Origin of the sequence: Thalassoglobus sp., assembly GCF_048270125.1 — a bacterium.
Classification (GTDB): Bacteria; Planctomycetota; Planctomycetia; order Planctomycetales; family Planctomycetaceae; genus Thalassoglobus.
On the sequence record NZ_JBLWTN010000021.1, the window covers coordinates 1 to 57,671 of the forward strand.

Annotated in this window: 45 protein-coding genes (1 of these 45 running past the window's edge); 19 read left to right on the forward strand and 26 right to left on the reverse strand. The window is 49.5% G+C overall.

All coding sequences use genetic code 11. The features are described from left to right. Nucleotides 1–597: 597 nt before the first annotated feature. Entirely contained in the window at nt 598–1,416 is an 819-nt protein-coding gene (locus ACN0YR_RS18760; protein WP_417850744.1) for a glycerophosphodiester phosphodiesterase, read from the reverse strand. A gap of 375 nt (nt 1,417–1,791) precedes the next feature. Between ACN0YR_RS18760 and ACN0YR_RS18765 the strand changes: the two genes are divergently transcribed. Continuing rightward, nucleotides 1,792–5,769 carry a PAS domain S-box protein gene (locus ACN0YR_RS18765; protein WP_417850745.1) on the forward strand — a complete coding sequence of 1,326 codons (3,978 nt, stop codon included), beginning with the start codon at nt 1,792–1,794 and terminating at the stop codon, nt 5,767–5,769. 125 nt (nt 5,770–5,894) lie between these two features. Then, complete coding sequence (locus ACN0YR_RS18770) at nt 5,895–6,140, forward strand: hypothetical protein (RefSeq protein WP_417850746.1); 246 nt, start codon at nt 5,895–5,897, stop codon at nt 6,138–6,140. Between the two features lie 86 nt (nt 6,141–6,226). Here ACN0YR_RS18770 and ACN0YR_RS18775 read toward each other — a convergent pair whose 3' ends face one another. After that, on the reverse strand, nt 6,227–8,521 hold the full coding sequence (locus ACN0YR_RS18775; protein WP_417850747.1) for an ATP-binding protein: 2,295 nt from the start codon (nt 8,519–8,521) through the stop codon (nt 6,227–6,229). 307 nt (nt 8,522–8,828) lie between these two features. On the opposite strand from ACN0YR_RS18775, the gene ACN0YR_RS18780 reads away from it, so the two are divergent. Next, nucleotides 8,829–10,022: a right-handed parallel beta-helix repeat-containing protein gene (locus ACN0YR_RS18780; protein WP_417850748.1), complete on the forward strand. Its 1,194-nt coding sequence runs from the start codon at nt 8,829–8,831 to the stop codon at nt 10,020–10,022. 234 nt (nt 10,023–10,256) lie between these two features. On the opposite strand, the gene ACN0YR_RS18785 is transcribed toward ACN0YR_RS18780, so the two are convergent. Beyond that, on the reverse strand, nt 10,257–10,895 hold the full coding sequence (locus ACN0YR_RS18785) for an SOUL family heme-binding protein (RefSeq protein ID WP_417850749.1): 639 nt from the start codon (nt 10,893–10,895) through the stop codon (nt 10,257–10,259). A gap of 346 nt (nt 10,896–11,241) precedes the next feature. Continuing rightward, nucleotides 11,242–12,582 (reverse strand): PQQ-binding-like beta-propeller repeat protein, encoded by a 1,341-nt coding sequence (locus tag ACN0YR_RS18790; RefSeq protein WP_417850750.1) that lies wholly within the window; start codon nt 12,580–12,582, stop codon nt 11,242–11,244. 340 nt (nt 12,583–12,922) lie between these two features. Here ACN0YR_RS18790 and ACN0YR_RS18795 point away from each other — a divergent pair, with 340 nt between their 5' ends. The 3 genes from ACN0YR_RS18795 to ACN0YR_RS18805 all read left to right on the forward strand — a co-directional run bounded on the left by ACN0YR_RS18795 (nt 12,923) and on the right by ACN0YR_RS18805 (nt 15,770). Further along, nucleotides 12,923–13,366, forward strand: coding sequence for a tellurite resistance TerB family protein (locus ACN0YR_RS18795; RefSeq protein WP_417850751.1), 444 nt, complete (start codon nt 12,923–12,925; stop codon nt 13,364–13,366). A gap of 89 nt (nt 13,367–13,455) precedes the next feature. Further along, nucleotides 13,456–13,905, forward strand: a complete 450-nt coding sequence (locus ACN0YR_RS18800; RefSeq protein WP_417850752.1) for a tellurite resistance TerB family protein — start codon at nt 13,456–13,458, stop codon at nt 13,903–13,905. Nucleotides 13,906–14,363: 458 nt separating this feature from the next. After that, nucleotides 14,364–15,770 carry a sodium:calcium antiporter gene (locus ACN0YR_RS18805; RefSeq protein WP_417850753.1) on the forward strand — a complete coding sequence of 469 codons (1,407 nt, stop codon included), beginning with the start codon at nt 14,364–14,366 and terminating at the stop codon, nt 15,768–15,770. 219 nt (nt 15,771–15,989) lie between these two features. On the opposite strand, the gene ACN0YR_RS18810 is transcribed toward ACN0YR_RS18805, so the two are convergent. After that, on the reverse strand, nt 15,990–17,096 hold the full coding sequence (locus tag ACN0YR_RS18810; RefSeq protein WP_417850754.1) for an SGNH/GDSL hydrolase family protein: 1,107 nt from the start codon (nt 17,094–17,096) through the stop codon (nt 15,990–15,992). A 668-nt stretch (nt 17,097–17,764) separates the two neighbouring features. Here ACN0YR_RS18810 and ACN0YR_RS18815 point away from each other — a divergent pair. Continuing rightward, nucleotides 17,765–18,061 carry a DUF4404 family protein gene (locus ACN0YR_RS18815; protein ID WP_417850755.1) on the forward strand — a complete coding sequence of 99 codons (297 nt, stop codon included), beginning with the start codon at nt 17,765–17,767 and terminating at the stop codon, nt 18,059–18,061. 38 nt (nt 18,062–18,099) lie between these two features. Here the strand turns inward: ACN0YR_RS18815 and ACN0YR_RS18820 are convergent, their stop codons facing one another. The 4 genes from ACN0YR_RS18820 to ACN0YR_RS18835 all read right to left on the reverse strand — a co-directional run bounded on the left by ACN0YR_RS18820 (nt 18,100) and on the right by ACN0YR_RS18835 (nt 22,647). Continuing rightward, on the reverse strand, nt 18,100–19,041 hold the full coding sequence (locus ACN0YR_RS18820) for a sigma-54 interaction domain-containing protein (protein WP_417850756.1): 942 nt from the start codon (nt 19,039–19,041) through the stop codon (nt 18,100–18,102). A 168-nt stretch (nt 19,042–19,209) separates the two neighbouring features. Beyond that, on the reverse strand, nt 19,210–19,593 hold the full coding sequence (locus ACN0YR_RS18825) for a hypothetical protein (RefSeq protein ID WP_417850757.1): 384 nt from the start codon (nt 19,591–19,593) through the stop codon (nt 19,210–19,212). Next, nucleotides 19,577–20,473, reverse strand: a complete 897-nt coding sequence (locus ACN0YR_RS18830) for a hypothetical protein (protein WP_417850758.1) — start codon at nt 20,471–20,473, stop codon at nt 19,577–19,579. The genes ACN0YR_RS18825 and ACN0YR_RS18830 overlap by 17 nt, the downstream gene beginning before the upstream one ends. Before the next feature lie 50 nt (nt 20,474–20,523). Next, entirely contained in the window at nt 20,524–22,647 is a 2,124-nt protein-coding gene (locus ACN0YR_RS18835) for a tetratricopeptide repeat protein (RefSeq protein ID WP_417850759.1), read from the reverse strand. 438 nt (nt 22,648–23,085) lie between these two features. Between ACN0YR_RS18835 and ACN0YR_RS18840 the strand changes: the two genes are divergently transcribed. The 4 genes from ACN0YR_RS18840 to ACN0YR_RS18855 all read left to right on the forward strand — a co-directional run bounded on the left by ACN0YR_RS18840 (nt 23,086) and on the right by ACN0YR_RS18855 (nt 27,295). After that, the gene (locus ACN0YR_RS18840) at nt 23,086–23,394 is read left to right on the forward strand and encodes a hypothetical protein (RefSeq protein ID WP_417850760.1); all 309 of its coding nucleotides are present in this window, start codon (nt 23,086–23,088) and stop codon (nt 23,392–23,394) included. A gap of 96 nt (nt 23,395–23,490) precedes the next feature. After that, nucleotides 23,491–24,903 carry a flagellin gene (locus ACN0YR_RS18845; RefSeq protein WP_417850761.1) on the forward strand — a complete coding sequence of 471 codons (1,413 nt, stop codon included), beginning with the start codon at nt 23,491–23,493 and terminating at the stop codon, nt 24,901–24,903. 203 nt (nt 24,904–25,106) lie between these two features. Then, nucleotides 25,107–26,537: a flagellar filament capping protein FliD gene (gene fliD, locus ACN0YR_RS18850; protein WP_417850762.1), complete on the forward strand. Its 1,431-nt coding sequence runs from the start codon at nt 25,107–25,109 to the stop codon at nt 26,535–26,537. Nucleotides 26,538–26,875: 338 nt separating this feature from the next. Further along, nucleotides 26,876–27,295: a hypothetical protein gene (locus ACN0YR_RS18855; protein ID WP_417850763.1), complete on the forward strand. Its 420-nt coding sequence runs from the start codon at nt 26,876–26,878 to the stop codon at nt 27,293–27,295. A 112-nt stretch (nt 27,296–27,407) separates the two neighbouring features. Here ACN0YR_RS18855 and ACN0YR_RS18860 read toward each other — a convergent pair whose 3' ends face one another. Continuing rightward, a complete protein-coding gene (locus ACN0YR_RS18860; protein WP_417850764.1) occupies nt 27,408–27,836 on the reverse strand; it encodes a DUF2784 domain-containing protein in 429 nt (142 codons plus the stop codon). Between the two features lie 285 nt (nt 27,837–28,121). Here ACN0YR_RS18860 and ACN0YR_RS18865 point away from each other — a divergent pair, with 285 nt between their 5' ends. Next, entirely contained in the window at nt 28,122–30,188 is a 2,067-nt protein-coding gene (locus ACN0YR_RS18865; RefSeq protein ID WP_417850765.1) for a diguanylate cyclase, read from the forward strand. 450 nt (nt 30,189–30,638) lie between these two features. Here ACN0YR_RS18865 and ACN0YR_RS18870 read toward each other — a convergent pair whose 3' ends face one another. The 12 genes from ACN0YR_RS18870 to sppA all read right to left on the reverse strand — a co-directional run bounded on the left by ACN0YR_RS18870 (nt 30,639) and on the right by sppA (nt 44,072). Beyond that, on the reverse strand, nt 30,639–31,592 hold the full coding sequence (locus ACN0YR_RS18870) for a type II secretion system F family protein (protein ID WP_417850766.1): 954 nt from the start codon (nt 31,590–31,592) through the stop codon (nt 30,639–30,641). Between the two features lie 179 nt (nt 31,593–31,771). Then, nucleotides 31,772–32,692, reverse strand: a complete 921-nt coding sequence (locus ACN0YR_RS18875; RefSeq protein WP_417850767.1) for a type II secretion system F family protein — start codon at nt 32,690–32,692, stop codon at nt 31,772–31,774. A gap of 170 nt (nt 32,693–32,862) precedes the next feature. Beyond that, nucleotides 32,863–34,203 carry a CpaF family protein gene (locus tag ACN0YR_RS18880; protein ID WP_417850820.1) on the reverse strand — a complete coding sequence of 447 codons (1,341 nt, stop codon included), beginning with the start codon at nt 34,201–34,203 and terminating at the stop codon, nt 32,863–32,865. Nucleotides 34,204–34,322: 119 nt separating this feature from the next. Then, nucleotides 34,323–35,447 carry a Flp pilus assembly protein CpaB gene (gene cpaB / locus ACN0YR_RS18885; RefSeq protein WP_417850768.1) on the reverse strand — a complete coding sequence of 375 codons (1,125 nt, stop codon included), beginning with the start codon at nt 35,445–35,447 and terminating at the stop codon, nt 34,323–34,325. 92 nt (nt 35,448–35,539) lie between these two features. Next, nucleotides 35,540–35,896, reverse strand: coding sequence for a hypothetical protein (locus ACN0YR_RS18890; RefSeq protein WP_417850769.1), 357 nt, complete (start codon nt 35,894–35,896; stop codon nt 35,540–35,542). 419 nt (nt 35,897–36,315) lie between these two features. Continuing rightward, nucleotides 36,316–37,296: a hypothetical protein gene (locus ACN0YR_RS18895; RefSeq protein ID WP_417850770.1), complete on the reverse strand. Its 981-nt coding sequence runs from the start codon at nt 37,294–37,296 to the stop codon at nt 36,316–36,318. Nucleotides 37,297–37,633: 337 nt separating this feature from the next. Continuing rightward, a complete protein-coding gene (locus ACN0YR_RS18900) occupies nt 37,634–38,221 on the reverse strand; it encodes a hypothetical protein (protein WP_417850771.1) in 588 nt (195 codons plus the stop codon). A 270-nt stretch (nt 38,222–38,491) separates the two neighbouring features. Continuing rightward, nucleotides 38,492–38,950, reverse strand: coding sequence for a carboxypeptidase-like regulatory domain-containing protein (locus ACN0YR_RS18905; RefSeq protein ID WP_417850772.1), 459 nt, complete (start codon nt 38,948–38,950; stop codon nt 38,492–38,494). An 81-nt stretch (nt 38,951–39,031) separates the two neighbouring features. Further along, complete coding sequence (locus tag ACN0YR_RS18910) at nt 39,032–40,027, reverse strand: DUF1559 domain-containing protein (protein WP_417850773.1); 996 nt, start codon at nt 40,025–40,027, stop codon at nt 39,032–39,034. 127 nt (nt 40,028–40,154) lie between these two features. Then, complete coding sequence (locus ACN0YR_RS18915) at nt 40,155–41,567, reverse strand: sulfatase-like hydrolase/transferase (RefSeq protein ID WP_417850774.1); 1,413 nt, start codon at nt 41,565–41,567, stop codon at nt 40,155–40,157. Between the two features lie 174 nt (nt 41,568–41,741). Continuing rightward, entirely contained in the window at nt 41,742–42,092 is a 351-nt protein-coding gene (locus ACN0YR_RS18920; protein ID WP_417850775.1) for a YbeD family protein, read from the reverse strand. A gap of 168 nt (nt 42,093–42,260) precedes the next feature. Continuing rightward, on the reverse strand, nt 42,261–44,072 hold the full coding sequence (sppA, locus tag ACN0YR_RS18925; RefSeq protein WP_417850776.1) for a signal peptide peptidase SppA: 1,812 nt from the start codon (nt 44,070–44,072) through the stop codon (nt 42,261–42,263). A 774-nt stretch (nt 44,073–44,846) separates the two neighbouring features. Between sppA and holB the strand changes: the two genes are divergently transcribed. From holB to ACN0YR_RS18955, 6 genes are all read left to right on the forward strand, one after another. After that, complete coding sequence (gene holB / locus ACN0YR_RS18930; protein ID WP_417850777.1) at nt 44,847–45,848, forward strand: DNA polymerase III subunit delta'; 1,002 nt, start codon at nt 44,847–44,849, stop codon at nt 45,846–45,848. A gap of 153 nt (nt 45,849–46,001) precedes the next feature. Then, nucleotides 46,002–47,075, forward strand: a complete 1,074-nt coding sequence (gene rlmN, locus ACN0YR_RS18935; protein WP_417850778.1) for a 23S rRNA (adenine(2503)-C(2))-methyltransferase RlmN — start codon at nt 46,002–46,004, stop codon at nt 47,073–47,075. Nucleotides 47,076–47,232: 157 nt separating this feature from the next. Further along, nucleotides 47,233–48,957: an adenylate/guanylate cyclase domain-containing protein gene (locus tag ACN0YR_RS18940; protein WP_417850779.1), complete on the forward strand. Its 1,725-nt coding sequence runs from the start codon at nt 47,233–47,235 to the stop codon at nt 48,955–48,957. A gap of 195 nt (nt 48,958–49,152) precedes the next feature. Continuing rightward, nucleotides 49,153–49,452, forward strand: a complete 300-nt coding sequence (locus ACN0YR_RS18945; RefSeq protein WP_417850780.1) for a hypothetical protein — start codon at nt 49,153–49,155, stop codon at nt 49,450–49,452. Nucleotides 49,453–49,816: 364 nt separating this feature from the next. Beyond that, nucleotides 49,817–50,308, forward strand: coding sequence for a hypothetical protein (locus tag ACN0YR_RS18950; protein WP_417850781.1), 492 nt, complete (start codon nt 49,817–49,819; stop codon nt 50,306–50,308). Nucleotides 50,309–50,588: 280 nt separating this feature from the next. Then, nucleotides 50,589–51,749 carry a serine hydrolase domain-containing protein gene (locus ACN0YR_RS18955; RefSeq protein ID WP_417850782.1) on the forward strand — a complete coding sequence of 387 codons (1,161 nt, stop codon included), beginning with the start codon at nt 50,589–50,591 and terminating at the stop codon, nt 51,747–51,749. A 116-nt stretch (nt 51,750–51,865) separates the two neighbouring features. On the opposite strand, the gene ACN0YR_RS18960 is transcribed toward ACN0YR_RS18955, so the two are convergent. The 3 genes from ACN0YR_RS18960 to ACN0YR_RS18970 form a co-directional block, all read right to left on the reverse strand. Next, complete coding sequence (locus ACN0YR_RS18960; RefSeq protein ID WP_417850783.1) at nt 51,866–53,164, reverse strand: DUF1501 domain-containing protein; 1,299 nt, start codon at nt 53,162–53,164, stop codon at nt 51,866–51,868. Nucleotides 53,165–53,390: 226 nt separating this feature from the next. Continuing rightward, entirely contained in the window at nt 53,391–55,352 is a 1,962-nt protein-coding gene (locus tag ACN0YR_RS18965) for a YjhG/YagF family D-xylonate dehydratase (RefSeq protein WP_417850821.1), read from the reverse strand. A gap of 133 nt (nt 55,353–55,485) precedes the next feature. Next, nucleotides 55,486–55,980, reverse strand: coding sequence for a YfcE family phosphodiesterase (locus ACN0YR_RS18970; protein WP_417850784.1), 495 nt, complete (start codon nt 55,978–55,980; stop codon nt 55,486–55,488). Between the two features lie 390 nt (nt 55,981–56,370). Here ACN0YR_RS18970 and ACN0YR_RS18975 point away from each other — a divergent pair, with 390 nt between their 5' ends. Beyond that, on the forward strand, nt 56,371–57,252 hold the full coding sequence (locus ACN0YR_RS18975; protein ID WP_417850785.1) for a ThuA domain-containing protein: 882 nt from the start codon (nt 56,371–56,373) through the stop codon (nt 57,250–57,252). A 35-nt stretch (nt 57,253–57,287) separates the two neighbouring features. On the opposite strand, the gene ACN0YR_RS18980 is transcribed toward ACN0YR_RS18975, so the two are convergent. Further along, nucleotides 57,288–57,671, reverse strand: the final stretch of a protein-coding gene (locus ACN0YR_RS18980; protein ID WP_417850786.1) for a M24 family metallopeptidase. 738 nt of this gene lie beyond the right edge of the window; the window shows 384 of its 1,122 coding nt (coding positions 739–1,122); its start codon lies beyond the right edge, outside the window; its stop codon occupies nt 57,288–57,290.

A 57,671-nucleotide genomic window follows, 5' to 3' on the forward strand; every position in this document is an offset into this window, starting at 1 on the left:
GATGCCTGGAAAATCCCGCAATCGTCTCACTCCCGACTTGACAGAAACTTCCTCATGGATGCTCTACCGTGTGCCCGAGAAGAACGCATTTCTCTAGTAAAAATACTGTTCGCCACCAGGCAGATCCTGCAAACCAATTCGAAAGATGCTCTAGTTGAGTAGCGAGCATACCATCAACGTCGCTTCACCATCAATACCCGTACGACACCCCCACAAACACTCCGTTCAGGATGCAAGTTTCGTGTTTAGGGAGTGACACGACGGGCGTTATCAGAATTTTAATTATTCTCCACCGAGGGCGACGAAGGCCATAAATTGCAAATGCTGAATCTGCGCTGTAGTTCTCGAACGAGTCCACCTGACTGGGATGAACATCGCACAACCTCCCTCGAAGTTCTCCCGTTCTTTGAGAGGTCGCTCTTTGAGAGGTCGCTAGAGCAAATCCTATCTTGATCTTTACGTTTTGCCTCGTCTCGAGCCGTCTATAAAGTTATGAAAGCGAACTACCCGGACACGACAAGCATCGAAAATGCTCTAATCTGTGAATGTCATTCTGGAAGAATCCAAATGGGGAGCATGACTTTGAACAGATTTGCACTACCGTGTCTCCGAAATCAGTGACAGTCGTAATTCCAGCGGATAATCGGTCAGAATCGCATCCAATCCCACCTCGGCACAGTGTTGCCAGTTCTCAGGGAGATTGCCGGCAACAGTCGCCCCGGCAATGAAGGATCGTTTCCCCGCATTCCGCACCGCTTCCATCTGCCTTTTCGGTGGCAGATAGCGAAAGTAAACCCAATCAGCATCGGTGGCAGCGAGGGCAGCAGGAAATTCTTCTGTGTTATTGGCAACGACGGCAGTCTCTGCCTGGTTCGATGCTTGTTTGAGTCGCCCTCTGACATTTGAGTCTGAGATTGTCTGACCAATAAACAATAATCGCCCCAGTACATTGTGCTTCTTTGCGAGCTGAACGACTTCCTGCTCGACACCTCCGGTCTTGAGATCGACGGCAATCAAGACGCGATGCTGTTTATACTCGGCGACCAGTTTCAGGACTTCCTCGAGAGTCGGTACTTTCTCATCAGCAAACATCGGATCAAACCAACTCCCAGCATCCAGTTCACGGATTTGAGTCAGCGTAAAATCAGAGACTTTTCCAGTTCCGTTTGTGGTCCTGTCCACTGTGCTGTCATGAATGCACACCAGGTGCCCATCTTTGGTTCGCTCCACATCGAATTCAAATCCGAGTCGCAGTTCGAGGCACGCCCGAAAATTTGCCAGCGTGTTCTCTGGCGCGTGGTGCAACAGGCCACGGTGAGCGACGATCAGCGGTCGAGCTTTCTCATCTGCATCGGATTGACTGAAGAGAATGGCGATGAAGAACCCCATCAGAAGAAGTGTACGGCGAATAGTCATGATTGCTCCGTTTTATATCAGTTTCTCACACACCTTTAACATCAGCATAAACGGCTCATGACCGGCAAGGCGTTGAGTGGGAAAAATAAGTCAAGTTTGATGACAGCACTCTAACATTTCAGCCAAGCCACTGCTGCAGAAAATTCGAGGCATTCTGTGCATGGCGATGAAAACATCCCGGCCCGTGAGACAAAATCTGCGGGATAAAAGAGATTTCAGATCGCTCCCAGTCAGGGAATGGAGAAGAGAAAATCTGGCAACGGATCTCAAATTTAGAGACTCGTGACAGCTGTGATCTCACTCCGCACGTGCTAGAATCCCAGCTTCTAGCGTCCGGAAATTTACTCGGATCTGAGAACAATTGCTGGGTCAGGAATGCACGTTAGAGAGAACAATCCCGGAGAGGAGAATCGCCGCTTACAACGGACGGTGCGGGACTTGGTCGCCCTCTCGACCTTGCCTGCAAACTGGATCGGACTAGGCCCCGAGGGGATCGCCCGGAACTTAGTCGACGTTCTGTTTGACACGTTGTCGGCAGACTTGCTTTACATCCAGTTGCGTGGGCTGAAAAGTGAGGGATTGTTCGAAGTTGTCCGGACCAAAAATGGCTCCGATCCCGCGATCGTTGACACGGTTCAAGCTTCACTCCAGCCGATATTAAGCTCAGAGGAAGGGGCTCCAACCTCAACGATTTCCGATCCTTTTGGAGATGGAAAACTCCACATGGCGGTCACCCAGGTCGGGTTCGCCGAGGATCTGGGAGTTCTTATCGCCGGCTCTCGCAGCAATGAGTTTCCGACCGAACATGATCGGCTGTTACTCGACATGGTTGCGAATCAAACAGCGATGGTCCTCCAGCGTATGAAGGCTGAGGAACAACTGAGAGAGCAAGATGAGCGACTGCGAACGACACTTGCAAGCATCGGAGATGCGGTCATCACGACCGACATGAATGGTTGCTGCGTCAATCTGAATACCGTCGCTGAGTCCCTCACAGGATGGACGAACTCTGAAGCGACTGGTCAACTGCTCGACGTTGTGTTTCACATCGTGAACGAAAACACTCGTCAACCCGTGGAAAACCCGGCGACACAGGCGTTTCGAGAAGGTTCAGTTGTCGGTCTGGACAGCAATACAATCCTGATTGGGAAGGATGGCACCGAGCGGGCAATTGACGAAAGTGCGACTCCGATCTGCTCAAAAAAAGGAGACGTGATTGGTTGTGTGCTTGTATTTCGTGATGTCACTCAGCGAAGGAGACTGGAACGGGAGAATGCTAAACGAGAAGAACATTCTCGGTTCTTGGCAGCCATTATTACCTCGTCCAACGATGCCATCATCAGCAAGACTCTCGATGGAATTATTCAGAGTTGGAACGCTGCCGCCGAGCGGATTTTTGGCTATACCGCAGAGCAGGCTGTCGGTCGCCATATTTCCATGCTGATCCCGGCAGAACGAATCGCGGAGGAAGATCAGATTATCGCACAATTGCGAGCTGGGCAGCATGTCGAACATTTCGACACGGTGCGTCTCAGAAGTAATGGTCAAAGTGTTTACGTTTCATTGACGATTTCACCAATCAGAGATGCACAAGGGCAAATTATCGGGGCCTCCAAGATCGCTAGAGATATTACTGAGCGGATGGAGGCTGAGGAGCGACTGCGCGATAGCGAAACACGATTCGTTCAGCTAGGGAATGCTATCTCGCAATTGGCGTGGATGGCACAGCCAGATGGCCACATCGATTGGTACAACGACCGCTGGTACGAATACACCGGCACGACATTCGAGCAAATGGCAGGCTGGGGATGGCAAGAAGTGCTTGAGCCTGATGTCTTGCCCCAAGTCATTAAGCAGTGGCGAAGTGCGTTGGAAACCGGCAACTCGTTCGACATGACACTTCCTATACGTGGAGCGGACGGAAAGTTCCAGCCTTTCCTCACACGGGTTGTTCCCTTTCGAGATACAGACGGCAGCATCGTTCGCTGGTTTGGCACAAACACGAATATCAGTGCGATCAAGCGAACGGAGGATGAGTTGCGGGAAGCTCGTTCCCGACTGGAATCGACATTGACCGCCGGAGAAATTGGAACCTGGGAGTTCGATCCCATTAAGAATGTTGTCCGATCCGACCCGAACTTGGCGCGCATGTTCGGCGTCACGCCCGATGAGCAGGAACGCGGAGATCTCGCATCTTACCTCAAGGCAATCCACCCTGACGACAAGGGATGGGTCACAAAATCAATCGCACAGGCATTGGAGTCGGAAGAGAACTACGAAGCGGAGTATCGAATCGTTGGGAACGATGAACGCATCCGGTGGGTTGTCGCCCGTGGTCGGGTAGAGCGAGATGAATCGGGACAAGCTATTCGTCTCCCAGGTGTTGTCGTAGATATCACAGAGCGCAAGCAAGTCGAAAAATCGCTGAAAATCAGCAAAGAACAACTCCAAGTCGCGATGGAGTCTGCAGAACTCGGAGCATGGAATATCGATCCTGCTGCGAACCATCTCGAATCTGACGACCGATTTCGGATCATCTTTCACGGCAGCAACGCCCCGCTTACATACGAAGCGGCATTCGAAGCGCTTCACCCCGATGATCGCGACAGAATTCGAGATGCAGTGGCAGCAGCAATTCGGCCTGACAACCCCTCCCCATACACTGAGGAATACAGAGTGGTTCACCCGAACGGGGCGATCCGCTGGGTGTTCGGCAAGGGACGTGCGAACTTCGAGCAAACGGAAGCAGGACGCCGGCTCGTCAGCTTCGATGGCACGGTCATGGACATCACCGAACAAAGAGAGTTAAGAGAGGAACTTCAGGAACTTGCTACCCGGTTACAGTTCGTTCTGAAAACAGCACAAATCGGCGAATGGGCTCTCAATCTCGTGACCGGCACAGCTCACCGTTCTCTAACGCATGACAAGTGTTTTGGTTATGACGAGCTTCTCCCCGAGTGGAGTTATGAAATTTTCTTGAGTCATGTTCACCCCGAAGATAAGGAAGTGGTGGATCATAAATTTCATCAAGCAATGAAGGATCAATCAGATTGGGATTTTGAGTGCCGTGTCATCTGGCCAGATCAGACAATTCACTGGATTGAAGGGCACGGAAGCCACTACCAGACTGCGATCTCTAATGAAACCAGCATGTTGGGAACCGTTAAGGACATCAGCGACCGAAAGAAACAGGAGAACCAACTGCGAGATTTGGCTGTCCGATTGTCCGAAGCTGACCGTCGTAAAGACGATTTCCTGGCGACTCTGGCCCACGAACTTCGCAATCCGCTGGCTCCGATTCGGACTGGCCTGGAAGTGATGAAGTTGTCGAAGGACGACCCTGACACGATTGAAGAAATCCGCTGCACAATGGAGCGGCAGACGCAACAGTTAATCATGCTGGTCGATGACCTGCTCGATGTCTCCCGCATCACCAAAGGCAAGCTCGAACTCCGCAAGTGCCGAGTGGAACTGGCCGATGTTGTGCAGAGTGCGGTGGAAGCATCTCGCCCATTCGTCTCCGAGTCAAACCACAAACTGATAGTGAACATTCCTCAAGAGCCGATCTACCTGGATGCCGACCCCAACCGGTTGACGCAAGTTTTATCGAACCTGCTCAACAACAGCACCAAGTACACCCCCGAAGGTGGACGCATCCGCTTGTCCGCAGAACGACAGAATAATGACGTTGTCATTTCGGTTGAGGACAACGGCCTCGGCATCCCTTCCCAGATGCTCGATCGCATCTTCGAAATGTTTACTCAGATCGACCGACCGCAAGAGAAAGGCTACACAGGACTCGGTATCGGACTTTCGCTCGTCAAGTCGCTGGTGGAAATGCACGACGGGAAAATTGAAGTTCACAGCGAGGGTTCAGGCAATGGAAGCCTGTTCAGTGTGCGTCTTCCGATCCTCCTGGAACGGAACGATGAAAAACCAATCGCTGATCAGAACGAGGGACCGACGAGTCCAAAAACAAAGCGAAAGGTGCTCGTCGTGGACGATAATAAAGCGGCAGCAACCATGTTAGGCATGGTCGTCAAGATGCTCGGAAACGAGGTTCGCAAAGCCCACGATGGCGAAGAAGGAATCGAAATTGCTGAAGAGTTTATGCCAGATGTGATTTTCATGGACATCGGAATGCCCAAGATGAACGGCTACGAAGCCGCCCGGCACATACGTCTTCAACCGTGGAGCAATGGGATGACACTGATCGCCCTGACAGGTTGGGGACAAGAAGAAGATAAGCTGAAAACGAAGGAGGCAGGATTCGACCATCACCTGGTCAAGCCTGCGGAACCAGCCACAATTCAAGAACTCCTCGATAACTCAATGACCGAAACGAACCGATAGAGCAGTTTGCTCTACCGTTTGCCCGTGAATAACGCATTTCTCTAGTAAAAATGCTGTTCGCCACGAGGCAGATCCTGCAAACCAATTCGAAAGATGCTCTAGCCTTCCGCAACAGGACAACACCGATGAGTTCAGAAAAGGACCTCTCACCCTCAACCAATAAGGGGCGCAAAGACCAACTCCGGCAACTTCAACACGACATGAAAACCTACCTGGGCGTCGTAACGATGGGATTGCAAGCCTTGGAAGCGGTCAGAGAAGACCCAGAGGAATTTGCAGAGTTGTCGCAAACCATCGTTCAAGAAGGGGTCGAGCCCTTAAAGCAAATCGTAGCAGAAATTGTGGACGTTGCCGTGAATGAACAAGAGTGATACTCCCACTGTTGAGAGCGTCAATCGTATTCTCAATCTCACCGTAAACGTCATCGACGTTGACAACCACAACGAAAACGGGATTGTTACCGAGAATCTTTGGTCGTCATGAGTTTGGGGTGAGTCGCCAGCTCCTTCAAGTCTCGGACATCAACAGGCTTAACGAGATACTCGTCGCATCCGCTCTCTTTTGCCAATTGGCGATGCTCATCGTCTCCATGACCCGTCAAAACCACAATCAGCGTCGCATTGTTCAGATCAAGTCGCCGAATCTCTTGAGTCACTTCAAGTCCGCTCATATCTGGAAGCATCAAATCCAGTAAGACGATCTCCGGTTGCAGCTCTTTGTATTTCTTGATCGCTGTCCCGCCATCAAGAGCGATCTCCGGAAGGTGCCCAAGTTTCTTAAAGAGAATCGCCGTCATTCTGGCAATTCCTGCGCTGTCTTCAACAATGAGTACACGGCGAGATGGCTGGTCCATTTCTGCTTCCTGCGTTTCGTTCAATTCAATGTTCTGAACGTCTTCTTGCTCTTCAAGTGAGGGGAGCGTTACTGAGAACAGACTCCCTCGTCCCGCACCTTCACTTTCGGCCTTCACGGTTCCCTCATGAAGTTCCACAAGTTGCTTTACCAAACTTAATCCCAGCCCCAGCCCTCCCATTGAGTACTGCCTTGAGCGTTGTTCTTGAGTGAATGCTATAAACAAGTTGGGCAGTAAATCTGCTTCAATACCAACCCCATTATCCCGAATTTTGACAACAACCTGATCTCTCACTCGCCTAATGGAAAGCCAGATCGAGCCTTCTCGATCTGTGTACTTCGAGGCATTCGTCAGTAAGTTCGCAAAGATTTGTGCTAATCGAATCTCGTCGCCGATGAGTTTTATAGGTGCGGCTGGGATGTCAAGAGTCAGCTCTTGTGCTTTGTCCTGTATGAGAGGATGTACAATCTCGACGGCTCGATGAATGACGGCAGCCAAATCGAGTGTTTCTTTTTTCAATTCGATCTTGCCGTGAGCGATTCTCGAAGCATCGAGAAGATCGCTGATCAAATGACTCATTTGGTGCAGTTGACGTTTCATGGTCTCGCGGGCCTCCGCAACGATGGACGGTCGCAGGTCATCCATCTGAAGGAGTGCCACAGCAAGCTCCATCGGGGCCAATGGACCTCTCAATTCATGAGCGAGCATGGCGAGGAACTCGTCCTTGCGACGGCCTGCCTGCTCAAGCGAATCAGCCTTCTCTTGATTCGCTTTGTTCAACGCAGCTAACTCAACGTTTGCCTTCGTCAGTTTTCGCTGAACAGTAATCAGGCTGTTATTTAATCGGCTCAGATCATCATCCGATTCGCCGAAGACCATCGGGATGTTCTCTTCGATACTCTGCGAGATCGATCGCTGTGGTCTGTTTTCAGGTGCTTGACTCTCGGAGCCTGCCAATTGATTAGCGACCTGGATGGCAGCTTTCGCGTCAATCGCGTGAGCATCCGCTCCAACACGTTTCCACAAAAATGGATCGACATTAAACGGATAGCCGCCAACCACCACTTTCACATTCTCACACCCGGGATTGGCTCGCACCACACTTACAACATCTGCGAGCTTAAAGAGATGCTGTGTCATCGTGGTTGAGATTGCAAGCACTTGTGCCCCGTTGGCGATAATGCTTTGAGCAATGCTCTCAGCCGGAACATTTGCTCCCAGATAAACCGAATTCCACCCACTGACTTCAAATAAATCTGCGACAATCCGCAAACCAACTTCATGCAGTTCGTCACCAACACAGGTCGCCACGAGAGTCTTGCCCGAGGAATGATCTCTAAAAAAATATGGCTGAAGCTGAGACATCACAAACTGAGTCGCTGCGGTACAGTAGTGCTCTTGGGCGACGCTAATTTTCCCTGTTTCCCACAGTCTGCCAAGTTCCTGCTGAGTCGGCTGAATGACATGGAGATAAATTGACTCGATGTCGACTCCCAAACCCACTGCCTGCAAAACGATCTCTAAAGCATCGTTTCGGCGCGTGGCCAGAAGAAATGCAAGGTAGTCACGCTGAAGGCTTTTATGCGGATGGCTGCCAGATGAGAGAGCAGCTCCTTCCGTTGGTTCATCTCGAAGCGAGTCTATCGCTCTGTCGATGAAGGTTTTGACGACACTTGTAACGTCGCTTGGAAACTGCGTTTCTACAATGCGAATCAACTCTTCCAGAAAACTCGAAATGTCGTACTGAATCGGAGAGACCGCTTTGGGCAAATTCGATATCCACCGCACATAGTCATCCAGAAGTGCCGGACTTGAGAATTCCAGACATGCGGCCAGAATGTGAATCTGAGTCTCAGCTTGATCTACACTATGCGTTGACAGTGCGGAACGAGGCTGCATTTGTTGGTCAGACTCCGTGAAACCAAGACGAGAACAAACAATCTCCGCAAGCGCACGGCGCCCTTCTCTAAGCATCTGGGCGGAGATGTGGGCAGCGTTAGCCACGCGTGACTTCCCTGGTCTGTTTCGACTGTGCATGATGACTCTGCATAGACGCCCATCCTAGCACCGGAGTCCATAAGATGCGATGAAGACAATTCCTCAGGCAGGGCTTTTGTGCTATTAATTGCGAGTCGCTTGGATCCGACCTTGGATGAAGGCGTCGTGACATAATTGTTGCTGGATCAAAATTTCATTGGAGGCCATAGTGACTCGAGTCAGCAGACATCCTTTTCCCCAGGCGAAGACGATCGCGATTCTCTTCACATGTTTTTCGACGTCTTTGTTCGCACAGCAGGATGTGTCAGAGATTGAAGTCGCGAATCGGACGGAATTGATCGCCGCCATCAACCGAGCGCAACCCGGATCCAAAATACTCATCGCCCCGGGTGAATATCGTGGCGGATTGAGTTTCGAAAATCTTCGAGGAACGAAAGAGAAGCCGATCATTCTGGAAGGTCGTGATCCTCGTCAGCCTCCTGTGATCACCGGCGGCACTTCGGGCATTCACCTTCGCAGTCCAGCGCATATCGAACTGCGAAATCTCGTCCTGCAGGGCGCAACTGGCAACGGTCTCAACATTGACGACGGTGGAAGAGAGAACCCTCCCGGCAGGTTTGTTGTCCTGGATAGAATTCACGTGAAGGATGTTGGACCAAAAGGAAATCGTGACGGAATTAAAATGTCGGGGATCGACGATTTCGTAATCAAGGATTGCCAGATTGAACGTTGGGGAGACCGCGGATCAGCCATCGACATGGTCGGCTGTCACCAAGGGGAAATCAAGAACTGCTTATTCAGGTATCGCAGCGACATCGCCGCGAGCGGAGTACAAATGAAAGGGGGCTCTTCAGAGATCGTCCTGCATCATTGCCGTTTTGAAAATGCCGGAAGCCGAGCTGTCAATATTGGTGGGAGTACCGGCCAAGATTTCTTTCGGCCTCGGAATGCGAACTACGAAGCGAAGCGGATTAAAGTTGAAGACTGCACGATTATCGGATCGATGTCCCCGATCTCATTTGTCGGAGCAGATGGGGCAACTGTGAGGTACAACACGATATACCGACCAACACGCTGGGTCATGCGGATTCTCCAAGAATCGCAGGGACCAGAATTTATTCGGTGTCGCAACGGAGTCTTCTCGAACAATATCGTCGCGTTTCGTTCAGACGAAGTTCGCACGATCGTCAACATTGGCGGAGAGACAGATCCCGAGACGTTCAAGTTTGCAAACAACCACTGGTACTGTCTCGACAACCCTGACCGTAGTTCTCAGCTCAAGTTGCCCACCACCGAAGAACATGGCAGCTACGGAAAGCCTCCGATGTTTCAAGATCCCGAGCATGGCGATTTCGCTCTCAGCGATTTATCACCAGTTCAAAACGCTGGAGTCCGACAATAATCAGAGAGTGAATAGAGCGTAAAAATTGTCAGCTAGAGCATCTTTCGAATTGGTTTGCAGGTTCTGCCTCGTGGCGAACAGCATATTTAATAGAACTGGTCTCAAAACTTGCTGTTCACTTCTCTGGTACAGAGAAAGGTTGCAATTCCATAGGTTTTGAGACTGCTTCTAGAAAAATGCGTTCTTCATGGGCACACGGTAGTGCAAACTGCTCAATTATTCTGAGAAACAGAATCAGTCTGTGGCCGAGTTGGGAGAAGTTGATTCCGGGGGCGTAATCTCTTTCAGCCGAATAAGAACCTCGTTTCGACGAAGCGGGCCTGGAGTAAACGGAGGATCATATCCTGCAGATTCAGAAGAAATCTCCCCTTCCAGCTCTCGCGACTTCATCCAGTTCCGCAATTTCAATTCCTGACTCTTCACGAGTTCGGAGTTCATTCTTCCAGAGAAGCGAATGACGGCAAATCGCCCCCCTTCTCTCTTGCTAATTGAGACTCCCGCTCCTTGAGGCTTCGGTGCGCCTGCTGTCGCTACATCCTGAGGCACCACAAAGCCCATGGTCGCTTTCGTTTCTGCGTCGCCTCTTTCCATAAAAACAGGCGTTGTCATCTCAATTTTCTGGGCCGATTCGTTGGCTCCACTGATATAACTGAACAATCGCATGAAACTGCCATCTTTACCTTCCGAATCGGTCTCCGATTTTGTAGAGACCAGAGTCAGATCGGGATACTTGCGAATCTCAATATTGCCATCATTTTCGACGACCTCGTACTCAGCCGACTCATAGCCAGCGAATGCGGTGACGGTCCAGGTCAATCCTACAAAGACAGACAGCCCAACGATTCCCCAGAAGTAGAACATTCGCTTTTCCATTTCATTAACTCCACAAGGATCTATTGTTAGCTCTGACCACGATGGACATTTTCGAACTGATCCTGAAACCTGAGATTACTCTCTCAAGCACTGAGAAATGAATCTTCCACAAGTTTCTGGACTTGCTTTACTTTAGACCGGAGTCATTTGTTGACCACCTTCGCAGGGGTATTTTGTACTCCCTTCCCTGTGAAACGAAGGTTCTCGCAGGAATAACGCAGATCACCGCAAGCCAGAAAGCGATTGTAAATATCGCGCAGGAGTCAACGAAGGATAGAGATTCTCTTTCGGCCGAAGGATCGCTGCGACAACGAAAGACCTTTCAAAGTTATTTTCCAAGAGACTGCTATTCAGCCACACAGTAGAGGTAAGTGTTTGAGCGGATAAAGAGCTGGCCGTTGCTGATGGCTGGAGTCGCGTGAAAGTCGGAGTCATCATCTTCGAACTTGTTTGTCGCAAGTTGTTTGTACTCAGCCCCGAGTTCGACGACAACCGCATCGCCCGACCGATTGACGTAGTACATCTTTCCATCTGCGACAACTGGCGAAGAGTAGCTTTGTCCACCACCACGTCCTCCACGTCCACGGAATCCGCGCGAGCTATTCGATTCGGAAGGAGCAGCTGAGGAGGATTGGACTCGAGCCTGATACACCTCTTCGCCCGATTTGGCATCGAGGCAATTGGCGACTCCGTTGCTGATCCAGTAAAGACGATCTTCAAAATAGATCGGAGTCGAAATTCGTCCACGGTTTCGACCGGTCCAAAGGACATTGCTTTTGGTTGCGTCTCCCTTGCCCCCAACTTTGACAGCTGCCGCCCCTCCACTTCGACCTTCCACTGTGTAGACAATCCCGTCGTGTTCCACAACACTCGAACACATTGAGTCAGAATCGACAGTCTCGGCGTACCATTTCAATTTTCCGGTTTCAGGACTCAGCCCCCAAATTTCATACGGAACGCCCATCACAAGTTGTTCGCTTCCGTCTTCAAGCTGAGCGACAACAGGAGTTCCCCACGTTCCTGTGAAACCTTGGGCCTCTTGCCGCCAGATCTCTTTGCCGGTTTTCTGATCCAGAGCCACAATCGCTTTGCTTTCCGAAGTAGCTGGGACAATGAGCATCTTTCCGTAAAGAATTGGACTCGATGCGGAACCCCATCCGCGAGGATCACTTTCTGTTCCGAGTGAAGTTTGCCAGAGCTGGTTGCCTTCCATATCAAACGCGACAGCTCCAGTCTTTCCAAAGAATGCATAAACTCGTTCCCCGTCAGAGCAGGGAGTGTGAGATGCGTACCCATTCTCCGCGAACATTCCACGATACTCTTCTTCCAAACCGGTCGGCTCAATCGGTTTCGTCCATTGAATCTCACCATTCGTTCGATTCACACAGACCAGATGCAGCATCAGGTCATCGATGTTACCAGGGTTTTCTCGGCTCGTTGCATACCCGGTCCAGCACGTCAGAAATATTTTGTCGCCAACGACAATCGGGCTTGATGAACCAGGACCGGGGAGTTTTGCTTTCCATTTGAGATTCTCACTCTCGCTCCAGGTCACTGGGACAGCACCATCTTCGCTGATTCCAGAACCATTTGGGCCACGAAACCGTGCCCAGTCAGTCGCCTCAACGGAATTCGTATTGAAGGAAATCGCAACCAGAAGTGCCGCACAATAAGCTGACCGAAGCATGTTTATTCCGTTCTTTGAGGGATTGACGAAAGATGTCTCCTGTTTGTTTTAACACCCTTCGAGCCAGAATAGTTTCGCAGTTTTTGAAATCTGCAGGTTGCCCAAAGCACCTGCAAGACTGCTGAAATGGTTCTGATTCACTCGACTTTTGATCAGTTGTTCAAGATTTTTTTGACTGAATTTTAATGTATTCGGAGAGTTGAACAGATCAACGTTCGGGGATACCTTACAAACTTAAGAGAAAGCGTCTGGTTTCCACTCGGAGGGAGCAGACGCTCACCAATTTCAATACCTGCTTCGGACAAACATATCGATTCGACAACTGAGGAGATCACATCTTATGGGACTTTTTGACTCGCTCTTCGGCGGCATGGACGGAGGCGGACGACTTTCTCCTCAGGAAGCCTTCGCGGGAATTCTGATGGGTGCGACAGCTTGCGACGGACACCTCGCGGACGATGAAGTCAACGGCTTGTGCGTCGCGCTCACCCGCATGAAACTGTACGAACGTATGAACGACAAGCAGTTCAACCAAATGTTGAATAAGCTCTACGGAGTCATCAAAAAGAAAGGAGTCGAGTTCTTAATTGATGGATGTGTCGAGCAGCTTCCTGCCGGTCTGGAAAAGACAGCGTTTGCGAATGCTTGCGACATTGTCCTGGCAGACGGAGTCATCGAGGATGACGAAAAAGAATTCATCGAGAAACTGCGAAAGAAATTGAACCTCGAAGGTCCGGTCGCCAAGGTGATTGCCGAAATTATGGTTGTCAAAAACCGGGGATAGCCTGAAGCACCGGCTCCCCCATCAACGACAGCGAAAATTGAAAGCCAGCACATTCATACGCTCTCCCTGAACTTAACAGGATCGGTATTATGTCTTTATTTGATGACGTCCTCGGTGATTCAGATGCATTCTCAGAAAAATCGTTTGGCCCACAGGAAGGATTTGCAGGGATTCTGATTTCCGCATCTGCCTGTGATGGACATACTTCGGACGAGGAAGTCCGAGGGGTAATGAAAATTCTGGGCCGCATGAAACTTTACTCTCGCCTGTCCGATTCCAATTTCGGCAGTATGATGGATCGACTGCTTGGCGTGCTCAAGAAAGGAGGACCGGAGAAACTGATTCAAAAATCAATCCCCGCCATTCCTCCGGAACTTCGAGAAACAGTTTTTGTCAACGCGTGCGACATCGTCCTCGCTGACGGTGTCGTGGAAAACGACGAAAAAGAGTTCATCGACCAAATGATGCGCCAGCTCGAAATCGAAGACAACCGCGCAAAAACCATCATTAAAGTCATGGTCTATAAGAACAAAGGCTGAGAATCGTGACGAGCTGAGGCTTTAATGGTCAGAGCTTCCATGTTATCCTCGATTTCCCAACAATTTGACACTGCGCGTCTTTAAATAAAAGAGTTAAGCTGACATTGGTCTCACAAATCTGCATGGTAGAGAACAGCCCTTGAATTACAAAAGTCATCTTTACGATCGCAGAAAGTGTTGAGAATTCTCGAATAAGATCTCTTAGATGCTTATCACTTACTCAGGTTACGTTCAATTGTACAGACGTTGTTAGATCTAGAGCAGTTTGCTCTACCGCGTGCCCGTGAAGAACGCATTTCTCTAATAAAAATGCTGTTCGCCACGAGGCAGAACCTGCAAACCAACTCGAAAGATGCTCTAATAAATTTTACAAACGCCTGTTCCTGTGAACGGGCGTTGCTTTTTTCCTGCACGATCACCGAGATCTGCTGCCATTCACCCATCCCCTATTGACATCCATGTCCACTGAAATCTCACCGGAATCGACCCCCCAGGAGAACAGCGATAACGAACCTAGCCAGACAGGTCTCCTAGTCTCCATCGTCATCTTCATCGCGTTCGCTGCTTTTTGGTGGCTCTCTTCGACGACAGAGGCGACCTGGGCAACACTCGGGTTTCTGATGTTCGAAGTTGCGGTCATTTCCATTGTGATCTGGCAAGCTTGCGATCCATTTGCAGACGCAGCTCAATGGGTGGGACAAAAATTACAAATCCCCGGATCGGTCCGTGGGGCGACGCTCGATGCAATTGCCAGTTCGATGCCGGAACTCTTCAGCGGGATCTTCTTTGTGGTTCTGGCGATTCAGGCAGTCAGCGGTGGTGGAGATGCCAAAGCTATCGAAGCTGCCGGAGCAGAAGGCTATGGTTCGACAATTGCGACTTGCGCCGGAAGTGCGGTGTACAACATGATTCTGATCCCGGCGTTCTGCGCGCTGGTGATCGCCTACACTCGCAAGGAACGTCCGACGATTGATGTCGAAGATGAAGTCATCTCACGTGATGGTGTTTGGTTTGTCGCCTGTGAAATGCTCCTGATTCTGTTTCTGTTTCAAAACACAATGTACTGGTGGATGGGGATTATTTTCCTCATCGCTTACGCCATTTATATCTATCAGCTCTATCATGACGCACTTGTCTTTCGAAGGAAGATGGCAGCCATAAAGTCCTATTTGACTGAAACATCAGCGGACGTCGAGATTGGAGAAGTCATCGACGCATTACATGCACAGGGGCTGAATGTCTCCAGAACGCTGACCATGCAAGCTCAGGATGAAATCCGGCTGCACATTAGCCGTGAGGAACTTGAAGAAGAAGAGACCCCCGACGAAGCTGGAGCCTTCTTTGGTTATCTTTCAATCCCACTCAATAATCTCTCGACGCCACTCATCCTGCTGACAGCGACCATTGTCTCTGCGGTGGCGTGTTATTTTCTGGTTGAGGTCACTATCGAAACTGCAAAAGAACTTGCAGTCCCGGCGTTTTTCGTCGCGGTGATTTTGGCGGCTGCGGCATCCTCAGTCCCCGATACATTTCTGGCAATCGCAGCAGCCCGACGTGGCGATGACTCCGGTGCCGTTTCCAACGCCTTCGGATCGAACATCTTCGACATCTGCGTCTGCCTGTCGATCCCTCTTCTCGTCAACAGTTATCTCACTGGGTGGCAGCCTGTAACGTTGCTGCAAGATGGCAAACCGATTGCCGGACTTGTCGGTTTACGTATTCTCCTCGTTGCTTTGACTGTGGCAACACTGGCAATCATGTGGCATAACCGCCAGTTAACCTTTAAGAAGGCAATTGTCCTGTGCGGACTCTATGCCATCTTCATTGCTTACGCTGTTCTAGGATCGCTCGGGATTTTATTTTAGAGCATCTTTCGAATTGTTTTGCAGGATCTGCCTCGAGGCGAACAGCATTTCACTAGAGAAATGGATTCTTCACGGGCAAACGGTAGAGCATACTGCTCTAAAACGAGAAGCTTCCTGGATCAGGTTTCTCAACGATCAATAAGCCATGTTCAAGTTTCTGGTTCAGTCACAAATTGGCGAAGAGAATTATTCGTCCGAAAAAATTAAAGAACCACATTTTTACATGTTGAGTGCTTTGCGAAGCACTGGTTCCATCGCTTCGGCATGTCGATAGAACCCCAAATCAGAGGGATGCGAGCCATCGGTGGTGTCGTCACGATCTTCTCCGAGCAGACTGTTCCCATCGATGTAGAACAGAGATTTTGCTCCGCTCGCCAGCAATGACTGATACGCTGCCTGATATGCCTTGCGGCTTCCGGCATGCCGATCCTGCTGCGATTGCAAGAAAGGTGCGCTGGCATACGTCCGGTCTTCAACCATCACAATTGGAGTTTCAGGACGGGCCTCACGAAGTTGCTTGACCATGTTTTCGGCACGGGCTGCGACTTCTTGCCCCACCATGTTCGGCAAACAGTCGAGAACATAAACAGCTGGATCGAGTTCCGCTAAGAACTCTCCGACTTCGGGTTCCATCTTTCCATTCCCGGAGAATCCCAAATTGAGAATCGGAAGATTCAGTCGACGCCCGAGAATGGATGGGTGTGGCATTCCCGGACGAGATGCACACGCTCCATGAGTAATTGAAGTTCCATAAAACAGAACTGGTTTCTCTTGTCGCGGTTCAATTGGCTCGAAGACATTTCCCTCTGGAACTCCAACTTTCAAAAATTCGGTTCCGTTATAAAGCGGAAGGTAGATCATGTAATTCCGCTTGCCTGGAATAAGACCGGTGATCAAATTCACCTGAGCAGCCTGCTTGGTAGGTTTCACCACCGCAATCCACTTCCAGTCTCCTTTCTCATCTTGGCCATACAGATCAAATCCACTCACCCCGGTCGCTGGCATGTGTGGCATAGACAGACTCGACGACGTCACTTTGTAATCGACATGGATCGATGTTGCATCCGTTGTGAATCGCACTGACATCCCGGCAGAGTGTCGACTCAAGTTCCAAACTGGAGTACGAACTTTCCCCTCTGCACGGGCAGGGAGACGATCGAAAAACTTCGCTGTGTCGTTCCAGCCTTTCCCTTCAACTCCCCAGTCCTTCACATCGTGCCAGACAATTTTCTTTCCCTGATCCTGACCAAAACTGAGGGAATAAGGTGCAACAGCGAACAAGCTGGTCGCTGCGAGAAATCTTCGACGAGAGAGAGGCAATGTCATTGGTTCTGTCACTTTTTTAAGTGGACTATTTTACGATTGATGCGAGGCTCTAACAGAGACGTTCTCTCACCGATATCATCTTGAATGAGTAGCATCGAGAGCTGAACATCACCCAATCATTCTCTTATCACTCTAAGAGAGCGCGTTGAATCACTATAAAATGGATTGACAGATGGAAGATCTGGTTGGTTTCATTCATTTTCCGCCCAGTTCATTTCAGTTTCTGCGTAGTCAAGTTATGGTTCCACGATCGATTTTTCAAGTTTTGTGAGGCTGGGGCAATGGGTCCTGGTACAATTCTCGAGCAAAGCGGAGAACGTAATCGACCGATCTCGACGCCCTCATCAACGATGAGTAACATCGAAATCACGAATACAACCGCGAAATCGTTGCAATTTATTAAAATCACTCTTCTTGTTTCAGGGTTTGCCAGAACAAATTGTTTGAGCAAATTTATGAGAGCAAAGAAGAAATTCCAACAAGACTTTTAGAGCATCTTTCGAATTGGTTTGCAGGGTCTGCCTCGCGGGGAACAGCCTTTTTACTATAGAAATGCGTCCTTCACAGGCAAACGGTAGAGCAAACTGCTCTAAAATCGGTATCATTGACTGGAAGTCCGGTCACTTTTCAAGTTCTGATAATGCGAATCAGTCAATAGAGACAGGGAAATGGAACGCGAACAACTTAAAGAGACTCTTTCGGAACTGCATCAGGAACTCGCAAAGTCTCCCGAACTGGTTGATACTGAAACGAAAGCCTTGATCCAACAACTGGCAACAGACATTCAATTAGTCTGTACGACGGAAACGCCCGAGCCTGATGAAAATGGCGAGCCCGTGCAAATTGAGAAAGAAGGCGTCCTCGATCAACTTCTGAGTCTTACGGATGAATTCGAAGAATCCTACCCGAAACTCGCTGAAGTGATTGGACGCGTGGCAACTGCACTCAGCAGGATTGGAATCTGACGGAGCAAACTGTAGTAACTACATGCCCCGCTCTTTTGCTAGGCGACATATCCCAGTTTCCGATAACGATCCATTTTATTGCGGAGCGTCCGTGAGGTGACTCCCAGAGTTTCGGCAGCGGCGGCTTTGTTCCCCTGGTTCTGGGACAACCGCATTAAAATTACACGTCGCTCAATCTCTTCAAGTGGAAGTTTCAAAAAACTGGCAGGGAGTTCGTCTTCAAACGAAGCCCGTTCTGTCAGTGTGGGAAACTCAACTGCGGTGATCTCTGGCCCTTGAGCCAGCACGCAACTTTTCAAGACAGTATTCCTTAATTCACGGACGTTTCCCGGCCAGTCATGCTCACAAAGTTGCCTCATGACAGATGAGGAAACCCGAAGAACCTGACACTCCCCTTCAGACTGAAATCGTTTCAGAAAATGTGTCACGAGGGGAGGAATGTCATCCCGACGTTCTCGAAGCGGTGGAATATCGAGGCATAGGACGTTGATCCGATGCAGCAGGTCTTCACGGAATCGTCGCTCTCGAACTTCTTGATCCAGCAAACGATTTGTGGCTGCCACAATGCGAGCGTTGACGCTCAAAGTTTGATTGCTACCGACGCGCTGATACTCACGCTCTTCAAGGACTCGTAACAATTTTGCTTGCGTCCCAATCGGAAGTTCGCCGATTTCATCAAGAAAGAGTGTCCCGTTTTCAACGACTTCCAATCGTCCCTGACGAGCTTGAGTCGCCCCGGTGAACGCCCCTGTTTCATGTCCGAACAGTTCGCTTTCAATCAACTGTTCTGAGAGTGCAGCACAATTGACTTGCAAATAGGGATTCTTGCTGCGGTTGCTGAATTCATGAATCGCTCGCGCCAACAATTCCTTCCCTGTTCCAGTTTCACCTGTAATCAAAATCGCTGCAGATGACTTTGCGAATCGTTTCGTTCGGTCTAACAACTCGTTGATGCACTGCGACTGAAAAATGATCGACACGTTTTTCCCCCGGATCGCTGCCAATGCTATTAGAGCAGTTTGCCCTATCGTGTGCCCGTGAAGAACGCATTTCTCTAGTAAAAATACTGTTCGCCACGAGGCAGTAAGCCAAAACATTTTATGCTACTGCCCCAAGAACTGCCCGCCACCTCAAATTTGAGTTCGCTCTTAATGCTTCTGATAGGCGGCTTTCATCTGTTTCACTTGAAACTGATGATCCCGTTTCGGAAGCAACTGCTCTCTTTTAAATTTGAGTTCCCGCTCAAGAACACCAACCTCTTTGAGTAACATCGAAATGAGCCGCTCCTGCTCTTTGACAAGTGCTGAAAGCTGTTCGGAATTCCGTATCAAGCCAAACATTTCTTCTGATGCCCAACCGGTGTTCACCTCTGCTTGCTGAATGGCATTCATGACTTCCTGTAATTCACAATCGACGTCTCCTTCCTGTGAATCAAAACGTTTCAGAATCTGCAGGCCCTTTAGGTACAACGCATTGAGGCAAAGCAAGTGCTTTTCAACTGAACGCTCATTCAGTTCATTTCGTGAGGTCATTAACTTCCCTTTCCCACTGCTCCAGAGCAACTGAGATCGCTTGAATTTTCCTGTCGATCTCGATTTGTTCTTGAATCTGGTCGAGCCACCAACCCGAAACCGTTCCGATCCACTCCGACTCCTCATCGGAAACCAAACGGCGATACAATTGTTGGGCCACCTCCAGTTGACCAAGTTTGCGATAACACCCCGCCCGCAGAAAGTCAGCCCAGTGCGATTCATGGCGACTCCAATCAGTCTTCTCAATCGCACTCAAAACCCGCAGGCATTCATCGTAGTGTCCCGTCGCGAACAGGCTTGAAGAAAGTGCGAACCGATCAATAGGCCCATCACTCTTTTGAGAATCCCCGATCGTTTCCAAGTTAGTCGCTGGAGGTAATTCCGCTTCAGTTTGCAAGGGATCGTCGATCGGCTGATCGTTCAAATCCTTCGCCATCGAGGGCACTCTCGAATTTGTCCCGCCTGGCTCTTGCTGGCCTTCTCTGTCAGGCATCGTCGCTGAATGGACCGGACTCGGCTTGGTACTTGTCTCAGACTCAGACTCTGGCTCCGTTTTTGTTTCTACTGAAGCTTCGCCAGAAGATGGAAGAGCCAACGGCACCTTGACCTTCCCCGGATGAGTAGAATTTGTTGATGAACTCTTGCCACGCTTCATCTCCATCCACCGCTCGGTCAGTTGTTCCATCTGTTTCTGCAGATCATCAAACCGCTGCTTCTTCAGTTCCAATAAATTCTCCTGCTGAGGAGAATTCAGCTGATTCGTTTTTTCGACAACTTCATCAATCAATGAACTCGAAGGGCTTTCGACTTCCTGAGCAGCAAGCGAATGCTGTGCGATAAAAATTAAGCAGACTGAGAAGAACACGATCGTAATTTTCATAGTCAGCGAATTCAAAAAAAGTGAGAATGTGAAAGGCGAGCAATGTTGTATCACGGTTTGTTGCCGATCAGGTCAGTTTCGAGAGTTCCCGTATAGCACTGAATCGCCATGTCGTGTTGCCCCTGCGACTGATAGACATGACCAATCTTTTGAAGCAGTTGCTGTTTCACTTTTCCAGACGACTCCGGATTGCTGATCACCGCTTTGTATAATTCAAGCAGTTCCTCAAGCGTTATGTTCGGCGGAAGACTTGAAATCATGTCGAGTGAGTCGTTCGACGCCCCGTCTGATTGACGACATATCTCATCAGTAGCCAAACTCGCAACGCTCGATCCAGAGAACAGCAGCGTTCGAAGTTGTTTCTCGATTGGAAGCCCAAGATGCTGCGACTGATGAGATTGAAACAATCGCTGAGCTTCTTCTTTGAATCCGAGTTCATGGTATTCTCGGCAACTTAAGAACCACCAGTATTCGCCAAACGTCGAATTAAGATCAAGATTACTCAATGCCGAGATCAACTCGACACTCTCACGCCGAGTTCGCGTTTTTGAACTCATGTCCCCTGATTCGATCAGGGATGAGATGATCGTGATTTCATTTCGTTTTTCGAAAGAGTGTCGGTTCTGCAAACATCGTGCGAGCACTTCCTCACTCTCAGGGTATTGCCCTGACATTTGATACGCAGCGGCTAACGACAAAAGTATTTCCATTTTCAATCGATCATTGACCGTTAAGTCCTGTGCGATGCGAAGAGGTGAGACCGCTTTCGTGGGGCAGGCATTTCGCAGATGAATCCGACCTATGTAAAGATTTGCGATGGCACCGGTATCGCCTCCCTCGCCGAGATCTGCAGCCTTATAAAAACCCGCCAATGCCTCTTCCCAATTTTTTCCCAAATGACACTTTCCAATATTTAGCCAAATTTCCCCGGCATGCGTCGTTTCAGGGAATTGTTCTAATGTCCGTTGGAGCCCCCGCATGGCTGCAATTCGATCACCTTGCCGAGCCTTTAACGAAGCGAGTGCAGTCAGACTGATTGGGGCCAGTGAGTGTTCCGGTGCTGAGGTCATTGCGAATCGCAGTAACCGCTCAGCTTGTTCCAGTTCGACATTCACATCTGCATCTTCCAGAGACCGAACATGAATCTCATTTCCCTGTTCCGACCAGCGACACTCCAGGGGGAATAGAACTGAGTCGTAAATCACCGAAAGGGGTAGTCCTTGAAAGTTTGTGGCGATGTTTCGCTGAGACAGTCTCTCCAGACATTCATCTTCAATGACGCATTGAATTCCCGATGCGGCAGAGATTTGAACAAGAAAGTCGCTCACGGTAATCCCGGGAGATTGAACCTCCAGAAGGATCGAGTCGGAGGAACTGTCCAATCTCAAAACGTTTCGGACGAGTTCATTAGACGAAATTTGCGAGTGACTTGCACGAGACGTCACAAGAACTTCGTTGACGAAATTTTCGGCGGCGATCTCTTCCAGAGGAATGCTCAGATCATCGTCTGAAAGAGACGACAATTCCGCTTCCGACTTTAATGCGATCGCTGCGGAGACCAGCCCGAGTTGATGCACGAGCCTTGCTTCGACGGCGACCGAGCGAACGTCTTGATGAGTCAGCAAAGTACGAAGAAGGTCGTTTCGTGCTGAGAGTGCTTTTCCGCTTTTCGACCAGATTCGCGCCCGACCAAGACGAGCTGCGGTGAGGACTGGCTGCGATTGGGTTCGGCTGATCGCTGTTTGATAATTTTCAACTGCCTCTTGATACAGCCCGAGTGTTTCCTGGCAGACCGCAAGTTTTAGAAATGTTCGACCGTCCACGCGAGAGCCTTGTGTCTTACAAATTTCTGAGAGCAGGTCCTCGGCATGTTCATAGCGAGCATCTTGAATTGCCTGCTCCGCTTCGTCTAACAGGGTTGGAGTAGAACGCGAAACTCTCTGAACATTGCGTAGGAGAGGTGGCTGACTGGATGCCGTCTGTCCCGGGGAATCAAGATCTTTCGGCTCAACCTTCTTGTGCTGTTCAGAGTTTTTGTCTCGCTGGAATCCGCTGGATTCCCCGACCTTAAGAGCTGCATACTTCAGTTTTTGCTGAGAGATCAATCCGATGCACACTCCGAAGATGATGCAAATTGCCGTGGCAATCCCTATTGAGCGTGATCTCATCTGCATGTTGATCCCCTCTTTCGATCAGCTAGAGCATCTTTCGAATTCGTTTGCAGGTTCTGCCTCGTGGCGAACAGCATTTCTACTAGTGAAATTCGTTCTTCACAGGCACACGGAAGAGCAAGCTGCTCTAGCAATCTCATCATGTCTGTTGCTCATCATTTTAGAACTGATCCTGAAACTTGAAATTGCTCTCTCAAATGTTGAGGAAAGCGGCTACTCCAGAGGTTTTCGGACTGGTTCTAAATTGCCATGCGTTTACCACACGGCATGCTTCTTCAAGAAACAGTCCGCGACGTAAGGAATGTTGCAGCCGTTAAAAATTGCTTAACCGTGCCAATCTCATCGACGTCTTTCGAAACCGAGTTCAGCAAAAAAACTTTGAGCAAGTTTTGCTCAAGCGCTTCGATCACTTCACTGGCACATCATGCTGGAGAAGAAACGATGCAAATCCAAAGAGTTCATACTGAACATCAGCCGTTTCCCTCTTCGGGAGGTCCACATTCGACCTCTTCCCCGAGGGTCATCGATGAACAGATTTCAGCCCGGAAAGATCAATCGAACGCAGAAATCCTGCGTTCGGCAGCCTCTCCTGATGAGATCTCGTCATTCTTGGAGCAACTCCGTTTATTACCAGACCAGAATGACAATGCCGTCGAACTCGCCCGAGAGCGTTATCTCTCAGGTGCGTTGTTTTCACGCGAAGTTGCGGAATCGGTTGCAACTTCGCCACTGAAGGACTTTGTGTTTTGAACTGTTCGTGGCGACTTACACGACACGGAGCGGAATTTGATGTTGCATGAGGCAACGGGTCACCCCACACGAACCAACCAAGAAAGAGGTTAGAAGATGGGACTTTCGATCGCCAACAATGTGGCATCACTCAACGCTCAGAACAATTTGACTCGAGCAAATGAACGATTGACGACCTCCGTCGAGCGACTTTCATCAGGATTAAAAATTAACCGGGGGGCTGATGGCCCTGCGGCATTGGTGATCTCGGAAAAGCAACGCGCTCAAATTGCCGGTCTGGAGCAATCGATTCAGAATGCTGAAAAGGCAGTCTCTCTTGTTCAGACAGCTGAAGGTGCGTTGAGTGAAATTAACTCATTGCTTGTGAAGGTGCGTTCACTCGCTATCGATTCGGCCAACACCGGGGTCAATGATAGTGATGCGTTGTCCGCGAATCAGGCAGAAATCAACAACGCTCTGGATACGATCAATCGGATCGCCAACAACACTCAATTCCTGACAAAGAAATTGCTGGATGGCTCGGCTGGGGTGGGTGGAACTCCGAACGACACCGACGTGAGCTTTTTGGGAGCAACATCCAAAACATCAGCCGGTTCCTACAACGTTGTTGTCACAACAGCAGCCGAAAAAGCGCACGTTTCGAATGGAACAGCACAGACATCCAACCTGGCTGCCGCTGAAGAATTGACTGTCAACGGGACCGTCATCAGCCTGAATGCGGGGTTGTCGCAATCTCAAGTGATTGACCGGATCAACGAATTCTCCAATCAAACCGGTGTCATCGCAGAAGACAACGGTGGGAACACTCGTCTTTACAGCTCGAACTATGGAGCTTCAGCAACGATCAGTGTGACTTCGAATATTGCAGCTGCTGCTGACAGTTCAGGTTTCGGAACTGCAACCCTGAGTGACACCGGACTGGATGTCGCCGGGACAATTGATGGCGTGGCGGCGTCTGGATCTGGCAGCGCTCTGACCGCCACGTCTGGAGCCGCTCAGGGACTGCAACTCTCCTTTGCAGGTGATCCAGCCAATGCCACTCAAACTGTCACCGGCGCACAAGGTAGCGTCACAGTGACCGACAACTCATTAACATTCCAGATCGGGCCAAATGCAAATCAAACGGCTCAAATCTCAATCAATCGGGTCAATCCGTCCTCGCTAGGCGTTGGTGTTGCCGGAAATCAATTTGCCAATCTGGATCAAATTGATGTGACCACCGGAGCCGGTTCACAAGACGCCCTTGCGGTCATCGATGCAGCTATCGACGACATTTCGAACCTGCGGGGTGACTTGGGAGCATTCCAACAGAATACGCTCAGTTCCACTGCGAATAACTTGCGAACGACCTTGGAAAATACCGTCAACGCTGAGTCTGTCATTCGTGATACCGACTTCGCTGCGGAAATTGCCAACTTCACTCAACAGCAGGTTCTCGTTCAGGCCGGAACGTCTGTCCTTGGAAATGCGAATCAATTGCCACAGTTGGTTCTTTCACTCCTCGGATAAATTTCACACAGATCCTCAAGCCTGAATTGAATCTCTCAATCTTTGAGAGCGTAATCAATCAAGCTTGTGGGTCCATAATCACCTCTGATGTTTTCTCCAGACCCGTTGAAGAACAGATTTCTTCAGCGGGTTGATTTGAACGATCAAAAACAGGAAGTCACCCCGAGGCAATCGACTCCGGGAATAAATGAACGGGTGAGACGATGATTACGATTGATGGACTGATCACAGGAATTGACACTGAAAAGATCATCGATGGACTGCTGGAAATCCAGAAAGGTCAGATAGATCGATTGCAACTTCGGCGACAAGGCATCGAAGCGAAACAGACCGCTTACGAGTCGGTGGAAGTCCAGCTTGTCTCGCTGCAATCCATCGCGGATCGACTCTCTCGACCGCAGGCGAATCTCTTTCAAAGCCGAAACGTTGAAGTCAGCGACGAGAACGCAGTCTTCGCAATCGCTAATACAAATGCCAGCAACGGGACTTATCAAATTCACATCGACAGCCTTGCCAGAACACATCAAGTCGCCTCCGCTGGATTTGCCGAAACTGACTCGGAAATCACACAAGGCACACTGGAAATTCAGGTCGGTGACGGGGAATTGAAAACCATTACCGTTGATTCATCAAACAACTCGCTGCAAAGTCTTGTGAATGCAATCAACAACGCCAAAGCGGGTGTTACCGCAACGTTGGTCAACGATGGCTCGGAATCCGGAACACCACACCGAATGCTCCTGACTGCCAATAAGACTGGTGAAGCAAACCAAATTTCAATCACGAACAACCTCGCCGGGAGCACTGGAACTGCCACCCGTCCCGCCTTTGATTTTGGCAATCCTGTACAAGCTGCCACCGATGCCCAAGTCCGACTGGGAACAGGACCAGGAGCGCTGACAGTACAAAGCGCCTCGAATGAAGTGAAAAGCCTTATCCAGGGCGTCACATTGAATCTGCTCGCTGCTGATTCAGGTCAAGAAATTCAAATCCGCGTCAATCCCAATACCGAACCCGCAACAACAGCCATCAACGATCTCGTCGACAGCTACAACGCCATCATGGATTTCGTCGATGATCTTGTTCGATTCAACCCAGAAACGGACCAGGCCGGCTTATTGATCGGAGACCGAACTGTTACCGATATTCAGAACGAAATTCGGTCAGCGATACTCGACGTTGTCCCAGAAATTGGGACAAGTGCAAATCGTCTTTCAGTCCTTGGCATTTCGATCAACAACCGGAGTCGCTTGACCATCAATGCGACACGGTTAGAGGAAGTTCTCGCCGGTAGAGTCGATGGTATCACAGAGTCCGATCTCCAAAACCTGTTTGCTTACAATCATCTCAGCACCAACCCCAGCGCGCCCACGGGAATCGGAACCCGCTTAAGCCAACTGATCGATGGCTTCACAAACATCGAATCGGGAGAACTCGGCTCTGTCAAAGAGAGTCTCCTCGACCAACTTGCCAGCCTGAACGATTCCATTGACCGCCAACAACGGATTTTTGACAACCAGCAACAAGACTTGATTGCACAATTCGTTGCCCTCGAATCATCGATTAGCGAACTCCAGACCACCAGCAGTTTCCTCTCTTCACAACTCAGCAACCTTGGGAAGATTGGAAAATAAAAGCAGTTTTTTTGCTTCTTGAAGATCGTACCGTTCGAGTCATCAACTGCTGAAGACTCACTCCAGTTGATCACGAGTTGTTCACAGCAATCCGTCAAGCTCCCAACAGCTAGAGCAGTTTGCTCTACCGTGTGCCCGTGAAGAACGCATTTCTCTAGGAAAAATGCTGTTTGCCACGAGGCAGAACCTGCAAACCAATTCGAAAGATGCTCTAGAGCCTTGTTGAAATGATGGACGCATTCCGCCTCGTGGCGAGGAGTCTATCAACTGATGAAAGCGACCTTCGTACATCACATGGATTTTCTTTCAGGATAACCCCTTACCCCGTAGCAATGAAAATGAATCCTCTTCAAACGTATCGTCAGAGCCACCAAAAGAACTGGACCCGCATCGACATGTTATTGACACTCTACCGAGAGACAGAATTGTCCTTGCGATCAGGAATTGACGCATTGAGAGTTGCAGACCATGTTGAATTTACGCTGTCTCAACTCCGATCAATTAAGCTTCTCCTGGCGATCATTGACGGAATTAAGCCTGAGCATGACGAGCTCTCTCGAAACATCTATCAACTTTGTTTATTCATTTTCCATCAAGTCTCCAGAGAGAACATCGACGGGTTACAAAACGGGTTACGAGTTTTGGTCACGCTTAAAGAAAGTTTTGAAGCGATCGAAAATGAGTCAAGACGTCTCGAAGCAGAGGGGAAGATCCCGCCTCTCGATTTCGATTTGGACGGTACACTTGCCGTTGGCTAGAGCAGCTTTCGAACTGGTGTACGGGTTCCGCCTTGTAGCGAGCAGACCATGAAGAGTAGACCATGAAATTGTGAACGCAGACTTCTCGGGCCCGAAAAGCATTGAAATTACCTTAGCTGGCGGCCTGATCAGTTTGAACATTCTTTGTTGAAAGCGTTGGTGGGACGAGGATGAGAGTCGTCAAAACCAGGGCTCCACAAAGTGAATAGCAGGTTGTGAAAACCCACCATGGAGCGTCGAAGAAGAGCAGGAAATGGACGGACTTGCCTATGAGACTTTCGCCATCAAACGGTTGTTGAGCAAGTGTGCGGAGTTCGCGTTCCCAAACAGTCAGTGGGCAGGTGATCCCAGCCCAGGCTTCATAGACAACGATCGCAATCATGATCAGATGAATACATCGAAACCAGGGATTCCGAATCCACTTCCACTTTAAGAAGTAGCCCAACAAAATCATGAGCAAACCAATCACGATCACAGCTGCATACGCGATATGCAGCAGCGCAACGAAATCAGCCAGAACTCCAAAAATTTCAATATCCATATTCTACAGAGTCGCATTGACCGAACTTTATTCCAGCGGTGAGCGAGAAAACATCCGAATATGCGCGTTGTAAGGATTACTCTGCGAGGCCAGCTTCACGACTCGCGTCAACTGCAACCTGTTGGTCCTACGACCGGTACAAGTGATTTCCAGTGTCCACAATGAAGACGAAGAGCGTTTGACGGGCCGCTTCCCTGACCTAGGCTTCAGGATTCCAGAACACTTCGCCCGCAGATCACTAAAACCGTCTCTTCGATCCGCTCACAGGAACAGGTCAATTCAATTATGTCCACGTCTCTCTCCCCAAGCGTGAACACTCTGAGCTATCTGAACTCACATCCGATGGAGTCGTCTCGACTCTTAAATTCGTTGATCGAAATCGTTCAGACTGTTGAGAATTCCCCATCGGGAAGCCCTATTGATGAAATCATCAATACGCAGATATTAAGACGCCTGCTTACAGCGATTCATTTCCGAGATATTCAAACGCTGAAGCATTCACGTCGAGTCGGCATCATCAGCGTCGGAATCGGATCTCGATTGGGTTGGGAAGATTCAGAGCTTCGACTTATTGAGATCGCTTCACTTTTGCATGATGTTGGCAAAATAGGAATTCCAGATCATATTTTGCAAAAGCCAGGTCGCCTCAGCCCGGATGAAGCTGAATACATCGCGTCTCACCATCGTGTCGCTATTGAAATCCTGCAGGCGACTCAGGCCAGCCAGGAACTCATTCAAATCGTGGCCCAGGCTCATGGGGTAAAAGTCGACACTGACGATTCGAATGAGAAAACCAGCAGTTTAGGGGCAAGGATTCTGGCTGTTGCGGACGCTTTTGAATCTCTTACCTCAGCGAGATCATATCGCCCCGCATTTGATGAAAAGAGCGCGTTGAAAATTCTCCACGAACAATCCGGGAAAGAGTTCGATCGGAACATCGTTGCGGCATTAGAAAGATGGCTGGACAGCCATGAATCACGTGGATTGCATGATAACTCCGCGGCTGAAGCGGCTGTTCAAGCTAACGCTCCCACAACAGATTCTGCAAAAGCCAACGCAGCCTGTTTCTGTCAGCTTTTTCAGTATCTCCATTTAATGGAGAGTCTGTACGATGCTTTTTATCTCATTGATGATAAGCGACGAGTTGTGATCTGGAGCATGGGGGCAGCAAAGCTGTTTGGATTTCCTGCGGTTGATCTGATTGGTCAGCCGTGGCATCGCTCAGTCGTGACTGCCAACGGCCCTAAACCGGACCCGGTCGAAGTCGCCTTCCAAAGTGCGCAGTCCAACTGTCATGCCTTGACGCTTAAAGATCTCGAAGGAAACGATCAGGAATTCGATGTTCAAACAGTTCCAATCCTGGATCTTAATCAGCGAGTTGTCGCCACCGCAGAATTGATTTGCGATGGGAATGAATCCAAAAAACACCGTGGTCAATTTCGTAAACTTCACATGGCAGCCACTCGAGATGCACTGACCGGAGTCGTCAACCGGGGTGAACTCGACGATAAAATGATTCAAGTATTCAACAAGTGGAATTCAGAACCGACAATTCCATTTAGTATCGTCTTTCTTGACATCGATCACTTCAAAGAGATAAACGATCGACTCTCACATTCCGTCGGAGATCGAGTTCTAATCGATGTGGCTCGGTTGATTCAGGACGAACTCTATTCTGGAGAAATCGTAAGTCGATATGGCGGAGAAGAGTTCGTCATTTTATGTCCAGAGACTCCTTTAGAAACTGCGCTTGAACGAGCTGAACGACTTCGCCGCGCAATCATGGGAACAAAGATCGCGGAGAGGGAGGACCTGCGAGTCACCGCGTCATTTGGAGTTGCTCAAGTCGAGCCAAATGATGATCCTGAATCACTGATGAAAGCGGCAGACAAGGCATTATATGAGGCCAAGAACTCAGGCCGAAACCGAACGTGCCACCGAAAAATCAGTGCGGTTCAGACTGCTCCAACCACAGAGCAAAAGAAACAATCCGACTGGATTCACCATGCAGAAATCACGACTTGTGTTGCAAGTTCGATGCTGCATATCAAGTTAAAGGGCTACGTTCTTGACAACATGGCAAAAATCCTCGATGTCAAAGAAGACTCGCTCCTCCTGCAAGTTGGCAGCCCTGGTCTTCTCGGTGGTTGGGGAAACAAACAGGAACGACAACCTGTCAAAGTTTGGATCGATATTCACAAACTGCCTAACAACGAAAAAGTCTCTGGGACCAGACGCATCCTCTTGAAAACAAGAACAGAACCAATTGGGCGTCCCGCCAAAAAAGATACGTTCCATACACGGGCGGCGATCGTGGTGGAATCTCTTCGGTCCTATCTCATCGCGGACTGAGATGACTGGAAAAGTCGACGATCGCTGAAACGATTTGAGGAGTGGTTTGTGCCCGTGAAGAACACATTTTATCCAGTAAAAATGCTGTTCGCCACGAGGCAGAAGCTACAAACCAATTCGAAAGATGCTCTAAGAAAAGGTAACCCAAGCGAGCACGCAGATTCCACAAGACAGACCCCACATTCCAATTCGAAACAGCCGAGAGCATTCTCGTCTCATTGGGAGGTCTGTCGGAAGAATTATTTCACGAACCGTTTCGGGAATGTTGCGACTTGCTTACTTGCAGTAAACATCTGATCTGGCGGTAGAAGCGAACTTGATGTGCACACGGCAGAGCACACCCAAGATTTTGTCTTCACGTACTTCAAGTCTTATATGTGCTGCTTCTTAGCGATCAGCTTATGAAGTCATAAAAGTGAGTTCTGCCGCAAGACAAGCATTGAAAATGCTTTAGTTCGCTGAGGCTTCTTCGGTGTATTGGGCGGCATCCAGTACGCCACCTTCCTGATGAGCGTCGCGAAAGAAGTTTCTCATTTCGATCATCGGAGGGCCGAGAAGCAGAATCAGAACGGGGGGAGCGAGGCACAAAACGACAGGGAACAGCATCTTAATCGTCGTCTTGTTTGCTTTCTCTTCCGCACGCTGCTTCGCATGTTCTCGCATGCCGTCTGAAAACTCCGTGACAGCTTGAGCAACGTGGGTTCCTGTTCGTTCCGCCTGACTGACAAGACTTGCCAACGAACTCACATCTTCGGCTTCCATTCTCTTGGCAAATTCTTTCAATGCTTTCGTCATCGTATCCGCATCTGCATGACGCCGGACAACTTCGAGTTCGACAGCAATATCAGGATGGAAAAACTCAATCTCACGTGAAACTTTGTATAGAGAATCACGCAGGGGAAGACCGCCAGTTAGGCACATCCGAACAACATCGAGTGCATCGGGAAGCCCTTTCTGCACTCGGCCAAGTCGTGCTTTCGCTTGCATACTCACGATCAGCCGAGGAACGATGTACGCAAAAACGATCGCACCAAGAGTGATGTACAGGATTGTTTGAGGTAGATCTGTTGTCGGAGGGGCCGCAACTGCCATTCCACCACCGACCACCAAAAAGATGACGACAATGAAGTTTCTGGCTGCGAGATATTCAACCATCGCGTTGGGACTGTAAAAACCCGCACGCTTGAGATCGCGACTCAGGCTCTCAAACTCTCCCGACAATCCTGGGATAGCTCCAGCGAGAGAAAGTCGGAGCTTACTCACTTTGTATTTTGTAGTTCGCGGCCCTACTTCTGCAATGTTTCGAACTCGCTGACGAGCCCGAATGACCGTCATCCCTGCCAGCAAGACGACCAGGGACGATGCAGTAAAACCAATGATTGTTGCGATGTCGACAAAATTCATAATGCATCTTCCTGCGCAAATCTAATATTGGTCTTTACGTTCAGCCTCGTGGCGAACAGTCTCTGAAGTCGCGAAAGTGATGTCCACGGACACGTCAAGCATTCGAAATGCTCTAGGCTGAACGCTCTCAATCAAATATTTGTTTTGTCTTACTCGTGTTTTAAGCCTGAACCGACCAGTTACGTTTCGTTTTTCATGAGCATGAGAACCCACAACAATCCAGTGATTTCAAGAACCACTCCAACGATCATCAGTCCTCGTCCCAGCGGGTCATTCATCAGAATGTCGATATGCTCGGGATTCAAAATCATAATTGAGAAGAACGCAACCGGAGCAAGTGCAGCGATGATTGCTGTCGAAAGTCGCCCGGCTCCAGTGGTTGCCTGAATCTGTCCGTAGATTGCCAAACGATCACGAATCACAGTCGCCATTCTTTCAAGCGTTTGCGACAAGTGACCACCACTTTGACGTTGCACCATCAGCGTTGTGGCCAGAATGCGGACTTCAACCAACGGCAATCGATGAGCAAATGTTTTGATTGATCTGTCGAAAGAGGACCCCATATTCAAGCTCTGATTGAGTCGCCCCAACTCGCTGGAGATAATTCCAGTCGATTCTTCTGCACACAATTGAATCGCTTGTTCGATACTTTGCCCTGCCCGTGTTGCCCGAGCGAGCATGTCAATGACGCTTGGCAATTGCCGTCGAATTTCTTGCAACCGACGTTTTCGTTTCACAGCGAAGAAAAGCAACGGAAGAATCAATCCAAGAATCGATCCTCCGACTCCGTAGATAGGTTGATTTGTATAGACAGCAACTCCACCACCAAAGGCCAAAGCCGATGAGAGCAGGATCAAAAAACCAGTGACCGGACTGATCTCCAATCCGGACTCGATGATCAAACGGTCGAATCCTTGATCAATTCGCCCGATTGTCGTATTGCTTATCGGACGATCATAGACCGTTTGAACTTTACGAAGAGACTTCTTGGTCGTTTTCTCACGACCGCCATAAAGCAAATCTCTCAGCAGCATCCCAACGGCTGTTGCAACCATTGAAATTGAGCCAAATGCAACGATGGTGATTTCCGCTGATCCCACAGCTTTTCCTCACTTGTGACAGGCGTCAGTACGCCAATCTGCATTTATTGAAACTGGTTGAGTCGATCAACTTGATCATTTTCGAAATCAATATCGCGATCTGCCTCACGGATCGTCGCGATTCAATTGTCGAAACCCGCTCGCCACAGCAACCGACGGAGCAAACTGCTCTAAGACCGGACAGAAACACGGCGTTTATCGAACAGTTCGTCCGGCAAGCGAACTCCAGCTGCCCTGAGTTTCGACAGACACTTCGGTCGGTATCCAGTGAAGTAAAACTCACCTTGTGCCACACCTAATTCATCGACACCTGTCTGCTCAAATCCGAAGATATCTTCCAGATGAAATCCACCTTCGCGGATACTTACGATTTCCGAAACCTGCATAACCCGTCGAATCCCACCTTTCAAACGTGCGAGATGCACGATGAGTGAAATTCCGGAGTTGATATATTGCCGAACGACAGGAATTGGCAGGTCGTACCCACTCATGGCAACCATCAATTCAAGTCGACTTAAAGCATCAAGTGAATCGTTCGCATGAATCGTGGTCAGTGAGCCTTCATGACCTGTATTCATCGCTTGAAGCATGTCGAGTGCTTCCGCACCTCGGACTTCCCCAATGATGATTCGGTCAGGACGCATTCTCAAACTGTTTCGAACCAGTGATCGTTGCGTGATCTCGCCTGTCCCTTCATTATTGGGCGGCCGAGTCTCCATGCGGACAATGTGGCGGTTCTGAAGTTGAAGTTCAGCAGAATCTTCAATAGTCACCACACGTTCATCTGACGGGATGAATTGCGTGAGTGCATTAAGAAGAGTCGTTTTCCCTGCACCGGTTCCTCCTGAAACCAGGAAGCTCACACGAGCGTCAATGGCAGCCGAAAGAAACTCAACGATGTCTTGCTGGACGGTGTTGTTATTGACCAGATCGTCAATCCGCATTGGATTCCGACCAAATCGACGAATGGACAATGAAGGCCCATCCAACGCCATCGGGGGGATGACCGCGTTGATACGCGAACCATCCGGCAACCTGGCGTCAACCATTGGGCTGAGTTCGTCGATTCGACGTCCAACTCGGGAGACGATTCGTTGAATGATGCGAATGAGATGTTTGTCATCCGCGAAGATGACATTTGACTCCTCGAGTCGCCCATGTCGTTCGACGTAAACCGTGTGAGCATTGTTGACCAGGATGTCGCTGACCGCGTCATCTCTCATCAGTGCTTCCAAAGGTCCCAGCCCGAAGACTTCATCAAAGAGTTCGTCCAGCATCCGTTCCCGGTCTGCCGTCTCAAGATCGACCTTCTCTTCAACGAGAAGTTCCTTTGAGATTTGACGAACTTCCTCGGAAAGCTCATCGTGGGAAACGTGTGCCAGCATCGACAAGTCGAGTTCGTCAACAAGCCGCTCATGGATTTTGATTTTCAACTGCTGAAAAGCAAGTTCCTGTTCGTCAACCAGAACCTCGCCGTCGGCGGGATTGAGCATCATCGTACGTGATTGCATCAGAGACATTTGCAAAATCCTTTGCGCAAAAATGGAATATCAAATCCAAGGGGCAAGAGCCCTACGAGCAACCCTGAAAGTTGTAATCAAATCAGGGTTGCGAGATGCGTCAGCCACTATTAAGGAAGATAATCCAAAGAGACATTTTCCTGATTTCGTCGAGTCGGAACGCGACCGGCGATCGGAGTCTGAACTCGCTTACCAGTTCGAAGGACTGCCGACTTGTCTTCTGCATGCTCTTCGAACTCAACAACTTCTCGGCTTCCACCGCGGTAGAGAGTCAACTGCTTCTTGTCAGGGTTAGCTTCCAATCCCAAGAGGTCGTCCATTGTGACTCGCTCTGAAGCATCTTCAAGAACAAGGTTCATCGAACCGAATTCGGCACTGCTGCTTTTTGCAGATGAAGCCGAAGATGAGCTTGAAGCTGAACTGGCTGCAGAATTCAGATTGGCAGCACTGTTGAACATGACTTGTTCTAAGTTCTCGAGCTTGTTGCGTTGGACTTGGTTATCGAGGTTGACTGGAGCGAACTCAAAGTTCCCAAAGTCATCAGGATTTCGCAGCGTCAGTGAAATTTCACCGTGACCTTCAACAACCTTCAACATTTTCGCTTGAGCTGGTGTCACAGCAAGAGTGACACTCCCGTCATTTGAAAATTCGATTCGCTTTCCAGTAAGCACAGATTTTTCCAGGGCAAGAACTTCGACCTGCTCCAGCAACGTCATTGTCACACTGGGTCGTTCCCCTTCTGGGTTGGAACGAAACAGAACATCCACAATTGAACCAGGATCTGCGAAACCAGTGATTGCTCCAATATTTTGGATTGGCACTGTTACCGCACGGAAACCAGGCTGTAACCGATCGACTACACCCGGACCAAATCCTTCGCCGTAGAAATGCTCTGGTAAAAAGAGGCTCCCCTTAGGCATATCTTGATTCAGCATCCGGTCAATGACATAGTTCGTGTTTCCGATGAACGGCTGTCCAGCGTATTTCGACTTTGCAAATTCCTCTGGTGTAAATTGGTGGATCACAATGTCGTGAAGTGAGATTTCACGACCTTTTTCGAGGTCCACACTCGCAATGGGAACGATGATCTTCTTTGGACCAGTCTTCAACCCAATATCCGAGAGTGGGGGAAGCTTTGGTTGATTCATTTGTTGCCGCACCAAAAATGCGCCGCCAAGACCAACCAGGATCGCAAATATGACGACCGTCATGGTTCCGGGACTAACACGATTCATCCTAAACTCCAGTTGTTCCAGTCAATACAAGGCGAAAATTGCGTCATGCAGTGTATCAGCGACCTGTTCCACAGGTTGCTATGTTCTCAAAATTACGGCCCGAACGGATTATTTTCACCACCAACAACCGGTGCTCCGAAAGCGTCTTTTTCAGACCCAATCAGACTTAAATCCTCATTAATCACCATGCTACCTGGTGCTTGATTAGCCACATCTTCCGGCCGGTCACCCGGCTTATCATCGTATCGTGAGTCCCCTGGCCCGAGTGGATCGTCACAGTTAACGCCCATGCCTGAAACCCTGTAACAATACGATTGGTCGAGTCGTTCAAGCGCAACCCCCACGTCACCGAACTCTTGGACGAGTTGATCGCGATAAGTCGAAAATCCGACAATCATTCCGATTGTCACCACGGTCATCAGGAACAGGTACTCCACTGAATGCACCATGCCGCAATCGTCGGCGAATAGTCTCTGACATCTTTTGAGCATCTACTTCGGTCCTTTCATTCAGGTTTAGAAGGACAGAACAAATCCCGTGCCAGAACAGAGAGGAATCTGGATTGAAGAACTTTCAAGACCTTCGCCCGGTGAAAAGGCTGGAAACAACGATGGCTCAATGAATTAGGACGACCCGTTTCCCACACCAGATAGAATGTCTCTTCTGTAAACGCTGGTTTTCAATTCTGAGTCCCTTTACACTTCAAGACACATAGAGCATCTTTCGAATTGGTTTGCAGGATCTGCCTCGTGGCGAACAGCATTTTTACTAGAGAAATGCGTTATTCACGGGCAAACGGTAGAGCAAACTGCTCTAGCCGGAGCTTGAATCAGAACCGATCCGACCTCACGATGCTGAGGGCCTGAGTTCACCGTTTGAGATGTGAAACCCAGGATTCCGGGGACGTTTTTAAGAGGCGTGAAACCACATTCATGGCATCACACTGAGGAGTCGAATCAGCAAACCAGATTCGCCCATCCTTCCCCAAAGTCACAACTTCACCATTCCGATTCAGTATGCGCTTGAGAGTCGCTGGACCAATCGCACGTCCCCGTCCGTCCAGTACATGCACAGTCTGAGAGTCAGGACGAATGAGAAATCCGACATCGACGTGAGCGTCACGAACTTCGCAGCGAAACATTTCAGCCTGAAGCGGAAAGTCTGATGAAGAAAAATTCAGTTCGAGAAAATTGATCTCACAGCCAATTTCAAACAGGATCGTTCCCAAAATCTGCATCGTCAGTGGATCACCACATGCGAGCGCAATGCGAAGCGGTTTGCAATCATCGAAAAGTTGGCGGACATGCTGTTCATAGCGATCAAGTAAGGAAAATGCCTGATAGTTCCCTGCATGACGACTACTTCGACTCGCAGGAGAATTGAGCCGAGTCAATAGTGTCGTTAACTCTCCAGGGTGAGCCCATTCTCGACCATCCCCATCGAGGATGTCCAATCCATTGACGCCATCAACCCCGTTACCGCCGGTGACAAAAATTCCTAAGTCGGCGCGGAATTGAGAAATTGCAAAATCAAAGCAGGCTCGGCTGGTCTGTCCCAAGTCGATGATCTCGCATCCAGACCTTTTCAAAACAGAGACAACCCCCACTGCCAGATCCGCTGAAGAAGGCCGCCAATCGTAAGCCACGAGAACATGGAGAGCAGAATCGCTCAGTAAAGTTGTGGAACTGTCGGCATATTCATCATCGACACTCGATTCAGAGCCGTGATTTAGCGCAAAAAGCTCAACGGCATGCTCCACAAGTTTTGAAATCACAGGCCGAGTGATCTCGTTCAGATAGAGACCTCTGATCCCGACTCCTCTGTCAAGAAACCCTAAATACTGCGACACCTGCTGACTCTTTTTGTCAGCTCGATTGACTTTTTTTGACACTTCACAAGGAAGCGTTGCAGTATCAAATCGATGCTCGCAATTTGAACAAGCGTCGTAGCCAGAAGATAAACGTGCCAGATGGACCGATTTCGAAATAGGCTGCGTCTCTCCAGGACAGAGATAGACCTTCCCGATCGGGATTGGTTCTGATTGCTGGTCGCTTCCATCCATGGAATGGTATTGCCTGTTGAAAGGTGGATGAATGCATGATCCTACGAGTACACCTCTCCCCCCGTCAATCGGAACCATCAGCCTTCCCGACTTGCCAAGTTTGCAAACCAATTTGCAGCTTGCGTCAGAGATGTAATCCGTAGCCTGCTGGAGAGTCAATCACTTCATCGGTATTGTAATTACGCACTTTGCGATCTACGCGCACTTCCAATTGTTGCTGAAATAATCGAAATTGCTCTTCAGCTTCGGCAGGAGACTCTGTCGTGTGGAGTTCAATGCTTTTCATATCGTCTGCATGACATAACCGAAGATGGTACACGTACGAGAGACTTGAAGAGTTTGACTTTCGAAGAGTTGTGACCTTCATTTGAAGTCGAAATCGATTCAGCGGCTCTTCCCAACGTTTTTCTCCCCAAGGGCGAAGTGTCGCTTCTTCAACTGTTTGATTGGAGATGATCGTTTGAATCGTCGTGAACAGGTTCAACAGCCCCCACGTAAAAATAGCCCCGACAATCATCAGGAAGAAGGCGGGGAAGGGAATCATAATCCAGATCTCATTCTGGACCAGAAAGATCAGCGAATAGAGTATCGCGATCAGAAACGGAAGCGAAAAGCCGCAGAGTGCGAGCCCGAAGCGTCGATTTGTTTCCATTCGTTCCGCTGGAAGCTCGGAAAGATCAAATCGATACTGACCGTTAACACAACGCTGCACACTTAACACTTTTTACAAACTCCCTATTGTCCAGAATCGCAGGACGTCCCAAGAGCAAATCCAGAGCATCTTTCGAATCGGTTGGCAGGTTCTTCTTCGTGGCGAACAGCATTTTTACTGGAGAAATGCGTTCTTCACAGGTACACGGTAGAGCAAACTGCTTTAAAAAGCTGCCTCTGATACGATCAACTGTGGGGTTGAAAACGAAAAACCCTGATGTATTAAATCAGGGTTTTTCGAGTGTCGTAGAAGTCAGACTGAGTCGCTCAGTTACTTCTTCTTGATATCAAAATCGAATGTTCCGCCACCTTCAGCGACATCTGCACTCTCAGGGGTTTGACTAGAGTCAGCGTAAACAGGGGCGAGATCATTTTCAGCTCCAGCATCTGCTGCCATTTCGTCGGGGCCAAGTGCTGTCCCATCTGGTTTCAAGAGTCGTGAAAACGTCACTCGGTATTTCCCAGCTGGAATACCTTGTTCTTCAGCAGAAACAGCTAAAGTGTATTTTCCAGCCTCATCCGTAGTTCCGCTGGCTGCAACTTGATCGGCTCCCGCGCCATCCGCCGGGACAAATGTGATGGAAACTCCTTTGGCAGCTTCTCCGTTGACTTTCACAGTTCCAGTAACTGGATTGAGTTTGAGTTCAGGCTTATCACTTCCTCCCCCACAACCCGACAGCATCCCTACAACACAACCAACAGCAAAAATTTTCTGCAGCACAGTCAGCATTAAAATACTCCAAGATCTTTAATCGAAGAAGCGGGTGGGACTCAAAGTCCCACCCGCAGAAAACGCTAGAGCAATTGGCGATTAGAACTCACCAACAGGCTGACCATCCGCAATGTACCCAAGTCGTTCTCGGGTTGTGCCGTCAATGTTTTCGCTGATGAATCGAACAGCACCATCCCCTAAGAGAACATGTGCTCCACCGGTGTGCAAACTTCCGACAGTCGACCAGTCTCCGAGACGACCAACAATCTCTGGTGTTCGTGTGAAGGGAGATGAATCCCAGCTACAACATTTCCAGAAGTTAATTCCACGTGAGTACTGGAGATCGACTCCATGACCAACCCACTTCGAATATCCCCAAGCTTGGGGTCTTCCGTTCCAGGTTTGTCGGGTTGTTTCCGCAACGACAACCGTATTACTTGATCCATCTCGCAAGTCACGAAACTTTGAACAGCCATCGTGTCCGAATGCTCGACGTGTTGTGCGAGAGTCAGACAACCAGTTGGGACACCACGATGATGTTCGTCGAACATTAAAATCGTAGTTTGTGTAAGCACCGAACTGACTACTTGTTGCTCCGATCGCGTAGTTCACGTCTGTGGTACTATTGTATTTCTCCGGTCCATCATCAGATGGGCACATGAACATCGGAATGATTGTTGAAACGACAATATCGTTGGCATTCCCAGGTTCACCAGGTAGTGGTCCTGTATAAGTTCCACCGGCACGTGCAGTTGCTGCAGCAAGGTCAAAGTCAAACTGATTGTAAAGTGGTGCTTGCTCAATGAATGGAAGCATCAAAAGCCATCCACGATGGTTCAATGAATGCCCCGTTCCAACTGCTCCTGAAGTACATGAACTACTATGTGACACTGAATAAGGAAAAACGCTGTGTGTGTCGTGATAGTTATGTAACGCAATCCCGATTTGCTTCATGTTGTTCTTACATGTTGACCGCCGTGCTGCCTCGCGAGCCTGCTGGACTGCGGGTAGAAGAAGAGCGACCAGGATTGCGATAATCGCAATCACAACCAGCAACTCAATGAGTGTGAAACCACGTCTCGATCGCGCTAACATTAGATTTCTCCAAGAAGTAAAAAATGAAGGAATGAAAATTCCTGTTCTCAAGAAATTGAGAGGATTCGATAGGAATGCTAACTCTATGGTATCAACGAACACTCATCCGTCAATGTTTATCCTAGCCTTATTTGAACCAAATCGGGCCTTCAGTGAGGACTTCTTGGTACATATTTTGGGCTTTTGAGGATAAAGACTTCAATCGGTCGGGAAATTGTTGGGAAACGTCCATTTTTTCGGAAATATCTTCTGAAATATGATACAGCTCGAAATGGTCCAATTTTGAGGCCTTCAGCAGGGGAACAACTCCTCGCTTCAATGATCCCCCGACAGGCATATTTGCAGGACCATCCCAGCGGGCAACAACTTTCCAATCCCCTTCACGCAGTGCGACTTGACGATTCCCAGTGCCCCCGAAGTAATGCCAAAACAGTGGTTTTTGACGCTCGACCTGCTTGCCGATTAACAAGTTTGTGAGGCTTGTCCCGTCGAGTGGTTTTGACTTCGGCACGTCCACGCCTGCAAGCTCGCACAAGGTTGGCAGGAAATCGACACCACTGACAGGCTCAGCTGACGTCTGTCCCGCTTTAACCTTTTCTGTCCAGCGAATGATTCCCGGAACACGAATTCCTCCCTCATAAACATGGAGCTTCATCCCTCGCAGGGGACCAGAAGATCCATGAGAGCGCCAGGCACTTTTGTAGCGATTCAGCGTCTCCGGACCATTGTCAGAAGTGAAGATCACCAGCGTTTCCTCATTGATCTTCAATTCGTCGAGCTTCTCCATCATTCGCCCGACTGCGGAATCCATGTTGGTCACGTTGGCGTAGTAAAGTGCTTCCCCCCTCTTTTCCGCATCGGGATAGGCTGCAACCATTTCGTCGGGCGAATCAATCGGTTCATGTGGTTCATGAAAACAGACAAACATGAAGAACGGATTTTCACTCTGCTTCCGTTCTTCCAGCCAGTCAATCGCCTCATCTGCTACGAGTTGACAGGAAAACCCCTCCTGATCCCCTACCTCTGTCCCATTCCGCACAAAATTTTTCGGGTTTTTATGTGTGGGGCTCGCATTGTTTTGAGTTGCGAACCAGTGGTCGAATCCGTGATCGTTGGGTTGTGTTTGGTCGGGATGATTGAACTTGCCGTTGAGATGCCATTTTCCGACATGGCAGGTATCGTAATTTGCAGCCTTCAGTAATGTCGCAATCGTTTTTTCATCCCGCTTCAGATTCATGGGATTCCCTTCTGCGATCCAGGAATAGATTCCGGTCCGCGACGGGGTCCGACCTGTCAGTAAGCCAGCTCGGGCGGGAGAGCAGAGTGGAGAGGCGGAATAACAATCTGTTAACCGAATTCCCTGCGAAGCAAGCTTGTCCAGATGCGGAGTGCGAATCGATTCGCTTCCGTAACATCCCAAGCCTCCATATCCGAGGTCATCACACAGGATGACAAGAAAATTGGGGCGGTCGCTCCCGAAGAGAGATTGTTGCGACCATCCCAGCAAAACGATTGTCGCCAGCAACACGCGATTGAACATAAACTCGCTCCACTGAATCTGTACTAAAGCAGTTTGCTCTCCATGTGCCCTTGAAGAACGCGTTTCACCAGCGAAATTGCTGTTCGCCACAAGTCAGGACACGAACACCAACTCGAAAAACAAGAAATGAAAGAAAGAGTTCCAAGGACTTCATTGCGTCAACTCACTATGAAATCACATCAACATGACAAGCCCCTCCAGACTACGTAAGCGTCCGTAAACAGCAAGAACGTGAGCTGCGGAGTGCATTTCCGGTTCGATCGTCACACTGACATGGCGTCCGCCAGCGGTAGTCCGAGTCGAGAATGAAGGTTCAACCCCTTCTTCGAGTTCGGCCAGTACAGCAGCGAGAACACGTCCGACAAAGGAATCGTCAACTGAACCGATCACTTTGAAACGATATTCACATGGAAAGGTATGAGTCGATTCCAATAGTTCTTCGTCTGGGAATCCTTCAAGCATCGTAATGTTTCTTCTCTCAAAGACAGTCAGAACTGCTGACAGAACTCCTGAAGTCGTTTTCATCCATGAGCATGACGAGTTCGCAGTCAGGCTTTGTCACAGTTCTTTAAGTTTTACTGGATAGTTTTTTATCAATGCCAGCTCTCTCCTCGCCAGCAGAACAGGAACCCGCTCTTCCCGGAGTTACGAGAAGAGCGGGCGGTTATGGCGTCAGCTCGCGGCCGTACTGCTCTAGTGAAATCGAATCACTGGGATCGTCAGCATGACTCGCTCTTCAGCCAGGAAGTCGAGCTGAAGAAGTGCCTCTTGAATCATTTCCACTCGCAGCGGATCAAGTTGTTGAAGCGTCGGTGTCAATGCAGACCAAATTCCCAGCGATAGTCGCTTGTCGTCGTCGCTCTTTGGTGGTGCAAGATCCTCTACCAGAACTTCCATGAAGTTTTTGGCACGAGGAACAGTTCGAACTTCGTAATCTTTGAGATCGAGGTCTTTGACGAGGTAATCAATCGCGTCATCTAACGAACCGAGTTCGTCAACCAGACCTAACTCAAGCGCCTGTGCTCCGGTGTACACTCGACCGCCGGCAATCTCGTCAATGTCTTTGCTGAGCTTGCCTTCACGTCCTGAAGTGACGTGCCCTTTGAAAACTCCATAGATCGAATCCATCCACCCTTGGAGTTCATCGCGATCTTCATTACTGAAAGGCTTTGATGAGTGAAGGAGATCTGCCTTGTCACCACGCTTGATCGGTTCAAAATTGATTCCGACTCTGTTCCACAGTTTTGCAGTCGCCAGTTTCCCTGCAACCACACCGATAGAACCTGTGATGGTGCTCGGATTCGCAAAGATACGATTTGCTCGACAGGATACATAATATCCGCCACTAGCTGCATAGTTGCCCATCGAAACGACTACTGGCTTTTTCTTCTGGAGTTCCGTGATCGCCTGCAACATGATTTCCGAAGCCGTCGCCGATCCCCCCGGAGAATTCACGCGTAGAATTACGCCACGGATTCGAGGTTCGGCAGCGATGGAATCCAATGCTTTTCGAATTTCTTCGCTGAACGCTCCCTCCGTTGCCCCGAACGGAGACGCCTGTTTTTTGCCCAAGTAAATCGCCCCGTCAATGTGGACAATGGCGATCGCATCTTTTGTGGAACGACGTTGCTTCGGTCCCGAGAGAATTTCTGCCCAAAGCTGCAAGGCTGCAAAAGGATTGTTGAGATCGATTTCTTTACCGGTCTTTTTACCGTATTTTTTGTCAAACTTCACAGTCACCCCATGAGTCTTCTTGATGAATGACGTGAGTTGCTCTCGCGTGAAGACTTCATCAGTCAGCCCGGCCTCTTTCGCGGTCTCAGCTGAATAGAGTCCTTTGTTGATCCATTTCTCGACCTGCGCGTCGTCAACTTTTCGACCTTGAGAGATGCTGGACTTCAAACCAGCATAGATCCCGTCGTACAGCCATTTGCTCATTTCCTGAGACTGCTCACTAGGCCCTTTGCGCATGAACATCTCGGCAGCACTTTTATAATCGCCGCACGTCAGGAAGTCTGGCTGGACCTGGAGCATGTCGAGCAGGCCCCGCAAATACATTTGCTCACCATAGATCCCGTTGATCCAGACATCTCCAGTTGGCGAGACACAAATTTTCGTCGCTCCGCTGAGAGTTGCGTACGGCGCTGTTTTCAGCGAATCAGCGTGAGCGTAGACAGGCTTTTTTGCAGCAGTCTCTCGAATCGCTTCAGCGATTTCCTCAGATTGTGCATGCCCTACAGAACTCGCTCCCAAAAGCACAACAGCTGCGACGTCTGCGTCTTCGCTTGCCTTTTTAAGACGTCCTGTGAAAGATCGGAGTGACTCATTTCCGATGCTGCCAAAGATCGGATCGTCCGGGGTCGGTTTATCTGTAATGGCTCCTCCCAGATCAAAAACCGCCACAGTGCCTGGTTCTTTCTTGTCGTCCTTGTCCTTATCTTGAGCGAAGCAAGGAGTGAGCAGGGTCACACTCAGTAGTGAAAACGTCGTAATAAGGGTTCGCATCCGAAAATCCATTTTTATCTTTCTCCAGAAAGGCAACTTCGTCGAGCTGAAGCGGGAAAATTCTAGGAACACGTCCATTGATTGTGTTCCAGATGATATTGTGAGCCAGACTGTATCAGCTTGACAACCGCTGAGCACTCGGATTTTATCGCGAGTGAAAGAAACCGGCTTTTTAGAACCAGTCCGAAAACCTCTGGAATCGTCGCTTTCCTCAACGTTTGAGAGAGCAATTTCAAGTTTCAGGACCAGCTCTAGTAAAATGGTTCCCTCTTCATTCGTCGAGCCTGGTAAAGTCTTAGCAGACAATCGGTTGAGAGAAGAATCTCGAGGTTTTCCACGAATTCCAGATCCCCATAGACTGCACACTAAGTAGTCCGGGACCATGTAGTCCGGGACCATTGTCCCGGACCAGCCAAAGAGAACAGTGTCCAGAACGACAGGTCTGTCATCTCTAATCGCTCGCAATCATGAACTTCTATGAGCATCTTTGGGAAGGAGACCAAATATTGGATTCAGGTCGTTCTATTTGAAATTCGAATTTCATATCATTTCACCTTGGTCCCTCAATTCTGAACAGCTCTGACAGAACTGTTGATACAGTGCAGTTGACACAATTGCCGCCGAAACAGCTGTGATTGAACTGATCATCAATCACAGGTTCGGAGCTTTCATAGAGGTCAGTACCCTTTCACTTTTGTCCAGCGGCCTGAACTGGACATCATTTTTAAGTTGCGGTCTTTGAGACTGCGTTTCGATATCTGAAAGACTCTGTTGATGTGGGAATCACTCCGGGGACACCAAGCACAAATTGAAATGTTTCGGCGCGCCATTCAGCGAAACCGAACGGCTCATGCCTATCTGTTCGTCGGTCCGTCCGGGATCGGCAAGAAGTTGTTCGCTCGCAATATGGCACAATCTCTCTTTTGCGAACGTTGCCCAGACAGCGACTTCAATGCTTGTGGAGAATGCTCGTCGTGCAAACAAATCCAAGCTGACACACATCCAGATTTGTTGGCGATTGGTTGCCCTGAAGGAAAGCGGGAACTCCCTATTGAGCTACTCATCGGGTCTCGCGAACAACGTGGACGAACCGGGTTATGTCATGAGCTGGCTCTCCGCCCGATGTCCGCCTCGCGGCGAATTGCCATTATCGATGATGCCGAAACCATGAACGAAGCAAGTGCGAACTCACTTCTTAAAACACTTGAGGAGCCGCCACCAGGAGTCATTCTGTTTCTCATCGCTCCTGATACAGATCCCATATTGCCAACGATTCGGTCACGATGTCAAACTGTCCGTTTTTCGACGTTAAGTGAACAAGACATCGAAGAGTTGCTGATTGAAAACGAAGACGTTCAGAACGAAGCGCAGGCAAAATCGATCAGCCAGTTTGCTGAAGGAAACTTGACAACTGCACGGCAGTTGCTGGATACCGGACTGCTGCAATTGAAAGCGACTGTCGAAAACTGCCTGAAGGAAACTCCCGTCAACAGTCTGCGTTCAGTGAAGGCCATCAATGCGGTTTTCGAAGAAATTGGGGGCGACACTTCTCAACAACGACAGAACATGCGCTGGGCCAACCAGTTTTGTATCGACTTCCTTCGCCGAAGTCTCCGAGAAACGTCTGATCCAACAACTTCAGATAAACTCGCACTGATGATGGACCGCTGTTTTGAAGCGGAGCAGCACTTGAAACAGACAATGGCAATTCCGTTATGCCTCGATTCGTTGTTTGATGACCTCGCTAGAATCTCCAGAACGCCTGTTCCAGTTTGATTCACGATTACCGATCCGAGCGTATTTCTTCACTTTGACACTCCACTCAAAGCAAGCGATGCCGTATCATGCTGGCAGCGAAAAAAGTCAACATCTTGACTCGTGCCGCTCGACATCACTTCCACACTCCTTCACATCCACCGCAGAACGTCCATGACTCAACGGCTCATAACAGATCTTTCAAGAGATGAACTGCTTGCATGGGTTGAAGCGACCGGGAATGCCTCTTACCGCGCAGACCAGATCCGTCGTTGGACTTACGGAAAACGCGTGTCGTCATTTGATGAAATGCACGACATCCCTGCGACGCTCAGAGCAAGCCTCGCCGAGGACTTCACATTCTTCGCATCGAAAATTGTGCGGCATCAAGTCTCTCAAGATGGAACAGAAAAACTTCTGCTGGAAATGCGCGACGGTGAGAACGTCGAATGCGTCTTGATGCGAGAAGAGAAGCGACAAACGGTTTGTGTGAGCACTCAGGTCGGATGTGCGATGGGCTGCGTCTTTTGTGCCAGTGGACTCATGGGTCTAAAACGCGACCTTACAACCGGCGAAATCCTCGATCAAATCTTGAGACTCGATCGCCTGCTTTCTCTTGAAGAGCGAATCACCAACGTGGTCATCATGGGGATGGGGGAACCATTAGCAAATTTGAAAAACCTGATTCCCGCTCTCCTGACGCTCAACGAGAAGGGAGGCATGGGACTAGGCGCACGCAGGATCACGGTCTCCACTGTCGGACTTCCCGAGAAGATTCACGAACTGAGCGAAATCAATATCCCGTTCAATCTGGCGGTTTCACTGCACGCTCCGAATAACGATTTGCGAAACGAAATCGTCCCCGTGAACAAAAACATTCGCCTGGAAAGAATCTTGCAGGCTGCTGATCATTACTTCGAGAAAACGGGTCGCCGGATCACTTATGAATATGTTTTGCTCTCCGGTGTCAACGATGCTGATGAGCACGCCCGCGAGTTGGGAGAGTTACTCACTCACCGCAACGCTCATGTGAACCTGATTCCAATGAACGATGTTGCTCCCCTCTCTTTAACGGCTCCATCTGCTCCAAGAACAAATCAATTCGTCGAAACGTTGAAATCCTGGAACGTAAACGCCACTGTGCGTAAACGAAAAGGAGCGGATATCGATGCCGCATGCGGTCAATTGCGACTCGAACAGGAATCTGGCGGCGACCCCAACTTACACGCTCTCGAAATCAACTCTTAGGGCAACTTGCAGCACTGCCTGCCTTGTAAGACACGAACATCAGTTCGAAAAATGCGATAGTGCCGAGACGCGTCGAATCAAGTTCAATGGAGTATGAGACTGGATGTGGCAACTGAGTGTTCAAGGACCTGAGCCTAGACAACGTTGGAAGCAACGCTTGGAAAATCGCCGCTCGTACACGGTTGGACGCGAGCAGCAATGCGATCTCCCAGTGATTTGGGAACCGCAACTTTCCCGCCAACATTTCTCTTTGAAAGTCGAGCGAGAGACAGTCACTCTGTCCGTTTCTGAAGGTGCGCAAAACCCTGTCTTCCACCAAGGGGAACAAATTCAGCCAGGAACACATGTCGCACCAGAAAAATTTGTGGTCGGCAAGACTGCTTTTTACCTGAATAAAATTTCACCGACTTCCAACTCGCCCGATGCACCATTTCAAGAGTTGACCTTTTCAAATCAAGAGTTGCAGAAAGTCGAGTTTGCTGATGCCGATCGTCGTCTGGAGGCACTCGCACGTTTGCCTGAAGTAATCAACGAGTCCGCTTCCAAAGAAGAGTCCGCCTCGAAATTGATCTCAGTCATTCTCGCCGGGATCCGACACTCCGAAGCCGCAGCCGTTGTTTCTCTCGACTCGAATCGCCAAATGGACATCCACGCCTGGGAACGTCGAAACGAAACGGAAGGAGTCTTCAAACCGAGTGCTCGACTTCTGAGAGATGCGATCGACGGAAAACGGTCGGTCCTTCATGTTTGGGAGAACAGCAATGAAGTTGGCCAGCAATATACAATGGCAGCGGAGTTTGACTGGGCATTTTGTGTCCCAATACAGGTTTCTGAGCGTGAGCCGTGGGGGATCTACGTTGCAGGTCAGCTCGACACTCCTTTTCTCGAAGGGGGGCATCTGCGGCAGAACATTCAGTCCGATGTCCGGTTTGCACAACTGGTCGGCGAGGTCATCAGTTCATCGCAGCGAATGAACCGGATGGAAGGACAATTATCAGTTCTTCGCCGATTCCTCTCACCGCCGATCCTCAGAGCTCTGGAAGATACTGGACACAACCATGAGTTGAATATTGACCTACTGAAACCACGCGAGTGTGACGTGACTGTGCTCTTCTGTGACCTGCGAGGTTTTAGTCATCGCGCAGAAGAATCGGCCGATGATTTGACGGGATTGCTTGATCGAGTCAACGGAGCATTGGAAGTGATGTCGAGCGAGATTCTCGACCACGGTGGTGTCACTGGAGACTTTCTCGGTGATGCCGTTCTCGGTTTTTGGGGCTGGCCATTTAGCTCAGAGGATGCCCCCCTGAAAGCTTGCCGGGCTGCCTTGTCAATTCGGCACGAATTCACACGCATCCAACAGGAAGATGGTCATCCGCTACAGGACTTTCAAGTCGGAATTGGGATCGCTCACGGGCGTGCCGTCGCGGGACAAATCGGAACAAGCGGCCGTATGGCGGTCACCGTATTCGGCCCTGTTGTCAACCTGGCGAGCCGTCTGGAAGGCATGACGAAAAAACTCCGCGTCCCCATCGTCATGGATGAAGCGACAACACAGATTGCCCGCGAACGACTTTCAGAAGGCGAAGGTCGCGTGAGGAAACTGGCTCGAGTTCTTCCGTACGGTTTGGAAAATATTCTCAACGTCAGCGAACTTGTCCCTCCGGCAGGAGAAGATTCCGAATTGTCGGACGACCAGATTCGGGTCTATGAGAACGGTGTCGAACAGTTCATGAATGGTGACTGGGAAGAAGCCTACCGTTTGTTACACTCGATGCCATCGAGTGATCAGGCACAGGACTTTCTGTTGGCAATCATCACTCAAAACAATCGGCGGGCCCCTGCAAATTGGCGGGGAGTCATTGAGCTTCCTAACAAGTGAAAACGACTACTTTTTTGACGACTTTCTCAACAGTCAAAAAAGCTCGCTGAGACGCTTCACTCTTTCATTCATTTGTGGTTAAATCAATTTTCTATGTTCATTTCAAGTTGAGTGGTCTCACTCGAACCTCATTGGTCACGGCCATCTCAGACTCTTTTTCATAAAACAAATCCTCCTCGTGAGGTTGATATAATTATGATCCACTACACGTGCGATCTGTGCGGATGTCCAATTAGTTCAGAACGGTACGAAGCCAAAATTGAAGTGGCTCCTGTACACGATCCGGATGACATTTCCTCAGATGACTTAACAGCTGACCATTTGCAACTCATTGCAGATGAAATTGAAGCGATGGAATCAACCGGAGAATTCGAGCTGGAAGAGACTGGCGCCAAAAAATTGAATCTCGATTTCTGCGGAACTTGCGCGCAACGATTTCTCAGATCACCGCTGAACCTTTCTCCTGGTCATCGAGTAAAATTCAGCAACAATTAAGAATCTTGCAAGAGTCATGCCCGGTCATTCCCATGCTCTCAGAATATGCCCTGTCGCTTAGATGTTGTGAGAGCTGATGTGAACGCTCACGTCACGATCGAAAATCGATGCCACTTTCAGAAGTGACGATTTCGTGATCAATACGATGTGAGTGATTAAAAATCTCCTCGGGTGTCGACTCTCGAGGAGAGAGGTTCAGTTTTCTCACCTCAATTTCACGCCCAGAGCTTCACATTCGGTCTCGTGCCAAGCAGTCTACGAACCTGTGAAAGCAAGCTTCACAGTCACCAAAGGCTATTAATTCCCCTGAATCTGATAGGATGAACAATCTTACATCGTTGACTTCTTCTGACTGGTTTCAATCATGGCGTTGCGCGACTTAGTCAATCAGGAATTGATACAGCTCACTCAATCGGGATCTGTTCCAGCGACTCTCTCAGCGACCGATTCATCCGGAATTGTCATCACGCTGGAAGTCACAGCGATTGACTCCATGAGCGTAGAACTGATGGAACTCTCACTCTTTGTTCCACAACTACAAAATGCAGCCTTTGATGTTCTGAAACAGTGGTCAATCGATCTCAGTCAGCGGATCACATACCTTTTGGAGAACATCGGGCCACTTGAATTCGACCCGAATGCCGGACAGGTTCTCATCCGGTCTTCTCCTCCGGGGCAACTTCCTCACGGAACTCAATTCTACGAAATCATGCTTTCTTCCTCAGGAAACGGGACATTCACTCTCCGTCGATACAAATCCATCCAAGGAACACCGGGGCGCGATCAAGTCGAAATGCAAATGACGATTGAAGTCCTGCTAAGACTCATTGACGACCTCGTCGACACGATTCCTTAGGCTACTCCCCCCGCAAATCTATTTGTCCCGCCGTCTACTTGTTCCGTAGTCGTTTATTGGCCCGGTTAACGACTGTGTCACTGCTCCGTCTGTGTTCAAATCGTGAATTTCGCTTTCGCCGAATCCACGATTTAAACACATGTTTGTCAGCGAGATCATTGTGGCCCGATGCCTCTGATTTGAAACGTGCCGATCCAGTTCCGACAAGAGACTGGATCATTTCCAGCAAGGCATGCTAAATTTGACGGCCATCGACCTTATTCAAAATTGGATCATGCTCATGTTGCGTCTGTTTTTCGTTTCATCTTTGTGTTGCTTACTGATCTCAGCGACCGGGGCGGCTGAGGAGAAAATACTCGAACGCGTTTCCCCATCCGCAGTCGGCATGGATGAAGCTCGACTGGAACGAATTGATCGCGTGGTAGCGGATGGCCTGCGTCGTGAAAACATGCCGGGATGTGTCGTACTGGTGGGGCACAAAGGGAAAGTTGTCTTTGAAAAAGCGTACGGTTTCCGGCAACTGAAACCGCAACGAGTCCCTATGACACTCGATACAGTTTTTGATCTGGCCTCGCTGACGAAACCGGTTTCAACCGCGACGAGCATCATGATGCTCATCGAACAGGGCAAAATTGATGTCAATGCCCCCGCATCAAAGTACCTTCCCGAGTTCACATCGCACGGAAAAGACCAGATCACAATCAAGCAACTTCTGACACACCAGGGTGGCTTGATTCCCGACAACTCGATCAAGGACTATCAAGATGGAAGAAAGGTCGCGTTTCAAAAAATTCACGATCTTTCTCTTCGTGCTGCCCCGGGTGAAAAGTTCATGTACACCGACGTCGGCTTTATTGTTCTAGGAGAAATCATCGAGCGGCTCAGCGGACAAACTCAGGACGAATTCACTCGCAAGAACATCTTTGGCCCGCTTGGAATGATGGAAACGGGATACACTCCAGCTGAACCACTCAAGGAACGGTCTGCCGTAACTCAAGAACGCAATGAGACGTGGATGCAAGGCGAAGTACATGACCCGAGAGCCTATGCAATGGATGGAATCGCAGGGCATGCCGGGTTGTTCTCAACTGCACAGGATCTTGCTCGTTACGCTCAAATGGTCTTAAACGGCGGGACACTTGCAGGGACGCGAATTTTGAAAGCAGAAACTGTCAAGGAAATGACGCAGCCGATCGAAGTCTCCAGTGGAATTCGTTCACTCGGCTGGGATAAGCAGACAGGTTACTCATCAAATAAAGGCGACCTGCTCAGTGATCAGGCAATTGGTCACGGTGGCTTTACCGGGACTGCATTGTGGATCGACCCTGGTCAGGACCTGTTTGTCATCTTTCTGAGCAACCGCGTTCATCCTGATGGAAATGGATCAGTCAATTCGCTCGCTGGACGAATTGCCACGATTGCAGCCGCTGCGATTGATTAATCAGAACTCCCTCTGCTTCCGAGCTGCGTGCCACCCAGAAAATTCGACTTCGCAATTTCTCTCCCGCCAAGTGGTCGAAGTCTGCCCGACCACTCGGCGAAAAATCTGCCAGTGAATTAAGTGAACAATTCGCGAATCGGGACACCGCCGTCGGTTGCGGGAATGGGACGAGCGCTGGCATAGAGCTCTTCGTGAGGGTTCGCTCCGAGTGAGGCGAGAATGGTAGCAAACAGGTCTGGAACCGAAACCGGTCGATCAACGATATTCATCCCGAGTTCATCCGTTGTCCCGATCGCTTGTCCGGTTTTCAGTCCCCCTCCGCCGAGCATTACAGTGAACGTTTTCGCATAGTGTCCACGTCCTCCTAAACTATCGAAGCTGGATGGGCGACCAAATTCAGAAGCGATGACCAGTAGCGTTTTGTCGAGCAATTTTTTCTCTTCAAGGTCTTCGATGAGTGCAGAGAAAGCATGATCCAGACTTTGGATGAGCAAGTGCTGATATTTCTGCCCTTCGCGGTGTGTATCCCACCCTGTCCCGTTGACAAAATTCAAATTGAACGAGACTTCCACAAATCGCGTTCCACGTTCGAGGAGCCTTCTGGCAAGTAAGCATCGCTGACCGAACTCATCACCATACCGTTCACGAAGATCGGCAGGTTCATTTTCCAGGTCGAAGGTGCTCATGAATTCCGGTCCGGAAAGCCGGAAGCCCTGCTCCATCGCTGCGAGATAATTCTTGATGATCGTTTCGTCTTCATGCTTGGCAGCATACTGAGAACGCATCTTCTCCAGCATTTGCAAGCGGCGTTTCTGCCGCTCATCCGTCACTCGATCCGGACGCGTCAGCCCCTTCGGGCCGGATTTGGTTTCAGTCAGATAAATATATCCGTGCTCCGCCCCCAAAAAACCTGGTTCCCTCGCAGGCGAGGGGTTGCCCATCAGCACGTAGTTGGGAACGAGGTCGTTGATAGGACCACGCATTTTCGAAACAAGCGATCCGAGTGATGGATAGACAACTGTTCCACTTGTCGGCCGACCGGTATGCATGCGGTAGGCTGCCGCGGCGTGCTCATCGATGACATCATGATGTACCGTTCTCACTGGCGCACAACGATCCATCAGCGGCGCCGTTTTAGGCATATGCTCACAGAGCTGAACTCCAGGAATTGCGGTGTCGATTGCCGGATAGGCAGAACCGGGATCTTTGAGTCCGTCCTTCGAAACACGCTTCGGATCGAAGGTGTCGACGTGGCACGATCCCCCACCGAGCCAGATCATGATGCAGTGCTCAGCTTTGCCACGAACCTCTTTTGTCGATTCATCAGCTTGCAAAGCACGAATGGAATTCGCTGCAGCTAACGCCGAAATCCCGGCAGCACTCGACTTCAGAACATCTCTTCGATTTATGAACATGCATGAATTCCCACAACAACGACCTAAGCGACTAGAGCAGTTTGCTCGACCGTGTGCCTGTGAAGATTGCATTACTCTAACGGCAATGATGTTCGCCACGAAGCAGGTCTCGCACACCAATTCGAAAACGGATCTGGCATGAGGAATCACTCATTTCAGATATTCGCAAACAGTTCCTCATCCTTTATGATTGTCAGTCGACCGTTACAGATCAAGGTCTGTCGATTTACAGTGCAGATTTCAGTTGGTTTTCAATTTTCGAAGTATCATAAACGCAACCGCCCCAAGTTCCGCCGCTAATCTGCTGTAGAAGTGCCCACAAGCGAGTCTCCGCGGAAAGGTCAGGATCGGCAGCCAAGTCATTTCTGGATTCTCTAGCTTCCAGAAGTTCAGCCCCCTTCTCTGGCGTGACTCGATTTTCCGGAGTTCCGATAAAATTGATCGTCCCGGTTAACTTTTGGCAGTCAATCTCAATTTCAATCAAGTCTCCATCTTGAAGCTTCGCGATGGGACCATTTGCTAACGCCTCCGGGCCGACATGACCGATACAGGCTCCTGTCGAAACGCCGGAAAATCTTGCGTCGGTGACGACAGCGACTTCCTTCCCCCAGGGCAGAAACTTCAAAGCGGAAGTGATTTGGTATGTCTCTTCCATCCCCGAACCCAGCGGGCCGCGACACATTAAAACCAATACGTCACCCGCCTGAACCTTACGGTCTCCGATTCCTTTCACAGCTTTGATCGCTTCTTTTTCAGAAGTAAAAACTTTCGCCGGACCAATCTTTCGGTAAACACCATCTTCATCAACGACGCTCGGATCGATGGCAGTGCTTTTGATGACGGAGCCTTCAGGAGCAATATTTCCAACGGGAAAAGTCACGGTACTCGTTAGACCTTTCTCTTTTGCTCGCGATGGTGGAAGAATCACATCGTCAGGATCAATTCCATCTTTCTCCTTAAGTAACTCTCGAAAGCGTTCTCTTCGCTCAGATGCTTTCCACCAGTCAAGGACTTCATTCAAAGACAATCCGGCGGGCGTCCTTGCGTCGAGTTTCAATAGGCCCAACTCTCGCAGATGCAGCATCACTTCAGGAACACCTCCTGCAAGAAACACGCGAACAGTCGGGTGACCGATCGGTCCATTCGGAAGGACATCCACAATTCTCGGAGTCGCTCGGTTAATTCGGTTCCAGTCTTCGACATCGGGACGCCGAATTCCCGCTTCAAATGCAACCGCAGGAATATGCAAAAGCAGATTTGTCGATCCACCAAAGGCTGCATGAACGACCATCGCATTGTGAATTGCATCTTCGGTGAGGATGTCTTGCATCGTCGTACCGTCTGCAATCATCTGCACCACTGCTTGAGCAGATCGAGTCGCTGCATCCGTCCAAACAGGTTGCCCCGACGGAGCCAAAGCAGTGTGAGGCAAACTCAAGCCCATCGCCTCCGCGACGACTTGAGACGTTGCAGCAGTCCCCAGGAATTGGCAGCCTCCCCCAGCGGACCCACACGCGCGACACCCCGCTTCGGCAGCCTCCAGAAGATCAATTTCACCATGGGCAAATCGAGCTCCGATTGTCTGAACTTTTCCAGCATCTTCGCCAACGGTCGGGGGAAGCGTGACACCTCCCGGGATGATGATGCAGGGTAAGCGATGTTGAGAGGCCAAGGCCATCATCGCTGCAGGAAGCCCTTTGTCGCATGTTGCCACACCGACAACCCCCTTACGGGTTGGCAACGAACGAATGAGACGTTTCATGACGACAGCGGCATCATTGCGATACGCCAAACTGTCCATCATCGCCGTCGTTCCCTGTGAGCGACCATCGCACGGATCAGAAACATAGGCTGCGAACGGCAGGCATTTGTTCTCATCCAACACTCTCGCAGCTTCCTGCATCAGAAGACCGACTTCCCAGTGTCCAGTGTGATACCCCAAAGCAATCGGGTGACCATCTTCAGCGCGAATTCCCCCCATCGTGCTCAATATCAAAACCTGATCTCTGAGAAGATCGTTAGGGTCCCACCCCATCCCTGCGTTTTGAGTCATCCCGAACAAGTCGCCACTTGGAGAGTTCAGAAGCATTTTTTCATCGAGAGGCAATTGTCCTTTCGGCCCCTCACCATGCGTTCTGATTTCGTAGAGATCGGACCGATTTCCTTCAAGCAGTTTTTTTGAAGACAGCGTCATTCTCTTCTTTCTCTGTTGTATGCCGGAGGCTTGATGAACGTTTGCAGAACCAGTTCGAAAACCAATGAAATCGTCGCTTTCCACAACTTTTGCGTAACCAATGCAGGTTTCGGGCTCAGTTCTCTATTTACTCTTCTGGATAAAGCACATGATGTTGAACCGACATCGTCTCTAAATCAACGATTGCCAACTGATGTGGGTTCGCACGATGCAACGCCCCCGGATTGAGAACAAGCGTGTTGCCTTCCATGTGCGATTCTGCGTGATGAGTATGCCCATAACAAACAAGATCATACTTGCCTGACGCGATTGTCTTATCGAATTTCGTACGATTATCGCTATGCAGAAATGCAATCTTTCTGCCTTGGAGTTCGATCTCACCGAACCGATCATGGCATGTCAAACCGGCATCGCGAATGGCATGTCGCAAAAGAGCTTCATCATGATCGACATTTCCAAACACAAAATGTGTTGGCCATTCCGTGAACTCATGAACAATGATCGGCGATCCAATGTCGCCACAGTGAATCACGGCTTCAACTTGATGTTCTCGAAGAATCTCGGCCGCCCTGGAAGCATTATCAAGATTACTATGCGTATCGCTAATCACGCCAATTTGCATTTTTCCAATTTCACTAAGAGTTCAAAAGAAAGAGTTTAAAAGTAGGTTCTTTGGACAATATTGATGAGCAACGAGATCACTAAGGACGCTCCCCACGGAGACTCAATCGGACTTAATAATCAGTCATTTCAACTGCTGCGGAGAGTGTTTTTTTGAATTGGTCTTCAGGTTCGGATTCGTAATGAACAGTCATTTGACTGTTGAAACGCCTCCATCAGACGCGCGCATTACAGTAACCTGCTTCGATCCGTGATTCTTCTCCAAACGATGAGGCTCCAATCTCCCGCGAAATTTCACGAGCTCAAAAAGCTGTTGACGACTGACAATTTTCGTCGGTCTCCGTATGATACCGAGATCATCCTCCAACGTCTTCTCATTCAGGATTTCTCGATGAACCTTCGTCCCGTAATCGCTGCGATCAGTTGTCTCTCTCTTTCGATATCCAGTTTGGCTTTTGCTGCCGAGAAGCCAAAGCCGTCCAAAGTTCTCTTTGTCACTCAAAGCAAAGGGTTTGTTCACGGCTCGGTCAAACGGAAAGAATCGCTGGCCCCTGCGGAAATTGCTGTCACCCAACTTGGAGAGCAGACTGGCTTGTTCGAAGTCCATTGTACGCAGGACTGTGAAGCCGATTTTACCAAAGAAAACTTACAGAACTACGACATCGTCGCCTTCTACACGAGTGGCGACTTACCGATTTCCAAAGAGAACATGGACTATTTCTTCAATGATTGGTTGAAGCAAAAAGGTCACGGCGTTCTCGGATTCCATTCTGCAGCCGACACCTTTCGAGAAGAAAAATTATACTGGGACATGATCGGCGGAACCTTCATCAGCCATCCCTGGACCGCTGGAACTCAGGTGACACTCACAAACCATGAACTCAACAATCCGCTCGTCTCTCCTTTTGGAGCCAATCACACGCAGTTGGAAGAAATTTACATGTACCGCCACTGGCAACCTGAAAAGGTGCGAGTGTTATTGAGCCTCAACTATGCAAAGAGCCCGACAAAAAATCCCGTTCCAACGGAGTTTGGGTACCATGTCCCTGTTTGCTGGATTAAAAATTACGGCGAAGGAAAAGTCTACTTCAACAATCTGGGGCACAGAGAAGAGACATGGACTCAGCAACCGTATCTTGACTCCATCGCTAATGCAGTGAAATGGATGCGTGGAGAAATTGAAATTGACGCTACACCGAATCCTGATGTCTCCGCAGCTCAAGAGAAGAAAGCTCAAGCAGATTTCGAAGCTGGCAACTTCAAAAAGAAATGATCTTAGCTCCCTTTCATCAACTGGTGTCGACCGGGTTACGACATTTCTAAACTGAAATTTGTCAGCCGCTCGACACCGGAATCTGTCACAACATAATTCTGCTCCAGCCGAATCCCGGCTCGTAAAGCTTCGGTGTAAAGACCCGGCTCGGCTGTAAAGCAGTCCCCCTCTTCGAAGCGGTCATCCCAATTTGGATTTAAGTGGGGCGCCTCGTGCGGGAACAGTCCGAACCCGTGGCCGAGATGATGGAAGAACGCATCCTCCTGAAATTCATCAAGCATCTGCTGGGCCCGCTCAAAGAGAGCTCGGCAGGAGACGCCAGGCTTCACTGTCTCTTCGACCATTTCGAGAACATTCACAATTGCTTCCCAAGCTTGATGCTGAATGTCGGTCGGTTGTCGATTGACTGCGATAGTCCT

Bases quoted from the DNA above. Each gene is read 5' to 3' on its own strand.
- ACN0YR_RS18880 (WP_417850820.1), bottom strand. From the start codon at position 34,203: ATGCAATCACGTACGATGATGCTCAATCCCGCCGACGGCGAGGTTCTG.
- fliD (WP_417850762.1), top strand. From the start codon at position 25,107: ATGATTACGATTGATGGACTGATCACAGGAATTGACACTGAAAAGATC.
- ACN0YR_RS18970 (WP_417850784.1), bottom strand. From the start codon at position 55,980: ATGCAAATTGGCGTGATTAGCGATACGCATAGTAATCTTGATAATGCT.
- ACN0YR_RS18870 (WP_417850766.1), bottom strand. From the start codon at position 31,592: ATGAATTTTGTCGACATCGCAACAATCATTGGTTTTACTGCATCGTCC.
- ACN0YR_RS18860 (WP_417850764.1), bottom strand. From the start codon at position 27,836: ATGGATATTGAAATTTTTGGAGTTCTGGCTGATTTCGTTGCGCTGCTG.
- cpaB (WP_417850768.1), bottom strand. From the start codon at position 35,447: ATGAATCGTGTTAGTCCCGGAACCATGACGGTCGTCATATTTGCGATC.
- ACN0YR_RS18845 (WP_417850761.1), top strand. From the start codon at position 23,491: ATGGGACTTTCGATCGCCAACAATGTGGCATCACTCAACGCTCAGAAC.
- ACN0YR_RS18915 (WP_417850774.1), bottom strand. From the start codon at position 41,567: ATGTTCAATCGCGTGTTGCTGGCGACAATCGTTTTGCTGGGATGGTCG.
- ACN0YR_RS18775 (WP_417850747.1), bottom strand. From the start codon at position 8,521: ATGCAGCCTCGTTCCGCACTGTCAACGCATAGTGTAGATCAAGCTGAG.
- ACN0YR_RS18910 (WP_417850773.1), bottom strand. From the start codon at position 40,027: ATGTTAGCGCGATCGAGACGTGGTTTCACACTCATTGAGTTGCTGGTT.
- ACN0YR_RS18790 (WP_417850750.1), bottom strand. From the start codon at position 12,582: ATGCTTCGGTCAGCTTATTGTGCGGCACTTCTGGTTGCGATTTCCTTC.
- sppA (WP_417850776.1), bottom strand. From the start codon at position 44,072: ATGCGAACCCTTATTACGACGTTTTCACTACTGAGTGTGACCCTGCTC.
- ACN0YR_RS18855 (WP_417850763.1), top strand. From the start codon at position 26,876: ATGAATCCTCTTCAAACGTATCGTCAGAGCCACCAAAAGAACTGGACC.
- ACN0YR_RS18945 (WP_417850780.1), top strand. From the start codon at position 49,153: ATGATCCACTACACGTGCGATCTGTGCGGATGTCCAATTAGTTCAGAA.
- ACN0YR_RS18950 (WP_417850781.1), top strand. From the start codon at position 49,817: ATGGCGTTGCGCGACTTAGTCAATCAGGAATTGATACAGCTCACTCAA.
- ACN0YR_RS18865 (WP_417850765.1), top strand. From the start codon at position 28,122: ATGTCCACGTCTCTCTCCCCAAGCGTGAACACTCTGAGCTATCTGAAC.
- ACN0YR_RS18960 (WP_417850783.1), bottom strand. From the start codon at position 53,164: ATGTTCATAAATCGAAGAGATGTTCTGAAGTCGAGTGCTGCCGGGATT.
- ACN0YR_RS18805 (WP_417850753.1), top strand. From the start codon at position 14,364: ATGTCCACTGAAATCTCACCGGAATCGACCCCCCAGGAGAACAGCGAT.
- ACN0YR_RS18955 (WP_417850782.1), top strand. From the start codon at position 50,589: ATGTTGCGTCTGTTTTTCGTTTCATCTTTGTGTTGCTTACTGATCTCA.
- ACN0YR_RS18830 (WP_417850758.1), bottom strand. From the start codon at position 20,473: ATGAAAATTACGATCGTGTTCTTCTCAGTCTGCTTAATTTTTATCGCA.
- ACN0YR_RS18905 (WP_417850772.1), bottom strand. From the start codon at position 38,950: ATGCTGACTGTGCTGCAGAAAATTTTTGCTGTTGGTTGTGTTGTAGGG.
- ACN0YR_RS18760 (WP_417850744.1), bottom strand. From the start codon at position 1,416: ATGACTATTCGCCGTACACTTCTTCTGATGGGGTTCTTCATCGCCATT.
- ACN0YR_RS18770 (WP_417850746.1), top strand. From the start codon at position 5,895: ATGAGTTCAGAAAAGGACCTCTCACCCTCAACCAATAAGGGGCGCAAA.
- ACN0YR_RS18920 (WP_417850775.1), bottom strand. From the start codon at position 42,092: ATGAAAACGACTTCAGGAGTTCTGTCAGCAGTTCTGACTGTCTTTGAG.
- ACN0YR_RS18890 (WP_417850769.1), bottom strand. From the start codon at position 35,896: ATGGTGCATTCAGTGGAGTACCTGTTCCTGATGACCGTGGTGACAATC.
- ACN0YR_RS18840 (WP_417850760.1), top strand. From the start codon at position 23,086: ATGCAAATCCAAAGAGTTCATACTGAACATCAGCCGTTTCCCTCTTCG.
- ACN0YR_RS18975 (WP_417850785.1), top strand. From the start codon at position 56,371: ATGAACCTTCGTCCCGTAATCGCTGCGATCAGTTGTCTCTCTCTTTCG.
- ACN0YR_RS18815 (WP_417850755.1), top strand. From the start codon at position 17,765: ATGGAACGCGAACAACTTAAAGAGACTCTTTCGGAACTGCATCAGGAA.
- ACN0YR_RS18835 (WP_417850759.1), bottom strand. From the start codon at position 22,647: ATGCAGATGAGATCACGCTCAATAGGGATTGCCACGGCAATTTGCATC.
- ACN0YR_RS18800 (WP_417850752.1), top strand. From the start codon at position 13,456: ATGTCTTTATTTGATGACGTCCTCGGTGATTCAGATGCATTCTCAGAA.
- rlmN (WP_417850778.1), top strand. From the start codon at position 46,002: ATGACTCAACGGCTCATAACAGATCTTTCAAGAGATGAACTGCTTGCA.
- ACN0YR_RS18785 (WP_417850749.1), bottom strand. From the start codon at position 10,895: ATGGAAAAGCGAATGTTCTACTTCTGGGGAATCGTTGGGCTGTCTGTC.
- ACN0YR_RS18765 (WP_417850745.1), top strand. From the start codon at position 1,792: ATGCACGTTAGAGAGAACAATCCCGGAGAGGAGAATCGCCGCTTACAA.
- ACN0YR_RS18810 (WP_417850754.1), bottom strand. From the start codon at position 17,096: ATGACATTGCCTCTCTCTCGTCGAAGATTTCTCGCAGCGACCAGCTTG.
- holB (WP_417850777.1), top strand. From the start codon at position 44,847: ATGTGGGAATCACTCCGGGGACACCAAGCACAAATTGAAATGTTTCGG.
- ACN0YR_RS18795 (WP_417850751.1), top strand. From the start codon at position 12,923: ATGGGACTTTTTGACTCGCTCTTCGGCGGCATGGACGGAGGCGGACGA.
- ACN0YR_RS18825 (WP_417850757.1), bottom strand. From the start codon at position 19,593: ATGACCTCACGAAATGAACTGAATGAGCGTTCAGTTGAAAAGCACTTG.